At 62.9% G+C, this 57244-nt stretch carries 51 protein-coding genes (1 of these 51 cut by a window edge); 26 read left to right on the top strand and 25 right to left on the bottom strand.

Translation table 11 applies throughout. The features are described 5' to 3' along the window. The 3 genes from E4631_RS23725 to E4631_RS23715 form a co-directional block, all read right to left on the bottom strand. Positions 1–1191: the start of a TonB-dependent receptor gene (locus E4631_RS23725; protein ID WP_133657724.1), read on the bottom strand. Its footprint begins 1392 nt before the window's first position; 1191 of the gene's 2583 nt are visible here — the first part of the coding sequence; it begins with the start codon at positions 1189–1191; its stop codon lies off the left edge, out of view. Between the two features lie 160 nt (positions 1192–1351). Beyond that, a complete protein-coding gene (locus E4631_RS23720; RefSeq protein WP_133657725.1) occupies positions 1352–3067 on the bottom strand; it encodes a pyruvate dehydrogenase complex dihydrolipoamide acetyltransferase in 1716 nt (571 codons plus the stop codon). A 177-nt stretch (positions 3068–3244) separates the two neighbouring features. Beyond that, positions 3245–3868, bottom strand: coding sequence for a histidine phosphatase family protein (locus tag E4631_RS23715; protein ID WP_133657726.1), 624 nt, complete (start codon positions 3866–3868; stop codon positions 3245–3247). 214 nt (positions 3869–4082) lie between these two features. Here E4631_RS23715 and E4631_RS23710 point away from each other — a divergent pair, with 214 nt between their 5' ends. The 10 genes from E4631_RS23710 (at position 4083) to E4631_RS23670 (ending at position 14562) form a co-directional block, all read left to right on the top strand. After that, positions 4083–4517 (top strand): hotdog fold thioesterase, encoded by a 435-nt coding sequence (locus tag E4631_RS23710; protein ID WP_133657727.1) that lies wholly within the window; start codon positions 4083–4085, stop codon positions 4515–4517. Then, complete coding sequence (locus E4631_RS23705) at positions 4517–5752, top strand: chorismate-binding protein (protein WP_133657728.1); 1236 nt, start codon at positions 4517–4519, stop codon at positions 5750–5752. Before E4631_RS23710 ends, E4631_RS23705 begins: the two co-directional genes overlap by 1 nt. Before the next feature lie 145 nt (positions 5753–5897). Beyond that, the gene (locus tag E4631_RS23700; protein ID WP_133657729.1) at positions 5898–8045 is read left to right on the top strand and encodes a M20/M25/M40 family metallo-hydrolase; all 2148 of its coding nucleotides are present in this window, start codon (positions 5898–5900) and stop codon (positions 8043–8045) included. 8 nt (positions 8046–8053) lie between these two features. Then, positions 8054–9802, top strand: coding sequence for a 2-succinyl-5-enolpyruvyl-6-hydroxy-3-cyclohexene-1-carboxylic-acid synthase (gene menD, locus E4631_RS23695; protein WP_133657730.1), 1749 nt, complete (start codon positions 8054–8056; stop codon positions 9800–9802). Positions 9803–9924: 122 nt separating this feature from the next. Beyond that, entirely contained in the window at positions 9925–10749 is an 825-nt protein-coding gene (menB, locus tag E4631_RS23690) for a 1,4-dihydroxy-2-naphthoyl-CoA synthase (RefSeq protein WP_133657731.1), read from the top strand. A 224-nt stretch (positions 10750–10973) separates the two neighbouring features. Then, positions 10974–11447 carry a DUF305 domain-containing protein gene (locus E4631_RS23685; RefSeq protein WP_240735208.1) on the top strand — a complete coding sequence of 158 codons (474 nt, stop codon included), beginning with the start codon at positions 10974–10976 and terminating at the stop codon, positions 11445–11447. Positions 11448–12034: 587 nt separating this feature from the next. Next, complete coding sequence (locus tag E4631_RS23680; protein ID WP_166648096.1) at positions 12035–12349, top strand: hypothetical protein; 315 nt, start codon at positions 12035–12037, stop codon at positions 12347–12349. A 19-nt stretch (positions 12350–12368) separates the two neighbouring features. After that, positions 12369–12500 (top strand): hypothetical protein, encoded by a 132-nt coding sequence (locus E4631_RS26860; RefSeq protein WP_262709816.1) that lies wholly within the window; start codon positions 12369–12371, stop codon positions 12498–12500. A 52-nt stretch (positions 12501–12552) separates the two neighbouring features. Continuing rightward, a complete protein-coding gene (locus tag E4631_RS23675; protein ID WP_133657733.1) occupies positions 12553–13674 on the top strand; it encodes an AMP-binding protein in 1122 nt (373 codons plus the stop codon). A gap of 9 nt (positions 13675–13683) precedes the next feature. Then, positions 13684–14562 carry a DUF481 domain-containing protein gene (locus E4631_RS23670; RefSeq protein ID WP_133657734.1) on the top strand — a complete coding sequence of 293 codons (879 nt, stop codon included), beginning with the start codon at positions 13684–13686 and terminating at the stop codon, positions 14560–14562. A 29-nt stretch (positions 14563–14591) separates the two neighbouring features. On the opposite strand, the gene E4631_RS23665 is transcribed toward E4631_RS23670, so the two are convergent. The 3 genes from E4631_RS23665 to E4631_RS23655 all read right to left on the bottom strand — a co-directional run bounded on the left by E4631_RS23665 (position 14592) and on the right by E4631_RS23655 (position 18524). Then, positions 14592–15377, bottom strand: a complete 786-nt coding sequence (locus E4631_RS23665) for a hypothetical protein (protein ID WP_133657735.1) — start codon at positions 15375–15377, stop codon at positions 14592–14594. 91 nt (positions 15378–15468) lie between these two features. Next, on the bottom strand, positions 15469–17037 hold the full coding sequence (locus E4631_RS23660; RefSeq protein ID WP_133657736.1) for a TlpA disulfide reductase family protein: 1569 nt from the start codon (positions 17035–17037) through the stop codon (positions 15469–15471). Positions 17038–17111: 74 nt separating this feature from the next. Further along, positions 17112–18524, bottom strand: coding sequence for a TlpA disulfide reductase family protein (locus E4631_RS23655; protein WP_133657737.1), 1413 nt, complete (start codon positions 18522–18524; stop codon positions 17112–17114). Between the two features lie 188 nt (positions 18525–18712). On the opposite strand from E4631_RS23655, the gene E4631_RS23650 reads away from it, so the two are divergent. The 7 genes from E4631_RS23650 (at position 18713) to E4631_RS23620 (ending at position 24039) form a co-directional block, all read left to right on the top strand. Next, complete coding sequence (locus tag E4631_RS23650; RefSeq protein ID WP_133657738.1) at positions 18713–19162, top strand: ABA4-like family protein; 450 nt, start codon at positions 18713–18715, stop codon at positions 19160–19162. Positions 19163–19171: 9 nt separating this feature from the next. Continuing rightward, positions 19172–20038, top strand: coding sequence for a hypothetical protein (locus E4631_RS23645; RefSeq protein WP_133657739.1), 867 nt, complete (start codon positions 19172–19174; stop codon positions 20036–20038). A gap of 35 nt (positions 20039–20073) precedes the next feature. Continuing rightward, entirely contained in the window at positions 20074–21084 is a 1011-nt protein-coding gene (locus E4631_RS23640) for a sensor histidine kinase (protein ID WP_133657740.1), read from the top strand. Between the two features lie 9 nt (positions 21085–21093). Next, positions 21094–21612, top strand: coding sequence for a flavodoxin family protein (locus E4631_RS23635; protein ID WP_133657741.1), 519 nt, complete (start codon positions 21094–21096; stop codon positions 21610–21612). Between the two features lie 6 nt (positions 21613–21618). Next, the gene (locus E4631_RS23630) at positions 21619–22416 is read left to right on the top strand and encodes a LytTR family DNA-binding domain-containing protein (protein WP_133657742.1); all 798 of its coding nucleotides are present in this window, start codon (positions 21619–21621) and stop codon (positions 22414–22416) included. 103 nt (positions 22417–22519) lie between these two features. Then, entirely contained in the window at positions 22520–23623 is a 1104-nt protein-coding gene (locus E4631_RS23625; protein ID WP_166648097.1) for an OmpA family protein, read from the top strand. A gap of 47 nt (positions 23624–23670) precedes the next feature. Then, positions 23671–24039 carry an FdtA/QdtA family cupin domain-containing protein gene (locus tag E4631_RS23620; RefSeq protein WP_133657744.1) on the top strand — a complete coding sequence of 123 codons (369 nt, stop codon included), beginning with the start codon at positions 23671–23673 and terminating at the stop codon, positions 24037–24039. A gap of 182 nt (positions 24040–24221) precedes the next feature. Here the strand turns inward: E4631_RS23620 and E4631_RS23615 are convergent, their stop codons facing one another. The 3 genes from E4631_RS23615 to E4631_RS23605 form a co-directional block, all read right to left on the bottom strand. Continuing rightward, on the bottom strand, positions 24222–25130 hold the full coding sequence (locus tag E4631_RS23615) for a glycosyltransferase family A protein (protein WP_133657745.1): 909 nt from the start codon (positions 25128–25130) through the stop codon (positions 24222–24224). Positions 25131–25141: 11 nt separating this feature from the next. Further along, positions 25142–26407 (bottom strand): hypothetical protein, encoded by a 1266-nt coding sequence (locus tag E4631_RS23610; RefSeq protein WP_205704301.1) that lies wholly within the window; start codon positions 26405–26407, stop codon positions 25142–25144. 83 nt (positions 26408–26490) lie between these two features. Then, positions 26491–27477, bottom strand: coding sequence for a GNAT family N-acetyltransferase (locus tag E4631_RS23605; protein WP_167797043.1), 987 nt, complete (start codon positions 27475–27477; stop codon positions 26491–26493). A gap of 152 nt (positions 27478–27629) precedes the next feature. Between E4631_RS23605 and corA the strand changes: the two genes are divergently transcribed. After that, positions 27630–28793, top strand: a complete 1164-nt coding sequence (gene corA / locus E4631_RS23600; protein ID WP_240735206.1) for a magnesium/cobalt transporter CorA — start codon at positions 27630–27632, stop codon at positions 28791–28793. A gap of 97 nt (positions 28794–28890) precedes the next feature. Further along, complete coding sequence (locus tag E4631_RS23595; RefSeq protein ID WP_133657749.1) at positions 28891–29127, top strand: hypothetical protein; 237 nt, start codon at positions 28891–28893, stop codon at positions 29125–29127. A gap of 39 nt (positions 29128–29166) precedes the next feature. On the opposite strand, the gene surE is transcribed toward E4631_RS23595, so the two are convergent. Then, positions 29167–30021: a 5'/3'-nucleotidase SurE gene (surE, locus tag E4631_RS23590; RefSeq protein WP_133657750.1), complete on the bottom strand. Its 855-nt coding sequence runs from the start codon at positions 30019–30021 to the stop codon at positions 29167–29169. 119 nt (positions 30022–30140) lie between these two features. Here surE and E4631_RS23585 point away from each other — a divergent pair, with 119 nt between their 5' ends. Then, positions 30141–31907: a M14 family zinc carboxypeptidase gene (locus E4631_RS23585; RefSeq protein WP_133657751.1), complete on the top strand. Its 1767-nt coding sequence runs from the start codon at positions 30141–30143 to the stop codon at positions 31905–31907. A 64-nt stretch (positions 31908–31971) separates the two neighbouring features. Here E4631_RS23585 and E4631_RS23580 read toward each other — a convergent pair whose 3' ends face one another. The 4 genes from E4631_RS23580 to E4631_RS23565 form a co-directional block, all read right to left on the bottom strand. After that, positions 31972–32442: a BLUF domain-containing protein gene (locus E4631_RS23580; RefSeq protein WP_133657752.1), complete on the bottom strand. Its 471-nt coding sequence runs from the start codon at positions 32440–32442 to the stop codon at positions 31972–31974. An 81-nt stretch (positions 32443–32523) separates the two neighbouring features. Beyond that, complete coding sequence (locus E4631_RS23575) at positions 32524–33270, bottom strand: hypothetical protein (protein WP_133657753.1); 747 nt, start codon at positions 33268–33270, stop codon at positions 32524–32526. Between the two features lie 105 nt (positions 33271–33375). Next, positions 33376–34599 carry a bifunctional 3,4-dihydroxy-2-butanone-4-phosphate synthase/GTP cyclohydrolase II gene (locus E4631_RS23570; RefSeq protein ID WP_133657754.1) on the bottom strand — a complete coding sequence of 408 codons (1224 nt, stop codon included), beginning with the start codon at positions 34597–34599 and terminating at the stop codon, positions 33376–33378. A gap of 137 nt (positions 34600–34736) precedes the next feature. Further along, positions 34737–35924, bottom strand: a complete 1188-nt coding sequence (locus tag E4631_RS23565) for a glycosyltransferase (protein WP_133657755.1) — start codon at positions 35922–35924, stop codon at positions 34737–34739. A gap of 176 nt (positions 35925–36100) precedes the next feature. Between E4631_RS23565 and E4631_RS23560 the strand changes: the two genes are divergently transcribed. Continuing rightward, positions 36101–36832, top strand: a complete 732-nt coding sequence (locus tag E4631_RS23560; protein ID WP_133657756.1) for an FkbM family methyltransferase — start codon at positions 36101–36103, stop codon at positions 36830–36832. Positions 36833–36935: 103 nt separating this feature from the next. Here the strand turns inward: E4631_RS23560 and E4631_RS23555 are convergent, their stop codons facing one another. From E4631_RS23555 to E4631_RS23530, 6 genes are all read right to left on the bottom strand, one after another. Beyond that, entirely contained in the window at positions 36936–38153 is a 1218-nt protein-coding gene (locus tag E4631_RS23555; RefSeq protein WP_133657757.1) for a glycosyltransferase family 4 protein, read from the bottom strand. 105 nt (positions 38154–38258) lie between these two features. Then, the gene (locus E4631_RS23550; RefSeq protein ID WP_133657758.1) at positions 38259–39278 is read right to left on the bottom strand and encodes a TrkA family potassium uptake protein; all 1020 of its coding nucleotides are present in this window, start codon (positions 39276–39278) and stop codon (positions 38259–38261) included. A 152-nt stretch (positions 39279–39430) separates the two neighbouring features. After that, entirely contained in the window at positions 39431–41491 is a 2061-nt protein-coding gene (gene dnaG, locus E4631_RS23545; RefSeq protein ID WP_133657759.1) for a DNA primase, read from the bottom strand. 464 nt (positions 41492–41955) lie between these two features. After that, a complete protein-coding gene (locus E4631_RS23540; RefSeq protein ID WP_240735204.1) occupies positions 41956–43626 on the bottom strand; it encodes a TolC family protein in 1671 nt (556 codons plus the stop codon). Between the two features lie 6 nt (positions 43627–43632). Further along, positions 43633–45006, bottom strand: coding sequence for an HlyD family secretion protein (locus E4631_RS23535; protein ID WP_133657760.1), 1374 nt, complete (start codon positions 45004–45006; stop codon positions 43633–43635). Continuing rightward, positions 44999–46012: an ABC transporter transmembrane domain-containing protein gene (locus E4631_RS23530; protein WP_133657761.1), complete on the bottom strand. Its 1014-nt coding sequence runs from the start codon at positions 46010–46012 to the stop codon at positions 44999–45001. Before E4631_RS23530 ends, E4631_RS23535 begins: the two co-directional genes overlap by 8 nt. Positions 46013–46264: 252 nt before the next feature. Here E4631_RS23530 and E4631_RS23525 point away from each other — a divergent pair, with 252 nt between their 5' ends. Next, complete coding sequence (locus E4631_RS23525; RefSeq protein WP_133657762.1) at positions 46265–49291, top strand: leucine--tRNA ligase; 3027 nt, start codon at positions 46265–46267, stop codon at positions 49289–49291. Positions 49292–49395: 104 nt separating this feature from the next. Here E4631_RS23525 and E4631_RS27000 read toward each other — a convergent pair whose 3' ends face one another. From E4631_RS27000 to E4631_RS23505, 4 genes are all read right to left on the bottom strand, one after another. Next, positions 49396–49593: a type II toxin-antitoxin system RelE/ParE family toxin gene (locus E4631_RS27000; protein WP_317129146.1), complete on the bottom strand. Its 198-nt coding sequence runs from the start codon at positions 49591–49593 to the stop codon at positions 49396–49398. Between the two features lie 124 nt (positions 49594–49717). Next, a complete protein-coding gene (locus E4631_RS23515) occupies positions 49718–49954 on the bottom strand; it encodes a hypothetical protein (protein WP_133657763.1) in 237 nt (78 codons plus the stop codon). Between the two features lie 47 nt (positions 49955–50001). Next, the gene (gene recQ, locus E4631_RS23510) at positions 50002–52710 is read right to left on the bottom strand and encodes a DNA helicase RecQ (RefSeq protein ID WP_133657764.1); all 2709 of its coding nucleotides are present in this window, start codon (positions 52708–52710) and stop codon (positions 50002–50004) included. A gap of 181 nt (positions 52711–52891) precedes the next feature. After that, a complete protein-coding gene (locus E4631_RS23505; protein WP_133657765.1) occupies positions 52892–54052 on the bottom strand; it encodes a class I SAM-dependent RNA methyltransferase in 1161 nt (386 codons plus the stop codon). A gap of 123 nt (positions 54053–54175) precedes the next feature. On the opposite strand from E4631_RS23505, the gene E4631_RS23500 reads away from it, so the two are divergent. From E4631_RS23500 to E4631_RS23490, 4 genes are all read left to right on the top strand, one after another. Next, on the top strand, positions 54176–54553 hold the full coding sequence (locus tag E4631_RS23500) for a hypothetical protein (protein WP_135318650.1): 378 nt from the start codon (positions 54176–54178) through the stop codon (positions 54551–54553). 20 nt (positions 54554–54573) lie between these two features. After that, positions 54574–54720 carry a hypothetical protein gene (locus E4631_RS26080; RefSeq protein WP_166648099.1) on the top strand — a complete coding sequence of 49 codons (147 nt, stop codon included), beginning with the start codon at positions 54574–54576 and terminating at the stop codon, positions 54718–54720. A 34-nt stretch (positions 54721–54754) separates the two neighbouring features. Continuing rightward, positions 54755–55249 carry a hypothetical protein gene (locus tag E4631_RS23495; protein WP_133657767.1) on the top strand — a complete coding sequence of 165 codons (495 nt, stop codon included), beginning with the start codon at positions 54755–54757 and terminating at the stop codon, positions 55247–55249. Positions 55250–55316: 67 nt separating this feature from the next. Then, a complete protein-coding gene (locus E4631_RS23490; RefSeq protein WP_133657768.1) occupies positions 55317–56714 on the top strand; it encodes a sugar MFS transporter in 1398 nt (465 codons plus the stop codon). Positions 56715–56788: 74 nt separating this feature from the next. Here E4631_RS23490 and E4631_RS23485 read toward each other — a convergent pair. Beyond that, a partial coding sequence (locus tag E4631_RS23485) for an integrase core domain-containing protein (RefSeq protein ID WP_166648100.1) occupies positions 56789–57244 on the bottom strand: 456 nt, incomplete at its 5' end.

The following is a 57244-nucleotide window of genomic DNA, read 5'->3' as shown; positions in this document are numbered from 1 at the left end:
CTGGCCATCAAAAATGGCACTGGTGATGATGGGGTCGAAACCATTGGGGTAGAGCGTGGCATTGCTGCGCGGGTTCGGAATAGAGTTGCCGCTGTCGTCGGTGACGGTCGGGAAGCGCGTGTAGGCGTAGGCGTCGCCCCGGCGCACGTTGATGCCGCCAAACACGTAGGCGTAAATATTCTCGCTGATGGGCAGCTTGCTGTTGAGGTAGGCCGAGGTATTAAGAGCCTTGGGGTCGCCGTATTGGCGGCGCTGGATGCCGTCGGGGGCGGGCACGTTGGCGCGCTGGGTGTGCTCGCGCTGGTTGAAATCGGCAGTCACATTCACGAAGCCGCCCTTCCCTACCCCCACCCCGTAGTTGGCATTCACGTTGAGGTTGCCACCGTCGAAAGTCTGGTCATCGAAGCGGTACTTGGCCGTGTAAGCACCGTAGTTTACGTTGGCGGTAAGCTCCTTAGTGCTGGTTTTGAGCACGATGTTGATGACGCCCGCAATGGCGTCAGAGCCGTACTGGGCCGAGGCCCCGTCGCGCAGAATCTCGATGCGCTCGATGCTGGCGGCCGGAATCGTGTTGAGGTCGGTGCCGGTGTTGCCCCGGCCGCGGCTGCCAAACAGGTTGATGAGCGACGACTGGTGCCAGCGCTTGCCGTTCACGAGCACCAGGGTCTGGTCGGGGCCCAGGCCGCGCAGGCTGGCGGGGTCCACGTGGTCGGCGCCATCGGCGCCGGTCTGGCGGTTCGAGTTGAAGGAGGGCGCCACAAACTGCAGCAGCTGGTTCACATCGAGCTGGCCGGTTTTGGCCGTCACCTGCTGCACGTCGATAATATCGACCGGCGAGGGCGAGTCCGTGACGGAGCGGTTGAGGCTGCGCGAGCCCACCACCTGCACGTCTTCGAGGGCGGTAGTGCTTTCGGCCAGCTTCACGGTAATAGCGCCGCCCGTGGCGCTCACTTCCTGGGGCGTGTAGCCCAGCGCGCTGATGACTAGCCGGGGCTGGGCCGTGCGGGACCGCAGCACAAAGCGCCCGTTGCCATCGGTGCCCGTGCCGTTGTTGGTGCCTTTTTCTACCACCGTCGCCCCAATCAGGGGCCGGCCGGCGGCGTCCTGCACCTGGCCCGCTAAAGTCTGGCTTTGCGCCCAAGCCGTGCTGGTTGCCATTAGCAGCGGCAACGCGAATAGACCGTGTTTCATGAGGGTATAAGCGTATGGTGAGAAACAAATGTATAGCACTGTGCTCCCTACCCCCTCAAAACGCACCCTAATCATCCTTATAATGCAAAAAACCAGCCTGACGAGGCTGGTTTTTTGTGCAGTTTAAATAAACAATTGGTACTTAATTCCCCGACTGGGGTCAAATCAGCATCCGCATGGGGTCTTCCAGCAGGGCTTTCACCGTTTGCAGGAAGGCTGCGCCGGTGGCGCCGTCTACTACCCGGTGGTCGCAGCTCAGGGTCACCTTCATAATGTTACCAATGGCCAGCGCGCCATCCTTCACCACAGCGGTTTGCTTGATGCCGCCCACGGCCAGAATGCAGGCATCGGGCGGGTTGATGATGGCGGTAAACTCATCGATACCAAACATGCCCAGATTGCTGATGGTGAAGGTGCTACCCTCCCACTCCGACGGCTGAAGCTTCTTGCTCTTGGCTTTGCCGGCCAGCTCTTTCACCTCGGTGGCGATGGTTGCCATGCCCTTGCCGTCGGCGTTGCGAACAACGGGCACCAGCAGGCCTTCGTCTACGGCCACGGCCACGCCGATATTCACCACCTTGTTTTGGCGAATACGGTCGCCGAGCCAGGACGAGTTGATGGCCGGGTGCTGCTTGAGCGCCACGGCGCAGGCCTTGATAACCATGTCGTTGAACGACAGTTTCACCGGCGACAGCTCGTTGAGCTTCACGCGGGTTTCCATGGCCTTGTCCATCAGTATTTCCATCGTGAGATAGAAATGCGGAGCCGTAAACAGGCTCTCCGACAGGCGCTTGGCAATCACCTTGCGCATCTGCGATACGGGCGTGTCGGTGTAGGTGCCTTCGGCCGCAACTGGGGCGGCAGTGGGCTTGGCTTGCGCTGCCCCTTGGTTGGCGGTCGGCTGCTCGGGCAGGGCCGCCTGGATGTACTCATTCGGGGCCGAAGCCGGCGCGGCAGCGGGCGCCGATGCAGCAGCCTGAGGCTGGGCGTTTTCGAGGTCGCGGGCTACGATGCGGCCGTTTTCGCCGCTGCCTTTAATCTGGCGCAGGTCCACGCCTTTGTCTTTGGCAATGCTCTTGGCCAGGGGCGAGGCGAGCAGGCGGCCGGTGCTTTCGGCCGGGGCGCTGGCAGCGGCAGGAGCCGATGCGGCGGCCGGCACAGCGGCTTCGGGCGCGGCGGGGGGGGTAGGGGCAGCTGCGCCGCCGCTCTGGCCCCCAAGCAGGGCCTGAATATCAGCACCTTCCTCGCCGATAATGGCCAGAACGCCATCTACTTCTACAGCTTCTCCTTCCTTGGGGCCGGTGTAGAGCAGGATGCCATCCTCGTAGTTCTCGAGCTCCATCGTGGCTTTGTCGGTTTCGACTTCGGCTAGCACGTCGCCCGACTTCACTTTGTCGCCTACTTTTTTGAGCCAGGCGGCAATGGTGCCCTCGGTCATCGTGTCGCTCATCTTGGGCATGCGCACCACGATGGCTTTTTTGCCGTTGGCAGGAGCAGCGGGCGCGGCGGCGGGGGTAGGTGCCGGGGCAGCAGCCTGCGGAGCGGGCGCCGGGGTTGGGGCGGGAGCCGGCGCAGCAGCGGCCGGGGCCGGGGTGCTACCCCCGTTCTGGCCATTGAGCAGGCCCGAAATGTCTTCGCCTTCTTTGCCCACAATGGCGAGCACGCCATCTACGGGTACGGAGTCTTTTTCTTTGGGACCGATGTAGAGCAGGATGCCATCCTCGTAGTTTTCCAGCTCCATCGTGGCTTTGTCGGTCTCGACTTCGGCCAAAATGTCGCCCGACTTCACTTTGTCGCCTACTTTTTTGAGCCAGGCCGCGATGGTCCCTTCGGTCATCGTGTCGCTCATTTTCGGCATTTTGATAATTTCGGCCATCGGAGTTGCAGGTTGGGATTGGGGGCCAAAATTAGCCGCCAAAAGGTGGGGAAACAATCTAAGTTATGTTGTCCGCTAGTAGTTGGCAGTTACGCGGTGCTGCTTGGCCGTTAGTAGTTGTTGGTTGAGCAGCCCGCGCCATGAGCTGGCTGACAACGGGCAACGCGCAGCGGACAGCTACTGCGCAGGGGCCAAATGGCTGACATCCAAAAAATTGCGAATAGTATAGCGCGAGTCCGTGTAGTGCAGCTTGTAGAGGCAGAGATTCTGATGCTCAAAGCCATCCATGCAGCGCAGGGGGTAGCCCATGAGCTGGCACAGCAGCACACGCAGGGCGCGGCCGTGCAGGCACACCAGCACCCGCTCATCTTGGGGCCGGCTCTGCAGCAGCTCGATAAAGGGGCGCTGGCGGGCGGCTACCTCGGTCGGGCTTTCGCCGCCGGGTAGGCGGGCGTGGTCGTCGCCGGCGCGCCAGGCGTCGAGCACGCGGCCGTATTCAGCGTCTTCCTGGGGCGTGATGCGACTGCCCTCTCGGGTGCCCCAGCTGATTTCGTTGAGGGCCGCGTGGGACTCGTGCGGCAGGCCTTTTTCGATGAACTGCTGCACCGATTGATGGGTGCGCTTGAGCTTGGACGTGTAGACGCGGGCAAACGGCGTGTCTTTGTAAGCGGCCCAAAACTGGGCGGCCTGCTCGCGGCCGCGGGCGTTGAGGTCAGAGTTGATGCCGCTACCCTGCACGATGCCCTGCACGTTGAAATCGGTTTGGCCGTGGCGAAGAAGATAAAGCTGCTGAATGGGCACGGGATAGGCGCGTAGTTTTGCCGAACAATGCCGTAAAGTACGGGTTGGCACTACGTAAGTTGATTTACATCGTTTGTCATGGCGAACCTGCGAAGCAGTCTTTCCTTATCGTTCGCTTCAGTAGGTTAGCAATTCTGACGTGAAGGAAAGATTATCGCGCTCCGCTTTGCTTCGCTCGCAATGACAAACGATTTCAACTAATTACGACCAAAAAATGACTCTTGACGACGTAAAAATCTGGGCTTCGCACCGCCCTACCCTGGCTGATGCGCTGGGCATTGAGCTAACGGACATCACCGATACCTACCTCGAAGGCCGCATGCCCGTGGACGGCCGCACGCACCAACCCATGGGCCTGCTGCACGGCGGGGCCTCGGTAGCGCTGGCCGAAACGCTGGGCAGCATTGGGGCGGCCACCCGCATCGACGTGACCAAGCAGGCCTGTGTGGGCCTGGAAATCAACGCGAATCACATCAAGGGCGTGCGCGCCGGCTGGGTGCGCGGCCGGGCTACGGCGCTGCACGTGGGCCGCACCACGCAGGTGTGGGAAATTCGCATTACCCACGAAGAAACCGGCGCGCTGGTGTGCATCAGTCGCCTTACTATGGCCGTGATTGACCTGCCCGCCGCCAAGGACCAGCCGGCCTGATGCAGCCCACCGACCTTCGGCTCCTACCCTGGCCCGCGGCGGCGGCCGGCCTCGACGCGCCGGCCCGCCTGCGCCACCTGGCGGCGGGCGCCCTGCGCACGGGCCGGCCGCTGGCCATCTGGCGTGAGCCGGGCGCAGTACAGCCGCACCTGCTGGTAGCGCGCTCGCTCGAAGCTACTTACACCGGCCTACCCCCCGCCCTGGATGCGGCCGCGCCGGCGGGCTTCGCGTTCTTTCCGTTTCGCGATTCGGACCACAACCCGGCGTTGTTTCTGCCCGCCGATGTGCAGTATGACCTGGCCCAGCCCGAGGCGGTCCGCATTGCGCCGGCCGCGCGCGGGCTGGTGCCCAATATTGCCGCCTGGCTCACGCTGCCTACCCCCCCTACCCTGGACTGGCACCACAGCGCGCAGCCCGCCCCGCCCCCCACTACCCAGGCCGATTATACCGCGCTGGTGCGCACCGGCGTGGCGGCCATCGAGGCTAAAGAAGTGGTGAAAGTGGTGAGCTCGCGGGTGGCGCACCGGCCGCTGCCGGCGGAGTTCGACCCGCTAGTGGCGTTTCAGGAATTGAGCCGGAAATACGAGCGCGCCTTTGTGTCGCTGGTGAGTGTGCCGGGGGTAGGCACCTGGCTCGGGGCCTCGCCCGAGGTGCTGGCCGAGGTCACGGCCGATGGGCATTTTCACACGATGGCCCTGGCCGGCACCCAGCCGCTAGTGCCGGGCCACCGGCCGCAGGATGCCATTTGGCGGCAGAAGGAAATTGAAGAGCAGGCCCTGGTGGCGCGCTACATCGTGAGCTGCTTCAAGCAGTTGCGCCTGCGCGAATACCAGGAAACCGGCCCGCGCACGGTGACTGCCGGCCAGCTCCTACACCTGCGCACCGACTTTGAGGTGAACCTGCAAAACGTGCCTTTTGCGTCTTCATTGGGCACCGATATGCTGCGGCTGCTGCACCCCACCTCGGCCGTGGGCGGCATGCCCAAGGTGGCGGCGCTGGAGTTTTTGCGCCGCCACGAGCGCTACGACCGCGCCTATTATAGCGGCTTTCTGGGGCCGGTGAACGTGGCCGCGCCCGGCGTGTCGCGGCTTTTCGTGAACCTGCGCTGCCTGCAGGTGCGCCCCACCGAGGCCATTCTCTACGCGGGCACCGGCCTCACCGTCGATTCGGACCCCGCCCGCGAGTGGCAGGAAACGGAGATGAAGCTGCAAACCGTGGCCGCGGTGCTGGGGTAGGGATGCACCGTGGCGCGTTCTTGCTCTACCTTGCCAGGGCGCGTGCAGAGTAGCGCGAACTTTGTAGTTCGCGGCCCCGCGCCGCTAGCTCATTCCGGGTCGCGAACTACAAAGTTCGCGCTACTACTCAACTCTCTCTCTGCCTATGACACGCCAGTTTACTTTCCTCTTATTACTGAGCGCCTGGGCTTTGTCGGCCCAGGCACAATTGCCCGCTTTGCTACAATCCTACGCGCGCACCAGCGCCGTGACGGGCCGTGAGGAGGAAGCCAGCCGCTTCGTAGAGCAGTTGTTTAGGGCCGGCACCCTGCGGCACGACCGGCTCGGCAACCTCGTGCTGGTGCTGGGCAGCGGCAGCCCGCGCCGCCTGCTGACGGCCCCGCTCGACGAGCCCGGCTACGTGGTGAGCCAGATTCAGGCCAACGGCTACCTGCGGGTGGCCCCGGTGGGCGGCGGGGCGGTCGGCGCTTTATATCACCAGTTTCTGGAAGGCCACGACGTGCGCATTGGCACGGCCAGCGGGCCGCGCAACGGCATTTCGACCGTGCCCTCCTCGCACTACGACAACCTGCGGGCCGCGCCCGAGCGCACCCTACCCCCCTTTTCGTGGCAAGCCGCTTTTCTGGACGTGGGTGCCAATTCGGCGGCGGCCGTGGCCCAGCAGGGTATTCACTTACTCGACCCCGTGGCCTTGGAGAAAAAGCCCGTGCTCGTGGCGCAGCAGTGGATAGCCGCGCCGGCCATGCGCGAAAAAGCCGCCGTCGTAGCCCTGGCCACCGCCGCCCAGGCGCTGCTGGCCGCGCCGCCCGCCGGCACTACCATCATCGCCTGGACGACCCTCGACCTGCTCAACGGCAAGGGTTTTGAGGCCGTGGCCAACCAGTACGGCCCCTTCAACGAGGTGTACCGCTTCGACCGCAACCTGGAGGCGGAGGCCCAGGGCACGGGCCAGTTCCTGGCCGACCAGGAGTTCACGTCCCTACCCGGCCAAACCCTGGCGCAGCCTACCCGGCCGGCGCGCAAGCCGGTTTTGCCAAATACGCAGCTGGCCAGCTCCCACACTTATCTATTGGGGCTGCCCGCTCGCTACGCCCACACGCCCGTTGAGGCGGTGGCGGTGGCCGATGTGCAGCAGCTCATCCGGGCGTGGCTAGTGGCGGCGGGCGCGCCGGGCGCGGCCGTAGCCCAGGTCCCTACCCCTCCCGTTTTGCCCAAGCTGCCCGCACCGGCGGCCACTCCCGAAGCCCAACTGCTGGCGGGCCTGGTGGGCCAGTATGGCGTGAGCACCGCCGAAACGCCCGTGCGCGAGTTCATTGCCCGGCAATTACCCGCCTGGGCCAAGCCCACTACCGACCAGGCCGGCAACCTCACCCTGAGCTTTGGGCAGGGCAAAAAACACCTGGTATTCGTGGCCCACATGGATGAAGTGGGCTTCGTAGTCGATTCCATTCGGCCCGATGGGCGGCTGGTGCTCAGTATGAAAGGCGGCGCGTTTCCGTGGCTGTGGGAAGCCCAGCCGGCCCTGCTGCACCGGCCAGGCCAGGCCGATGTGCCGGCCGTGTTTGAGCCGCGCCCGCAGTACCTGAGCGCCACCAAGCGCGCGGCGACCGGGTCGCTCACGGTATTTGCGGGCTACGCGTCGGCGCAGCAGGCGCAGGCGGCGGGCATCCAAGTGGGCCGCACCACCGTGACCATGCCCAAGGCGGTGCGCCCGCTGGGGCCCAACCGCGCCGCTGCCCGCGGCCTCGATGACCGGGCCGGCTGCGCGGCGCTGCTGCTGAGCCTGCGCCACCTCGACCCCGCCAAGCTGCCCTGCCGCGTCACCTACGTGTGGTCGACGGGCGAAGAAATCGGCCTACTGGGTGCGGCCTACGCCTCGCAGAGCCTGCGCGATGCTGATGTGGTGTACCCGATTGACACCTTCGTGTCGTCGGATGCGCCGCAGGAGTCGCCGGCCTTTGGCTACTGCCCGCTGGGCCAGGGCGCGGTTATTCGGGTGGTGGAGAGCATCAATTTTGCCCGGCGCGACCTGGTGCAGCACGTGCACGCGCTGGCCGACCGCCAGCACATTGCCATTCAGGAAGGTATGACGGTGGGCGGCACCGACGGCATGGAATTTATGAACTACGGCATTCCGTCGGTGCCGCTGTCGTGGCCCGGCCGCTACTCGCACTCGCCCGTAGAAGTGCTCGACTACCGCGACCTGACCAGCCTGGTGCGCCTGCTCGGCGCGCTGCAAACCGAAGGCCCGGCCGCCCCGGCCCGCCGCCCTACCCCCCGCTCCCGACCCTAACCGACTGCATGAACAACCAAGCCGTTTTCAACATCGCCGAAATCTGCGCCCGGCACGGCATCACCGACGTTATCCTGTCGCCCGGCTCGCGCTCGGCGCCGCTCACGCTGGCCTTTGCCCGGCACCCGGCCTACCGCGGCAAGCTGCGCGTGGTGCCCGACGAGCGGGCCGCCGCCTTCATCGGCCTCGGCATTGCGCAGGCCACGCGGCGGCCGGTGGTGCTGGTGTGCACCAGCGGCACGGCCGGCCTCAACTACGCGCCCGCCGTGGCGGAGGCCTTTTTTCAGCAGATTCCGCTGCTCATCCTCACCGCCGACCGTCCGCCCGAATGGATAGACCAGCTCGACGGCCAGACCATCCGCCAGCGCAACCTCTACGGCGCGCACGCCAAAGCCGCATTCGATTTTCCCGCCGACACTACCCACCCCGATGCCAAGTGGCACGCCGAGCGAATTATCAATGAAGCGATTAATCTGACGCAGGCTGTTTCTGCCGGGCCGGTGCAGGTGAATATTCCGCTGCGCGAGCCGTTTTATCCGAAGCCGGGGGAAGAGATTGTGTACGAGCAGGATGTGAAGATTGTTCGCGACGACCACGCCAATACCATCCTACCCCCCGCCGAAATCCTGGACTTGCGCCGCCAGCTGCGCACTGCCGGGCGTGTGCTGGTAGTGGCCGGCCAACAGGCCGAAAACCCGACGCTGACGGCCGCGCTCTACGAGTTTGCCGAGGTGCGGCAGGTGCCGGTGGTGGCCGATACCATTGCCAATGTGGGCAACGTGCCGGCCGTGCGGCGGCAGGATATTTTCCTAGCCGGCCTGTCTAAAGAGCAAAAGGCTGACTTACGGCCCGACTTGCTCATCACCTTCGGCCAGTCGCTGATTTCGAAGGCGTTGAAGCTGTTTTTGCGCGATGCGGCGCCCGCCGAGCACTGGCACTTGCAGCCAGCCGGCGAGGTGGCCGACACGTTTCGCAGCCTCACGCGTATCGTTCGGGTGCAGCCAGCGGTATTTTTTCAGCAATTGGCAGCTTTTGAAACGAAGGATTATGACCGGGCGGCGGCTTCGAGTCCAACCGGACCCACTGCCCCTACCCTCACCTGGCAACAGGCCGACGCGGCCGCTGCCCAGTTTCTCAGCAATTTTTTTGCGGCCGACGGCCAGCCCTTCAACGAGTTTTCGGCCATTCGCCAGGCGCTGGCGGCTCTGCCCGATGGCACGGCGCTACATCCTGCCAACAGCATGGCCGTGCGCTACGCCAATATTCTGGGCTTACCTAAAGGCCGCCAAATTGAAGTCTTCGCCAACCGGGGCACCAGCGGCATCGATGGCTGCAACAGCACGGCCGTGGGCGCGGCGCTGGCCCAGCCCGAGCGGCCGGTAGTGCTGCTAACCGGCGACGTGGCGTTTTTCTACGACCGCAACGCGTTCTGGCACAAGTACCCTACCCCCAACCTACGGGTCGTACTCTTCAATAACCACGGCGGCGGCATTTTCCGGCTCATCGACGGGCCGCGCCAGCAGCCGGAGCTGGACGAGTTTTTTGAAACCACCCAGGCGCTCACGGCCGAGAACCTGTGCCGCGATTTTAGCCTGCGCTACTTCCCCGTATCCTCGTTTGTCGAACTCAATGCCGCGCTGCCGGTTTTCTTTGCAGCCGAAACCGGTGCGGCCGTGCTCGAAGTCTTCACCGACTCGCGTACCAACGCCGCCTTTTTTGAAGAATACCGCGCCGCCGTGCGCCAAGCCTTTTCGTAGAACAACTCTGCGTCTTCTGCGAAAACTTCTGCGCCCTCTGCGGGCTAAAACGTGAGAACGGCGTTTCCCGCAGAAGTCGCCGAGGCTTTGCGCAGAAGACGCAGAACTCAAATCCAACCTTTATGTCCGAACCCATAGCGTGGACCCCGATTAAGGAGTTCCAGGAAATCATTTTCTCCCAGCACGGGGGCATTGCCAAAATCAGCATCAACCGGCCGCAGGTGCACAACGCCTTCACGCCGCTCACGGTGGATGAGATGATTGAGGCGATGGACATCTGCCGCAACCGCACCGACATCGGCGTCATCATCCTCACCGGCGAGGGGGGTAGGGCGTTTTGCTCGGGCGGCGACCAGAGCGTGCGCGGCCACGGCGGCTACGTGGGCGGCGACGCCGTGCCCCGCCTCAACGTACTCGACCTGCAGAAGATGATTCGCAGCATTCCCAAGCCCGTCATTGCCATGGTGGCCGGCTGGGCCATCGGCGGCGGCCACGTGCTGCACGTAGTGTGCGACCTCACGGTGGCGGCCGACAATGCCCGCTTCGGCCAGACCGGTCCCAATGTGGGCTCGTTCGACGGCGGCTTTGGCGCGAGCTACCTGGCGCGTATCGTGGGCCAGAAAAAAGCCCGCGAAATCTGGTTTCTCTGCGACCAGTACGACGCCCAGGAAGCCCTCGATATGGGCCTCGTCAACAAGGTAGTGCCCCTCGATAAGCTGGAAGAAACCACCGTAGGCTGGTGCAATAAAATCCTGCAAAAGAGCCCCTTGGCGCTGCGCATGCTGAAATCCAGCTTCAACGCGGAGCTCGATGGGCAGGCCGGGATTCAGGAGCTGGCCGGCAACGCTACCCTGCTCTACTACTTGAGCGAGGAAGCCAAGGAGGGTAAAAATGCCTTCCTCGAAAAGCGCCAGCCCGACTTCTCGAAATTCCCGAAATTCCCGTAGGGAGCCGTGCAGCTTTAGCTAGTGAAACGTACAGAATTTCTGCAAAGGCAGAAATTCTGTACGTTTTTTCTTACCTGTTTAGGACGCTGGCAGCTAGGCCGTTAGGTAAGCTCGAGGCCAAGCCAAGTACAGCTGAGGCCGCAAGGCCACCTATTTATCAGGCGTAACCCTCTGCTAATCGGAGCGTTAGAAAAGGCTCTTCTTACTAAACGCAACTCCCGGCCATGCAGCAACAACCTATGCAGCACAATCACTACCCCAAGTTTTTCCTTACGCTTGGCGTGTCGTTCGTCGTCATGTACGTGGTGATGTACCTCAACACCTATGAGTGGGACCACGTGTATTTCAGCCTCATGCGCTTCTACATGACGTGCCTGATGATTGTGCCGATGGCCTTCATTATGCTAGGTTTTATGGGCTCGATGTACCCTAAACGTTGGGTGAACCTGTTTATCGGCGGCGCGGGTACTATGCTGTTTGTAGTAGTATATTTTCTGATGCGCACCCAGTCGTTTGTGGGTGATATCCGGTGGATGGAGGCTATGATTCCGCACCACTCCATTGCCATTCTTACCAGTGAGCGGGCCAACATTCAGGACCCCGAAGTGCGCAAGCTGGCCGATGACATTATTACTGCGCAAAAACGCGAAATCGGCGAAATGAAGCAGATGATAAAACGACTCAAAGAGCAGCCGTAAGCGTTCCCTCACTGTATAGAAAAAGCCCCGTTGTGAATAACGGGGCTTTTTTAGTAGTAAGAAATTTTCACTGGTTAAAAGCTAAAGCCAAGGGCGTGAAAGCTACTGCAAACGGCGACAAAGAAACGCCGCTGCTCCTCTTGGCGCCGCTTTTTCAGGGCTTTGGCGCGGGCTTTTAGGGCCGCGAGCTTGGGACAGGCGGTGGAGGTAGCGTCGGTATGTTGGATAGGGGCGGTAGGATGCGGCTGAGTAGGCATGGCAGCAAGGAGGATGGTACTGGCTCAATATACGACATTTTTTTCGAAAAAGCAAGTACTCACTCACCTTTTTTGTCTCATCTATCAAGGACCGTCTGAAAAAAAATGTCATTCCAGTAATCTCCGAACCAGCTCGGCTTTTACTCTACGGCCTACCCCCGCTTTTCGGAATGTTAAGCTGGGCCGATATGCCCCGCCGCCTGTTTAAGTACGCTACCGGGCCCCTGGCGAGCCGGCCCTGGCCAGTGGAACCCTAAGGCTACGTGGCACAGAAGTTATGACAAGTAAACCAGCGGCTATGGTAGCAACTTACATGAATAGGTGCTCAGTTTGAGCGCCAAGCCTACCATGACCGACGCGGAGTATAATCAGAATATGCAGCGCTTCCGGCGCAGACATTGGCTTCACTTTGGGGTGCAGGGCGGCCTGCTGGGTGGGGTGGCGCTGGCCGGGCGCCACCAGGCTATTGGGCTGACGGCCACCGGTTCGCGGCTGGCTACCTGGCCCGTAGTGCTCGCGCTGCTGGTAGTGGTGCCGCTGGTGAGCGTGGCGCTATACGTGGTGTGCCGGCGCATCAGGCCCAATATCCGGCGACCCTACACCGAAAATATGCGCATTTACCAGAGCCGATTAGTGGTGCAATAGCCTGCTGGGGTTGCTGGGCTTGCCCCTGCTCGCCGCCTACCTGCTCACGTACCACGCGGGGATACTGGTTGCCTACGGCGCGCTACTACTACTTTTGAGCCGCCAGACAGTGCCTTCGGCCCAAACCTACCAGCGCTGGCTGCTGAGCTAGCGCCCACGCAGCGACTAGCTGGCTGCGCGCTCCGATTTTTAGTTTGCTCCCCATGCCTACTCCCAACCTCCCCACTTCCCTGCTGCTCAACGGCCGCGAATTCAGCTACGAAAGCCTGCAGCAGAGCCCTACCCCCCATGCCCGCCTCAACGGCTACGAGGCCAAGGTGCTGGAGCTGCTGCGCCAGTGGCTGCTGGGGTCGCACGAGTTTGGGCTGCGCACTTCGGGCAGCACCGGGCAGCCGCAGCTCATTGTGCTGAAACGGCGGCAGCTGGTGGCCTCGGCGGCGCGCACCGGCGACTACTTCGACCTGGGGCCCGGCGACCGGGCGCTCGTCTGCCTCAACTGCGAGTTTATTGGTGGCAAGATGATGCTGGTGCGTGGGCTGGAGCGCCGCATGCACCTGACCATCGTGGAGCCGCACGCCGACCCGTTTAACTTCGTGCCGGCCGAGGCTGAGTTTGATTTTGCGGCCTTCGTGCCCCTGCAGCTGCGGGCGATGCTGGCGGCAGGCCGGGCCGGGCGGCTGGATAAAATGCGGGCCATTCTGGTGGGCGGCGCGGGCGTGGAGCCCAGCCTGCTGGCCGAAATTCAGCAGCTGACCGTGCCGGTGTACCTGACGTATGGCATGACCGAAACGGCCTCGCACATGGCCCTGCGGCTGCTCAATGGACCCAAAGCCAGCCTGCACTACCACGTGCTGCCGGGCCTGCACCTGGGCCAGGACGAGCGCGGCTGCCTCACGGTGCGCGGCGACGTGACCGACGATAAACTCATCGTGACCAACGACCGCATCGAGCTGCTGGATAAGCATACCTTCGACTGGCTGGGCCGGGTCGATTTCGTCATAAACTCGGGCGGCGTGAAGGTGCAGGCCGAGAAGGTAGAGCAGGTGCTCGACGTGGCCCTGGCCCAGCTGGGGCAAACGCGCCGTGCCTTCGTGGCCGGCCGGCCCGACGAGCGCCTCGGCCAGGCCGTGACGGCCTACGTGGAGGGCGCCGCCCTACCCCCCCCCACCGAGCGCAACCTGCTGGGCCTGCTGGCCGAGCGCCTCGGCAAGTACGAAGTGCCCAAGACGGTGCGCTACGTGCCGGCTTTTAAGTCGACGGCCTCGGGCAAGCTCGACCGGGCGGCTACGATGCGGTGCGTGGAGCAGCCCCGCCGCCAACCTTAACTCTTGTTGATGAATAGATTAGCTAGCTTTTTTACCCAGCGGCGGCGCTGGCGGGCCGGCCTGTTGGCCACCACGAGCCTGGCGCTGCCAGCCCTGGCCCTCGGCCAGATTCCCGACTCGACCAGGACGCACATTGAGGCCGATACCACGGCCGCGCCGGTGGTGGCACCCAGCGTCAGCGCGGCCGGCGGCCTACCCTCCTCCGAGTTTGAAACGTACAATGTGAATGGCCGGGGCATTCGCTACACGGCGGCCCTCACGGGCATCTACAGCACGGGCACCGTGGAGCGTATCTACTTCACTACCAGCCATACCGGCAGCCTGGCCCTGGGCAAGCACTGGCTGCTGCCGGCGGCCCTCAACTACAGCTACGGCAAGCAGGATGGCCTGTTGCGCGAGCGCGAGCTGCTGGGCCTGTTCACGCCGGCCTACAAGCGCGGCCGCCTCAAGTACTACGCCCTGGCCGAGGGCGAGCAAAGCAACCTGCGCGCCATTGCCCGGCGCTTCGTGGTGGGCGGGGGGGTAGGCTACCAACTCTACCTCGATACGCTGCGCAACGAGGTGACGGTCAGTCAGTTTTTCATCTACGAGCACACCGAGTTTCTCGAAGGGCTGCGGCGGCAGGTGCCCCGCTCCTCTACCCGCCTCAAGCTGCGCTTCAGTAAGGGGCCGGTGGTGTTCACGGCGCTGGGCTTCTACCAGCCCTCGCTGCAGGATTTTACCAACGACTACCGCCTCAATACCACTAGCAGCCTGAACTTTAGCGTGAGCCGCCACCTGGCCCTCACGGCCGCCTACACGTACTCTTACGAGAGCATCGCAGTTGAAAACCGCAGCTCGCTCAATACCAACCTCACGGTGGGCTTTACCTACTCGACGGGCAAGTAGGTGGCCGATGAGGGCCGTTTTTTACCCTGCTACTCGTAGAATTTTTGGCGGGTCCGGGCGTCTACGCCGTGAATGCGCAGGTCTTTTTGCGAAAAAAGCGGCTCGCGGTTGCGCACTACCCGAATGAGCGGGCCGATGAGCACCTTGGCCCGCACGTAGAAAACGGGGCCGCTGATTTCGCGGCGCACCAATTCGGGCACGAAAAGCGGCTGCCGCCAGCCCGCGCCCGCGCCCAGACTGGCCCAGGAAAACAGCCGCATTTGGGCCGCCATCGAAGGCTCGACGAGCGCGATGAAGTCGCGCGGTGAGCGCACGCGGTTGTAGTCCTCGTTGTTGTATTCGATGCGCACCGCGCCCATGCCGCCCTGCAGGTTGGCGCCCAATTCCCAGCGCGGGTTTTCGAGCACGATGTACTCGCCATAGAGCGCCACGTTGTAGAAACGCAGGGTAGCGTCGGCCTCGTCGGCGGCATTATCGGGCGGTTCGAGGCGGGTAGGAATGCGGCTGCTAAGGAAGTAGAACGCGGCCCCGGTGCGCACACGGCCGCGCCACTCCAGGCCCAGCTTCACCCCGTTAATAATAGAAAACTTGCCGTTGATGATGGAGTAGCGCGAGTCAATCTGCACTACCAGGCGGCGGCGGGCAAACACCGGGGCCGGCCGCGCGGTATCGCGCGGGGCCTGGCTCAAACGCGGCCAGCCCGGCCCCAATGGCGCGGCCACGGCCGGCGCGGCCACGGCCGCCAGCAACCCCGCCACGAGCCACCAGCGCACTCCCAACCAATAGCGAACTAGCTGATTAATAAACGTAAACAAACAAATTAATCCTTTCACAAGGCCAGTACGCAACGCGCGGCCGGGCCGTTAAAATAGTAACACTACAGAGGTGCTTAACCGGGTAGTGCGGCTAAGGTTTGAGGGCCTGCTCCAAGGCCGCCTCCATGGCCGGGCCACTGGAAGGCAGCGGCGGGTGGTTAGCAATAATGCGGCCATCGCGGCCGATGAGCCAGTAGCTCGGAATGGTCTGCACCCCAAAGGCCTTAGCGGCCGGGCCCTCGAAGGCCCCAGCGTCGTGCAGCTGCACGGTGTTGGGGCTGGCGGGCTGCTTGGTGGCCAGGTAGCGCTGCCAGTCGGCGGCCTTGCTATCGAGCGAGACGTAGAGGAACACCACATCGCGGCCCGCAAATTTCTGGCGCAGGGCCAGGCTGGCGGGCATTTCGGCCAGGCAGGGCGCGCACCAAGTGGCCCAGAAATCGAGGTACACCACCTTGCCGCGCAGGCTGCTGAGGGCTACTGGCCGGCCGCTGGCGTCGGGCAGGGTGAAGTCGGGCGCGGGCTGGCCGGTGGCGAGGGCGAGGTGGGCACGCACCGCCTGGCGCAAGTCGCGGGCAATGGTCGAGTCGTGGTTGTGAGCCCGAAAATCGGGCAGCAGCGGGCGAATGTCGGTGTGCTCGCTTTCCACCTTGCCCAGCAGATACTGGCCCACGGTCACGTCGCGCACGCGGCCATCGCCGAGCACGTCGGTGGCCCGCTGGTAGAGGCGGTCACCGGCGTTGCGGCCGGTGGGCAGGTTGCCATCCGGGTCGTTGAGCTGGGTGAAGCCGTAGGTCATCAGCACGCTTTGAAAGGCGCTCTGGGTGAGTGAGGAATCGCGCCGGTCGAGCTGCAATTCGCGCATAAAGGCGTAGTAATCAACGGGCAGGGTGGCGTAGCCATCGCGCCGCCGCTCGGCCGACTGCCGCGAGTAGTAGCTCAGCAGCGAGCTGGCCCACTCGTAGTCGAGGGCCTGCTGCTGCTGGCGCAGAAAAGCCGCCGGCAACGGGTGCGCCGCCGCAAAACCGGTCAGCGCCGCCCGCCGCCGCAGGCGGTAGGCATCGGCGGTGCGGCGCAGTTCGGCGGCGCTGAGAGTGGCGGCGCGGGCATCGGGGGTGCGGCGGGCCTCATCGTCCTGGCTGGCTAGCAGGTAGCTGCGGGCCAGGTAGTTGTTGGCATTGGCCCCGCCGCCGCTGAAGGCAATGGTCTGGTCGAGGCGGCCGGGGTCGAAGGTGGCCCGTAGGTCGTTGCCGGGCGTGAGGTACAGGGTCGCAAACTCACTGCCGTAGCCCAGGCGCGCCTCGGTGGGGCCGGCCAGGGGGGGTAGGGCCAGGCGAAAGTCACCGGCCGGGCTCACCTTGGCCGTCACAGTCTGGGTGGGGCGGCCGCGCCAGTCGGGCGCGTAGCTGAGGCTGATGGTGGCCGCCGTCACGGCGTCGAGGTGGCCGCCCACTACCACGCCATTGCCGATGGGCGCAGCGGCCAGGGCCGTTGGGGCCGCTCGAAAAGGCGGCGCCTTGAAGGGCGGCGGCGGGGGTAGGGCGGGCCGCCGGCGCTGCGCGGCGCCCGGCATCGGCCCGCCCAGTAGCAGCCCTATCCCTAGCAGCAGGCTCAAAAGCAGGGCCTTACGCTCAAGGGCGCGGCAAGTCAAGGTAACAGCCATAATAATGCTGACAAATAAGCCCAGCTAGGCAAAGATAGCCGGGCCTACCCCTCCCCTGCCGGATTTGCGCTTAGCTAGTTCTTCAGCGCAGCCTCGATGGCGGCCACGGTTTTGGGGCCGTCGGAGGGGCGCGGGGCGTGGGCCAGCACGATGTGCCCATCGCGGCCGATGAGCCAATAGCTGGGAATGCCGTTAGCCTGGTAGGCGGCCTGGGTGGAAGCCGGGCCGTCCTGGTCGCGCAGGTGTACGCTGTTGGCACCAGTCAACGGATGCGAGGCCAAGGACTTCTCCCAGTCGGCGGCACTGCGGTCAACCGACACGTAGAGGAACACCACCTCGCGGCCCTCGAATTGTTTTTTCAACTCCACGGCGGCGGGCGTTTCGGCCAGGCAGGGCACGCACCAGCTGGCCCAAAAATCGAGGTACACCACCTTGCCTTTGAAATCGGCCAGCGACACCGGCTGGTCGCTGGCATTGCGCAGGCTGAATACCGGGGCTGGCTTGCCGGGCAGCAGGGGCGCCTGCTTTTGCAGGATGGCGCGCAGGGAGTGAGCCAGCGTCGAGTCGCGGTTTTGGGTGCGGAACGTGGGGTAGGCGGTCACCACGGCGCCCGCATCGCCCATAATAAGCTGGGCGCTCAACAGCTCAAAAATGGCAAAGTCGCGGGCGCGGCCGGGGCCGAGGTCAGCCGTGGCCTGGGCGTAGAGGCGGTGGGCGCTGGCGGGGTCGGCGCTGAGCGGGGTAGCGACGTCGAGGCGGTTGCCATAGCTACTCAAGAACCGCAGCACGGGCTCGCGTTCGGCCTGGCTATCGAGCTGGTGGAGGGGAAGTTGCGACAAAAAGCTGAAATAATCGGCCGGCAGCACCGCCTCAGCTTTGGTTTTGTAGCGGATGTAGGCCGGGTAGTCGAGCAGAAAGCGGCCCCACTGCAAATCCACATCGAGCGCCTGCTGCTGCTGAAAGGCCGCCGGCAGCGGGTGCGCCCTGGCATAGCTGGCCAGGAAGCTGCGCTGCTGCTGCCGGAAAGCATCGGCGTACTGGCGCGCCTCGGCCGGCGTGGTGGTGGGCTGGCGCTGGTCTTGCGGGCGGGGCACCGCGCCGGCCGGGCCATACTCAAATTTGTAGAGCGACTGGGCCAGGTAGTTGTTGGCCACCGCCCCCCGGCCGCTGTACACCAGCGTTTTATCAAAATCAGCAAAGTCCAGCTTCAGACTCAGCTGGTCGCCGGGCGTGAGGTAGCACATGGTGCGCTGGCGGGCGTAGCTCAGGCTGCCAAGCACCGGAGCCTTCAGGTCTTTTATAGTGAGGGCAAAGTCACCGCTGGCGCTCAGGGCCGCTTTGTAGGGGTGAGGGCCCAGCCACACGGACACCGTATCGCCGGCCGGCGCGTGGTCGAGGTGGCCGCTGAAGCGCGTGATAGGCGGGCCGGACGCCGCCAGCAGGTGAAGCGCAGTGCCCAGCGTGAGGGCGGGTAGGAGCGGCAGCATACGCGATAATTGGCTGAGGTGGAAACAGGTACGGCAATATAAGAGCCTGGACGGATGCTAGTGGTTGCTTCGCCCCCCGCAGTTGGCGGGTTGGCCGGCGGGGCGGGCGGCTTCACCCCTTTTGGGCTAGCGGAGGGGGGTAGGGAGCCCGTAGTTTTGACGCAGTTACTACCCCCCCTAACGACCCCATGCCGACGCCCGACTTCCTGTTTTCTCTGGCCAACCCGCTCGCTATGCTGGGCTGGGCCTTGCTGGTGCTGGCCCCGCGCTGGCGCTTTACGAAGCGACTGGTGCTCAGCAGCGCATGGTCGCTGGGTCTGGCCGCCGCCTACGCGGCGCTCATCACCACATACTACCTCAATGGCCACGGCAGCGAGGGCGGCTTTGGCTCACTGGCGCAGGTGGCGGCCTTGTTCCGGGACCCGTGGGCGCTGCTGGCGGGCTGGGTGCACTACCTGTGCTTCGACCTGTTCGTGGGGGCCTGGGAAGTGCGCGATGCCCAGCGGCGCGGGGTGCCCCACGGCTGGCTGGTGCCGGCGCTGGCGCTCACCTTTTTGTTTGGGCCGGTGGGGCTGCTGGTGTATTTCGGCGTGCGCCGGGTTTTTGGCGATAAATCTTTACCTCTTGAAAATCAATAATATAACTTTATGAAAACGCTGCTCGCATCCCCGTTTGAGGTCAACGCCCAGGCTTACCGGCCGGCCCCTACCCCCCTCGCGTCGGCCCAGTCGGCCGTGGCCGAAGCCCTGTGCGTGCTGCACCGCGTGAACCCCGCCCTGAGCTATACCGGCTGGCTGCACGTGGGCCTCACGGTGGCGGCCCTGGCGCTGCTGCCCCTCGACCAGCGCCACGTAACCGGGGCGCTGGTGTGGCTCAAGCCGCTCAAATTCGCGCTTTCGGGCCTGGCCTATACCTGGACGCTGGCCTGGCTGCTGGCCGACCTGCCGGCCCCGGCGCAGCGCAGCGTGCGCCGCCTCAGCGGGGCCGTGGCGCTGAGCATGGTGGTCGAGATAGTGATTATTTTCATGCAGGCCGGGCGCGGCGTAAGCTCGCACTACAACGTGAGTAGCCCCGTCAATGGCCTTTTATTCAGCTTGATGGGAATTTTTATTCTCGTCAATACAGCCATGACCATCTGGGCAGTGTACCTGGCCTGGCGCTACCGGCCGCACGGGTCGGCGGGCTACGTGTGGGGCCTGCGGCTGGGGCTGCTGGTGTTTTTGGTGGGCTCGGCGCTGGGTGGCTTCATGATTCACCAGATGCAGCACACCGTGGGCGCGCCCGACGGTGGCCCCGGCCTGCCCGGCCTGGGCTGGAGCACCGTGGCAGGTGATGTCCGCACGGCCCACTTTCTAGGCATGCACGCCCTGCAGGCGCTGCCGCTGCTGGGCTGGGCGCTGGGCCGCCGCGTGCCACGCCGGGCCGCGCTGCTGACGGGGGTAGGCGCCGCGCTGTACGTGGCGGCGGTGGCCGGGCTGCTGGCCCAGGCGCTGGCCGGGCGGCCGCTGCTGTAGCGCCAAGCGTGCCAAGTAGCCCGACCTTCGCGGCCATGAACAATCGGCGGTTTTTGAGCTGGGGCATTTGGCTGGTGGCGGCCCTGGAGCTGGTGGCGCGCGGCATCTTCAACGAGCCGCTGGGTTTCTACTGGCTGGTGGCCTACGGCATCTCGCTCACGTTTACCTTGGCGCTGTGGTTTGGCAACCTGGGGCTGTGGGGCTGGCTGCTGCGGCGCTGGCCCCAGGCCCGCCACACGGCCCGCCGCCTGTGGTGGCTGGCGGCGGGCGCCGTGGCCTACACGCTGCTCGTGACGCTGAGCCTCGGCGCGGGCCTGGCGGCCCTGCAAGGCTACCGCCTGGGGCTGCTGGATGGCCTGCGCGAAACGGCTCTCAACCTGGTTTCGACGCTCATTGTGCTGCTCGTGTACGAGAGCCGGCACCTGTTTGAGCAGTGGGAAACCAACCTGCGCCGGGCCGACCACCTGGCCCAGGCCCAGCAGCAGGCCCAGCTCGACGCCCTGGCCCAGCAGCTCGACCCGCACTTTTTGTTCAACTCGCTCAACACGCTATCGGCCCTCATCGAGCCCGAAAACGAAGGCGCCCAGCACTACGTGGAGGGCCTGGCCGACGTGTACCGCTACGTGCTGCTGAGCCGCGAGCGCCCCACCGTGCCGCTGGCCGAGGAGTTGGCCTTCGTGCAGACCTACGTGGCGCTGCAAAAGGTGCGGTTCCGGGACAATGTGCAGGTGAGCTACGACCTCCCTACCCCCTGCCTGGCCCGGCACGTGGCCCCGCTCAGCGTGCAGGTGCTGGTTGAGAACGCCTTCAAGCACAACGAGGCCTCGCGGGCCCGGCCGCTGCACCTGCGCCTGGTGGCCGAGGGCGACACGCTGCGCGTCGAAAACACCTGGCAGCCGCGCCCCGCCGGCCTGGCCCCCGGCACCGGCACGGGCCTGGCCAACGTGCGCCAGCGTTACGCCCTGCTCGGTGCGGCGCGGCCGGTGGAGATTACGCAGGCGGACGGCATCTTTGCCGTGGCGCTGCCCCTGCTGCCGCCAACTTAGTCTGCGCTTATGGCGGTTGCTCCCCTTGTGCTTTTGGCCAGTGCCCGGTCGGCGGGCCACACGGCGGCGCTGGTGCGCCACGTTTTTGCGCCAGCCGACTGCGTGGTGACGGATTTGCTAGCTATGTCCCTGGCCCCTTATTCCTACACGGGACACTACCCCCCTGGCGATGCCTTTTCGGAGCTTACCCGGCAGCTGCTGGCGCACGAAACCCTTGTGCTGGCCACGCCCGTGTACTGGTACGCCATGAGTGGGCTCCTGAAGACTTTTTTTGACCGGCTTACTGATTTGACAACCCGCGATAAGTCGCTGGGCCGCCAGCTACGAGGCAAGCGGGTACTCTTGCTGGCTACGGGCACCGATGCGGCTTTGCCACCCGGCTTTGAGGAACCGTTTCGGCGCACGGCCCGCTACTTCGACATGGCGTTTGGCGGCAGCTTGTATTATTCCCAAAAATATCCCCTCGCCGCCCCCTTGTGGACCGAAGCCCTTGGTGCCTTTCGGGCGCAGCTTACTCCGGCCACCTGATTACCTATGCTCCCGCTCCGCATTCTCATTCTCGAAGACGAATACCCGGCCGCCGAGCGCCTGCAACGGCTGTTGGCCCAGGCGGCGCCCACGGCGCAGGTGCTGGCCGTGCTCGACACGGTGGCCGGCGCGCTGGCCTGGCTAGATAGCCACCCCGCGCCCGACCTCATCCTCAGCGACATACAGCTGGCCGATGGGCTCAGCCTCGACGTATTTACCCAAACGCTGGTGCGCAGCCCGGTCATTTTTACTACCGCCTACGACCAGTACGCGCTGCAAGCCTTCCGGGCCAATGGCATCGATTATTTGCTCAAGCCCCTCAAGCTGGCCGACTTGCAGGCCGCGCTTCAAAAGCTGCGCTTTGTGAATGAAGAAGTAGCAGTACGTAATTCCTCCTTCGTCATTCCCAATTCTTCAGTCAATTTAGAGCGCCTGCTCGATGCCCTACCCCGGCCCCAGCAGCCGTACAAGACGCGGTTTCTGGTGCGGCAGGGCGAAACGCTGCTGCCCCTGCCCGCCGCCGAGGCCGCCTGGTTTCAGAGCCGCCACGAAACCACCACGCTCGCCACCCACGACGGCCGCCGCTTCGTGGTAGACTACACCCTGGAGCAGCTGGAGAAGCTGCTCGACCCTACCCACTTCTTTCGGCTCAACCGCCAGCTGATTGCCCAATTGCCGGCCGTGCGCCGGCTGGTGCCCCACTTCGGCGGCAAGCTGCTGGTGGAGCTGGCCCCCGCCCCCACCGAGGAAGTGCTAGTGAGCAAGGAGAAGGCCAGCGCCGTGAAGAGCTGGCTGGAGGGGTAGGGTTTTATTTTTTTTAGTAAAGGATTTTTTTCGCTTGAAAAAACGCTTCTTGAGAATGCTCGGCAAGCTCGGAATGACGTTCCAGTGGCCTATTTTCGCTTTTATGAAACGCAGCTTTTGGTATGGGTTTGGGGCGCTGCTGCTGGCCGGGCCGGCGCAGGCCCAATCGTTAACGGGTGCCTGGCAGGGGGTAGAAGACCCCGGCGCGGCGCGCTACTACCCCTCGGTGCTGCGGGTGCAGCGCGGGGCGGGCGAGGAGCTGTTCGGCATTCTTTACGAGCAGATTGGCGACGAGCCCAGCATCACGGTCACGTTTCAGATGGAAGGCCCGCGCACGGCCGGCGGCTTGCGGCTGCGCCACGTGCGCAAGCTGGATGAAACCGGCCGCACATCCTCCAGCTATTGGTGCGGCGATGGCGAAATCACGTTTACCTACCATGCCAAGGAGGAAAAGCTGACCGGCCACGCCACCTATGCGCCGCACGGCGACTGTGACACGGGCGAGTTTACGTTTTACCGCGTCAGGCTGAAGTCGGCGGCCACGGTGCGGGCGGGCGCCCTGAGCACGCTGCGCGTATCGGGCCGCGACGTGCGCTGGTTTGCCGACGCCGAGCTGAAACGGCCCGTGGCCACCGGCAACACCTACCCCACCCGACTGCGCCGGACCACCACCTTTTACCTCACCCAGGGCTACTACCCCACCCCGGAGAGCCCGGTAGTGCCCATCACTATTCAGGTGGCAGGCACCCAGCCGGCGGCCCGCCCCGCGCCCGTAGCGGCGGCCCCGCTGCCCGCGCCGCGCCCGGCTCTTACTGATTCGGCCCTGCGCCCGGCCCCGCCCGCGGCCAGCGCGCCCGCCCCGGCCCCTACCCCCACCCCGGCGCCCGTTGTGCTGCCCACGGTGCTGTTTAAGAAGGGCGAGGCCGAATTATTGCCCGAGGCCAGCCCGGCCCTTGAGGAGCTGGCGGCCACGCTGCGGGCTCGGCCGGGCCTGCGTCTGCGCGTGGCCGGCCACACCGACCGCGTGGGCGAGCCGGGCAAAAACCAGGTGCTCTCGGAACAGCGCGCCACTGCCGTGAAGGAGTATCTGGTGAAAGCCGGCATCGGCCCCGAGCGCCTCGACACCGCGGGCTACGGCGACACGCGCCCGCTCTACCCCTCGCCCGACGTGCGCAACCGGCGCGTGGAGGTGAGCGAAATTCCGTAAGCCGCGCCCGGCAGCCCGGCTTTATCTTTGCCGGCCACACTCGCTGCATGACGCTTCCCCACATTTTTACGCTTCCTACCCACGGCGCGGCCGCCGAGGGCTGGCTCACGGTGGCCGAATCAGCTAGCCTGCCCTTTGCCGTGAAGCGCGCCTACTGGATTACGGCGGTGCCCGACGGGCAGGCGCGCGGCCGCCATACCCACCGCACGCTGGAGCAGGTGTTTGTGGCCCTCAACGGCACGCTGCGCATCACGGTGGAGGCGCCCGGCTTTGCCCGCCACACTTTTGAGCTGAGCCACCCCGGCCAGGCGCTGTACGTGCCGCCCGGCTCGTGGCGCGAGGTGCAGTTCAGTCCCGGCGCGGTACTGCTGTGCCTGGCCTCGCAGGAGTACGACGAAGCCGACTACGTGTACTAAGCTGTTAGCCGTTAGCTTCTTTGTTAATGACCAGCAGCTCAGAAAAAAGGCTAATGGCTAATTGACCTGACAAGTTAGATTGGCATACAGTACCAGGAGTTTTTAGCCCGCAGAAGACGCAGAGGTTTGCGCAGAAGACGCAGAAGCAACTGGCTTCTCGTAGGCTAATTTAAAAAGCCAGTTCAGCTACTGGCTAACAGCTTAAAAAATAAGCCCAACAGGCCGGGCGGGCGGGTTTGGGCCAGCAGCTGGGCCAACTCGCGGGCTTCGGGCAGCTGGCGGCGGCGCAGGGCGTGGCGCAGCTCGTAGCGCAGGCGCACGCGCAGGGCGGCCAGCTCGGGTGCATTGCGGCACAGGGCCAGGGCTTTGTGGCAAATGCGGATGGTAGACGCCAGGTACGGGTCGCGGCGGCTGGTGACTTGGGCGCTTTTGCTGCGGGGGTGCTTGTGCTTGCGGGTCGTCACCTCCTCCTGGTAATGGAACTGCCAGTCGCGGCTGGCCCGCACCCAAAAATCGAAGTCCTCGTAGCTCAGCTCCTCATCGTAGCCGTTAAGGGCCAGCAAGGTAGCCCGGCGCACCAGCACCGTGGGCGCGCTGATGAAGTAGCGGGCCAGCACGTCGGCAAAGACCCAGCCCGAGGCCGGGCGCGGGCGCAGCTGGCCGGGGTGGCGCGGGTCGGGGCGCTGATGCAGGCCCAGGGATTGGCCGGTTTCGCTCAGCAGCTCGCAGTTGGAGTACACCACGCCGTAGCTAGGGGGTAGGGCCTCAAACAGCGCCACCTGCTGGCTGATGCGCCGGGGCAGTAGCTCGTCGTCGGTCGCAAAATCAATAATAAATTCGCCCTTGCTCTGGAAAAAGGCCCGGTTGAAGGCCCGGCAGTTGCCTACGTTCTCGGGCAGCAGCAGCAGGTGCCAGCCGGGGTACGCCTGGGCGTATTCGCGCAGAATGGCCGGGCTACCGTCGTGGCTGGCATCGTCCACGAGCCACACTTCCAGGTGGGGGTAGTCCTGCGCCAGAATGGAGTCCAGGGCCGTGCGCAGAAACCGGGCGTGGTTGTGGCAGAGGGCAATGATGGAAACGAGGGGTGGCATTATGCGGGCTTTTAGGTAGGATTGATTAGTGGCGAGCGGCGGGCGAGCGCGCCTTTTCGATAATACCACCCCACGTAGCCTATCAACAGCAGCCAGTAGTGGAGGGCGTAGGCATCTACTACCCCCGGCAGGCCTAGCCTGGGGACCAGCCCCATGAGCAGGCCGCTATAGAGCACCGACGCACCGGCTTGCACAGCCAGGTAGGGCCCCGGCCGGCCCCGCACCAGCAGGTTGTAATTAAACAGAGAGCCCAAAAACCTGGCCCAGTCGCCGAGCAGCTGCGGGGCCAGCAGCGGGGCGGCGGCGGCCAGGCGCGGGGCAAATAGCAAGCTTAGCAGTGGCCGGCGAACCACAAATAATAGTCCTAGCCCGAGCGCCAGCCCCACCGCCAGTAGCCCGGCTACCGAGTTCACGTAGCGGCGCTGCTCGGCGGGCTGGGGCGCGAGCGCCGCCAGCCGGGGATGGAAAACTGTGCCGAGCACCACCGCTACGACCATGCCATAGTTGCCCGAGAGCTTATCTACGGCCTGCCACAAGTCGGTGGCGGCCGGCGTGTAGTGCTTGATGAGGTAGGCCCGTAGCACGTAGCCGATGGCCTGCCCAAAAAGCTGCGTGCCCGCAGCCATCAGCACGAAGCGAAGCAGCCCACGCACCGCCACCTGGCTGGGCCAGCCCGGCCGCCAGCCCCGCAGCAAGCCCGCCCTAATCGCTAGCACCCAGGCCAGCCCAAATGAGAACCCTTGCCCCACCACATAGCCCAGCAGCACCCGGCCTATTGGCTGGCCCAGGACAAGCATCAGGCCGACCCCGCTTAGGCCTAGGGCGCCAATTGCCACGGCCAAGGCCACGTAGCCCCCGCGCCGACCCGCTACCAGTAGCGCCGCGCCGAGCAGCGACTGCCCGGTTACCAACAGCATAGCCAGACCAAAAATTACCGTTCGGCCCACTGGCCACTCCCCGCCCCCCAGGGCCCCTACCAGGAGGGCTCCTACCCCTACCAGCAGGCCGGTAAGCCAGGCGGCGGCCCCCAGCCAAACCCGATAGCGTGGCGCACCAGCGTGCAGGGGTGGCAGGTGAGTAGTTACGCCCACCTGCACCCCCGTGGCGGGCAGCGCCCCCACTAAGCCCATCAACGCTTGAAACCGGCCTAGCTGGGCCAGGCTACCCGGCCCGCCATACAGCACAATGATTTTATTAAGCAGCAAAGAGCCCACCGCCCGCGCCAGCAAGGCAGCGCTCGTGCCCAGCGAACCGCGCACAAACGCCCGCAGGTGCACGGCAGCACCACCGCGGGCAATTGAAGATGGTAGGAGCTTAAACAGAGAGCAGAAGATAGAAGCCAGTGGAAATCAGATGCTAGTTACAGGGCTTTATGCCAGGTTAGCTTTAAGCTGGCAACGCAGCCCAGGTGCCGCTTGAATTGCAGCAGCGAATCGTGCGGAACGCCTCCGGGCAGCGTAGAAATACCCAAATCAACCACGGACAGCTCATTGGCTTTAGCGAAGTCATGCAGGCCTTCGTTGAGCAGTACTACCGGGCTCACATCATTAGCCGCAAGGGGGCTAGCCTGGTAAAAATTATATAATACCCGCGCACTCACGCGGATAGCCAGGCTCATGGCCACCCACTCGCCGCTGGGGCGCCGCACCGAAAACAAAAAATGTTGCCGTGGAAAGGCCCGGAACAGCGCTTCGACCCGCGCCAACGGCAGCGATAATGGTTGCCCCCGCTCCTGCCGGCAGGCCGCAATAAATGCGTAAGCCGCCGGCAATAGCAGTGGTGGCTCCTGCTCCACCACTAGCCCTTGGCGGTAGCACTTGCGCAGGCGCTTGCGCTCGGAGCGGTGCAGGTGGGCCTCGTAGTCGCGCTGCGTGTCAAGGTAGTAGTTCTCCTCGGCCAGCACTACCTCATAGGTACGCTGGCGCAAGGCTTCGGCCAGCGTAGCCGCCCCGCTGTGGTCGTAGCAGAAAGGGTAGCCGCGCACCTCCAGCTGGCGCTGGCCGTGGCGGCGCAGCGTAGCTTCAACTGCGTCGAGCAGCAAGTGCAGGGCCGCTACGGGCAGGTCGGGTGCCAGCTGCACGCCGCCAAAGCTGGCTTGCCCTGGCGAGCGAGCCCGGCCAGAAGCGGCAAAATCCGGCACTACATAGAGTTGTGCTACCGTCTGGCCGGCTGCTTTGTCTTCCAGAAAAAACGCCAGCACCGGGTGGTTGTGCTGCTGCAAAGCTTGGTGCGCAGAGGTTAGAAAAAGCAACGGCTCAAAGGCCAGGGGTAGGCGCGGTGTGGCAGGCGGCTGGCCGGGCAGCGTTTCGGCACAATACACGCCCAGAGTGGCTAGCGGTAAGCTCAATACGGGGGACATTGCCAGCATACTTATAAAACGGAAGGACGAAGCCCCCAGCAAAGTACGGAACTACCAGCCCACTACCCCACCTTTGCAGGCAACTTCGGGTTCCCGCTTCGTACTCAGGCTTCCGTATGAATTCTCCTTTTTATCCCCCCTTGGCTACATCAGCTAGCTTAGAAGCCGCTGCCCTACCCCCCGACCCCGACCGTGAGGCCAGGCGCCAGGCGCTGTACGAGCACGTGGGCCAGCGGCCCGGCACGCTGCACGTGCAGCCCAATGCCCTCAAGCCCCGGCTCTTCCTAATGTCGTATGACGAAAATACTCACACGGAAGCTGAGTATACCGACCGCTACGACGAGCTGCTCAACTACCTGCGCGCCCACCCCGAGCTCAAGCACTGGATTGACGTGCGCGGCTACGGCGACCTCGACCTGATGGAGCGCATTATGCAGGAATTTGGCCTGCACCCGCTGCAAATGGAGGACGTGCTCGGCGACTACCAGCGGGCCAAGGTGGAGGTATTTGACGAAAACCGGCTGTTTCTGGTGTCGCGCATGACCGAGTTTACCGCCCAGCTTACGGTGCACGACGACCAGCTCTCCATCTTCACGGGGCCCAACTACGTGCTCTCGTTTCAGGACGACTACGACGACTGCCTGGAGGTGCTGCGCAACCGCATCCGGGCCAATTTCAGCCAGCTGCGGCGCAAGCCCGTGGGCTACCTGGCCTACGCCCTCACCGACGTAGTGCTTGACCACTACTACCCCACCATGGCCGCCATCGGCGACTACATTGAGGAGCTGGAGATGAGCATTTTCAGCGAGCAGCGCGAGCGGCGGCTGCTCAACCGCATTCTGCGCATCAAGAAGGACGTGGTGCGCTTCCGGCGGCTGGTGTACCCCGAGCGCGATAAGATGTCGGAGATTCTGCGCCTGCCCGAAGAAGTGGTGCCCGAAGAGCTGAAGGTCTTTTACCGCGATGCCTACGACCACGCCATTCAAGCCCTGGACCTGGCCGAAAGCTACCGCGACAACATCTCGTCGCTGGCCGACCTCTTCCTCTCGGACCAGAGTAACCGCATGAACGAGGTGATGAAGGTGCTTACCATTATCAGTTCCATCTTCATTCCGCTCAGCTTCGTGGTGGGCCTCTACGGCATGAATTTTCAGCACGAGGACACCCACGGCCACGTGCTGCCCCTCAACATGCCCGAGCTGTATTCACCGCTGGGCTACCCCATTTTGCTGGTGGTGCTCACGCTCATCGTGATGGGGCAGCTGTATTATTTCTGGCGGAAAGGCTGGCTGAGCCGCGACTGAGCCGCCGGGCCGGGCAATTTTTGAGCGGAGGTATAAGCTGGCATTCACGGCGGCTTCACTGGTAGCGCACGAACTTGAATAGCTATCTGTACTCCCCATGAAAACGCTGGTGCTGCTACCTAGCTTGTGTCTGCTTATACTGCTGCGACCTCCCGCCGGGTACAGCGCGCACCACCGGCACCACTACCGGGCAAGTAGCTGCCGGGTGCACGATAATTATCGGCTGCGGCTCCTGCCCTTGCGCGTGTTGCGCACGCCGGCCGTGGCCGAGCAGCGCCGGCTGGTGCGCGCAGTAAGTAGTAGCTGGCAGCCCGTTTCCCCAAATGAGCAATAGACTAAAGGCTCTTACTCATTTGGGGAAACTCAGACTAACCTACTGGCTTGCAGGGCCGTAATCCTCGCTTGCCATGGGTTGCGGGGGGGTAGCCGCCGGGGCACCGCTGGGCAGCGCCAGCTGCCAGGCCTGGGCCATTTCGCCAAGCGCTTGGTAGCTGGTGAGGTCAAACTGGCAGGGCACTACCGATACGTAGCCTTCGGCCAGGGCGGCCTCGTCGGTGTCGAGGCCACGGTCCTGGTTCACAAAATCGCCCAGCAGCCAGTAGTAGGGACGCTTGTAAGGGTCCTGGCGCTGCTCAAAGCTTTCCTGCCACTTGGCGCGGGCCTGGCGGGCCAGCCGGATACCCTGAATGGGGCCGGCCGCGTTCTTCGGGATATTCACGTTCAGGGCCGTGCCGGCCGGAATACCGTGGGCCAGCGCCTGGCGGCACACTTCCAGCACCCACGGGCCCACGTGTGAGAAGTCGGCCTCGTCGCCGTATTCGCAGAGCGAGAAGCCGATGGCCGGCAGCCCCTCAATGGCCGCCTCAATGGCCGCCGACATGGTGCCCGAGTACAGCACGTTCACCGACGAGTTGGAACCGTGGTTGATGCCCGACACTACGAGGTCGGGCCGGCGGTCTTTCAGGATGTAGTGCTTGGCGATTTTGACGCAGTCGGCCGGGGTGCCGGAGCAGGCGTAGGCCTCCACGTCGGGGCCGAAGCGGTCCGACTTATCGAGCCGTAGCGGGTGGCCGATGGTGATGGCGTGGCCCATGCCCGACTGCGGGCTGGCGGGCGCTACCACCACTACTTCAGCACCCAGCTCCCGCATGAGTTGCACCAAATGGGCAATGCCGGGGGCAATGAGACTATCGTCGTTGGAAATGAGGATGAGGGGACGGGTTGGCATGGGGAAATGTAGCGCGGACGTTGTAGTCCGCGAATGAACGATGGCGCTTACGCGAACGTGGACTACCAAGTCCACGCTACGGCTGCAAAGGTCGGTACATCCTCCCGACCTTCGCCCCCATGTTCTTCGCCCCGCTCCTGCTCGCCGCCGCGCTCATGCCCACTGCCCCTACCCCCCCGCCGGCGCTCACTACGCCCTTCGAGCGCGACCCGCAGCACAATACCACGGCCACCTACACCGAGTGCCTCGCGTTTTATAAAGACTTGGCCGCCGCCTACCCCACCACCATGCAGCTGCGCGCAGCCGGGCTCACCGATAGTGGCCAGCCCCTGCACGAAGTGGTGCTCTCGGCCGATGGCACCTTTGAGCCGGCCGCCAGCCGCGCCAAGGGCCGCCCCATTCTCTTTATCCAGAACGGCATTCACCCCGGCGAGCCCGAGGGCATCGATGCCAGCATGGCGCTAGCCCGCGACCTGCTGCGCGACAAGCAGCTCCTACCCCTGCTGCGGCAGGTGACGGTGGTCGTTATCCCGGCCTACAACATCGGCGGGATGCTGAACCGCAACTCCACCACGCGCGTGAACCAGAACGGCCCGCGCGAATACGGCTTCCGGGGCAATGCGCGCAACTTTGACCTGAACCGCGACTTCGTGAAGCAGGACTCGCGCAATGCGCGCTCGTTTGCGGCGCTGTTTCAGAAGTGGCGGCCCGAGGTATTTGTCGATACGCACACCTCCAACGGGGCTGATTACCAGTACACGATTACGCTCATTCCGACGCAGCCCGACAAGCTGGGGCCGGTGCTGGGCAAGTACCTGCAAACCCAGCTCCTACCCGCCCTCTACGCCGGCATGGCGAAGAAAAGCTGGCCCCTGACGCCCTACGTGGACTTTGCCGGCGAAACGCCTGAGAGCGGTCTGCGCGCCTTTCTGGAAAGTACGCGCTACTCCACGGGCTACGCGGCGCTGTTCAACAGCCTTGGCTTTATGCCCGAAACGCACATGCTCAAGGCCTTCGGCCCACGCGTGCGGGCCACCTACGACCTGCTGCTGACCTACGTGCAAACCATTGCCAACCAAGCTCCTACCCTCCTCGCCGCCCGCGCCGCGGCCGACCGGGCGCTGGCCACCCAAACGCAGTTTCCGCTGGCCTGGGCGCTGAACGAGCAGCCCAGCGGCACGGTGGAGTTTCGGGGCTACGAGGCCGGCCACAAGGCCAGCGGCGTGAGCGGCCAGCCGCGCCTCTACTACGACCGCAGCCGGCCCTACGTGCGGCCCGTGCCGTTCTACAACGCGGCCCACGCCGTGGCCAGCGCCGCCGCGCCGGTAGCCTACGCCATTCCGGCGGCCTGGGGCGAGGTGCTGGATAACCTGCGCCGCAACGGCGTGGTGCTGCGCAAGCTGCCGCAGCCCCTCACCGGCCCGGCCGAAGCCTATACCATCGAAGACTATAAAACCAGCCCCAAGCCCTACGAAGGCCACTACCTGCATTCCCAAATCAAACTAGCAACCCGAACCCAAAAATCCGAAACCCTACCCCCCGGCACCTACCTGGCCGTGCTGGCTGAGCAGGGCGCCGCCGCCCGCTACCTCATAGAAGCGCTGGAGCCGCAGGCCACCGACTCGTTTTTCGCCTGGGGTTTTTTTGACAGCATTTTGCAGCAAAAGGAGCATTACTCCGACTATGTGTTTGAGGACTTAGCGGCTGCTTATCTGACCCAAAACCCCGACGTGCGCCAGCAGCTGGACGCCGCCAAAAAAACCGACCCGGCCCTGGCCGCCAGCGGCCCCGCCCAACTGGAATGGGTGTATCAGCACTCGCCCTACGCCGAGCCCGGCTACCGCCGCTACCCGGTACTGCGCTGGATGAGCGCTGTGCCGAGATAAGGCCTACCCCTACGCAAAACGGCCATTCTGCCCAGAGAATGGCCGTTTTTACAGGTGCTCAAACCTAACCCAAGATGGCCACCGGCAGCAACTCGGTGAAGCTGCTGAGGAAGCGGCGCAGCTCTTCGGGCACGTGCACCACCAGGCTGAAGGGGCTGATGCGGCCGGGCTGCCGGGCCAGCGACAGGTAGCCGGTGGTGGTGCGCAAATCGTGGGTGGCAGTGGCCACGAAGCCCATGCGCCAGTCGGGAAACATGCGGCCCTTTGCCGGGCCTTCGTGCAGCACGAAGGCGTGCTTGTGGCGCGCATCGCGCGCAATGCGCTCGTAGAGGGCGTCAATCTCATCGCGCGGGCCTTCCAACACCTGCACAAATTCTTTGGTATCGGCGGCGTAGAGCAGCAGGCCGGTGAGGCGGCGGTTCTGGTTGTAGGCGCGGGCCTGGCGCAGCAGCTCAGCCAGCTCCTCAGGCGGCAGGCCATCGCCCGTGGCCAGGCTGTGGTAGATAATCTGGTACAGCGGCTGAGGGGCAAGCATACTAGCGACAAACTTGATAAAATTCGCCTCTTATACGCGCCCGCACCCCCAAACAGTTCAGTTGGCTGCCGGGTTTGTATGCTACTGACTTTGGATAAACCGCCCACCGCTCAGCTTAAGCACAAGGCTTTTGGCTTTGGGCTTGCGGCGGTAGCCCTGGTCCTTCAGGCGCAGTTCATCGTCACTAATTTCCTTGTTGCGAGTCTGGTCAATGCGCAGCACCTGCCGACTTGCGTCGAGCTTCATATCGACATTACAGAGGCTGAGCGAAGAGCTTTTGCCAAAAAACGCATTATCGGTCAGCAAGTAGTTGCCCTTCAGCTCCACCACGTAGGCCTGGCTCACGTCGCATTGGCCGTCGCCTTTCTCCATGCCCAGCAACAAGTAAAGTGCCCGGCCAGGGCTGGCGAGCGGGTGGATTTCATAAAACGCGCACTCCTCGCCCACGGCGTAGGCAAAGAGCTGTCCCACCGCGTTTTTCCACTGCAACACGGGCTTGTGGATGGTGCCCCGCGTGCCCCCCGAGGAAAGCGCGTACGTAAATACCTTGAGGTGAGCCGCATCTGCCGCCTCAGCCGACAGTTCCACCCCGAGGCTTTTGGCCCCGGTCGCCGACACTTCGTGGGCTTTGAGGTAGGTCACCAGCTGGCGGGCCGTGGTTGTAGTCAACTTGTCGAAGTCGTCGCTCTCACCCTCAGTGCCCCCCTCGATAATGGTGAAGTTTTTCTTCAGCTCGGCCGCCGTAGGGGCTGGGCTGATTGCCTGCTGGGCTGTGGCCTTGGTGGCCAAGCAGCCCAGCAGCATAAGACAGCATACAGTTTTCTTCATGAAGCAAAGGAAGCTACGCACCGGGCCCGCTCGCCACGTATTATCACTAAAAGAAAAAGGCTACCCGGTCAGGATAGCCTTTTTGGGATAATACAGACGGCTAGTTTACGCCGCCACATCGGGCTTCATGGCTTGCAAAATGTCGTGGCCCAGCTTGTCGCGCTTGGTAGTTAAGTACGACTGGTTGTGCTGGTTGGGCGCAATTTCGATGGGCACAGTTTCGACCACTTCCAGGCCGTAGCCGAGCAGGCCGGTGCGCTTCTTGGGGTTGTTGGTGAGCAGGCGCATCTGCCGGATGCCCAAGTCGCGGATGATGGCCGCGCCCACGCCGTAGTCGCGCTCATCGCCTTTAAAGCCCAGGTCCTCGTTGGCCTGCACGGTGTCGCGGCCGGCTTCCTGCAACTTATAGGCTTTCAGCTTATTAAGCAGGCCAATGCCCCTACCCTCCTGGTTCATGTAGACGATAACGCCGCGGCCCTCGCGGTCAATCTGCTCCATGGCCTGGTGCAGCTGGGGGCCGCAGTCGCAGCGGCACGAGCCGAAGATATCGCCGGTCACGCACGACGAGTGCACGCGTATCAGCACCGGCTCGGGGCCCGAGACATCGCCCTTCACCAGGGCCAGGTGCTGGGCGCCGTTCGAGCGCTGGGTGTAGGCGTAGAGGTCAAAGTCGCCGTGGGTGGTGGGCATCTTCACCGTGATTTCGCGCTGAATGAGGCTCTCCTGCGCCAGGCGGTACTTGATGAGGTCCTGCACCGAAATCAGCTTCAGGCCCCACTGCTCGGCCACTTTGCGCAGGTCGGGCAGGCGGGCCATCTCGCCGTCTTCTTTGAGAATCTCAACCAGCACGCCGGCCGGCTCAAAGCCCGCCAGGCGGGCCAGGTCCACGGCCGCCTCGGTGTGGCCGGCGCGGCGCAGCACGCCTTCCTTGCGGGCTTTCAGCGGGAAAATGTGGCCCGGCTTGCCCAGGTCATCGGGTTTTGTGGCCGGGTCGACGAGGGCCAGGATGGTCTTGGAGCGGTCGGAGGCCGAGATGCCGGTGGTCACGCCGTTGGTGAGCAGGTCAACGCTCACCGTGAAGGGGGTAGCGTGCAGGGCCGTGTTGCGGCCCACCATCAGGTCGAGGCCCAGTTCCTCGCAGCGCTCGGCCGTGATGGGCGCGCACACCAGCCCGCGCCCGTGGGTGGCCATAAAGTTGATAACCTCGGGCGTGGCCGAGCGGGCGGCACAAATAAAGTCGCCTTCGTTTTCGCGGTCCTCATCGTCAACGACGATGATGACTTTGCCGGCGCGAATAGCTTCGATGGCGGATTCTATGGAGTCAAGCATGGTATTCTGTTAAGAAAATCTACCTCGAACGTCATGCTGAGCTTGCCGAAACATCTCGCCGGGGGTAGTAATGCAACGATGCGAGCGAGATGCTTCGGCAGGCTCAGCATGACGTTCTTTTAATTAGGTTATCTACACTAACAATTATTCAGAAACAAGTTCTCCAACTGCGCCGTGACGGCGGCCCAATCGTAGGTTTCGGCCACAAAGGTGCGGCCGGCGGCGGCGAGGCGGGCGGCCCCGGCGGGGTCGGCCAGCAGGTCGGCCAGCGCATCGGCCAGGGCCGGGGCACTGTCGGCTACCAGCAGGTGCTGGCCGGGCGTGCCGCCCAGGGCATTGTGGGCGAGGGGGGTAGTAACGCAGGGCAGCTGCATGGCCATGGCCTCCAATAACTTGTTTTGCAGACCAGTACCCACACGCATGGGCGCCACAAACACCCGCGCCCCGGCGTAGGCAGTGCGGATGTCGGGCAGCCAGCCGCTGACCCCTACCCCCGGCCGGCGGGCCAGCGCTAGCACGCGGGGCGTGGGCGTGGTGCCGGCCACCAGCAGGCTGGCGCTGGGGTGGCGGCGCTGCACGAGGGGCAGAATTTCTTCGGCCAGCCAGCAGGCGGCGTCCACGTTGGGGTGGTAGCCCATGTTGCCGCAAAAGAGCAGGTCGTGGGGTTTGGGGGCGTTGAGCTGGGGCTGAAAGTGGGTGAAGTCGATACCGTTGGAGACAATGGTAATGGCCTCGTTTTGCGGGTGCGCGATGAGCTGGCGGTCCTGGTCGCTGATGATGGTGTGGTGCCCAAACCAGCCCCAGGCCGCCGCCTCGTAGGCGGCCAGGCGGCGGGCCTCCAGGGCCAGCACGGGGCGCTGCCAGGCGGGCGCGGTGGCCACCCGCCGCGCCACGCCGGCCGAGAACACGTCCATGTAGTCGAGCGTCATCGGCACGCGGCCGGCGTGGGTGCGCAGGTACTCGGCCATGCGAATGAGCTGGCAGTACACGTGGTCGGGCCGAAAGTCGGCCAACAGCTTATCGACCAGGCGCTGGGCGGCGGCTTCATAGAAATAGCCCACTTGCAGGGGCCGGCCGGCCGTGGCCAGCGCCCGCACCAGGCCCCTACCCCGCCCCAGCCGGCCCAGGCGGTGCAGGTGCAGGCCACCGCGGCACAGCGGGCGCACGGCCGCCAGCCCGGCCGCGCTCACGGGCTCGTCGCTAAGGGCCAGCAGGCACACGTCGTGGCCCCGCCCGGCCAGGTAGCGCAGCTGGTGGTAGGCCCGCAGCTTGTCGCCTTTGTCGAGGGGGTAGGGAAAGCGGGACAGTAGCACCAACAACTTCATTCGCCCGCAAAGGTAAAGTATAGGGTAAGCTTCAGCTTGCCGTTATAGGACTTCCCCAGCTTGCCCCCGAAAACCTAAAGCTTACCGCACATTTGCTGCCTGGCAAGCTAAAGCTTACCCTACACTACTCTGCTTTACCTTTGGCGCCGGCTGCCTGCCTTTTTGAGGCGTTCGTGATGAAAGAGTTTCTTAAAAAAATAGTCAAAAGCCTGCCCTTCGCTTTCACCCAGAACCAGCGCTACGACCACCAGACGCAGCAAGTGCTGCGGCGGGTGCTGGGGCCGCAGTCCAACTGCGTGGATGTGGGCTGCCACAAGGGCGAGGTGCTGGAGCAGATGCTACGCTACGCGCCGCAGGGCCAGCACGTTGGATTCGAGCCCATTCCGGTTCTTTACCAGCAGTTGACCGTCAAATTTGCCCACCGGCCCAACTGCCACTTCTACCAAATGGGGCTGGGCGCGACGCCGGGCGAAGTGTCGTTTAACTACGTGGTGAGCAACCCGGCCTACAGCGGCTTCGTGAAGCGCAGCTACGACCGGCCCAACGAGCAGGATACGCTCATTACGGTGCAGCGGGCGCGGCTCGACGACGTGCTACCCCCCGGCACGCGCATCGACCTGATAAAAATTGACGTGGAAGGCGGCGAGCTGCAAGTGCTGCAAGGCGCTCAGGCGCTGCTGGCGGCCAACCGGCCGGTCATCATTTTCGAGCACGGCATTGGCGGTTCGGACCACTACGGCACGCGGCCCGAGCAGGTGTACGACCTGCTGTGCGGCCCGGCCATCGGCCTACGCATCTCCACGATGGCGCGCTGGCTGGCGGGCCAGCCGCAACTCAGCCGCGCCGAGCTGGTGCAACAGTTTGAGCAGAAGCTGAATTATTATTTCATCGCCTACCCCGCGCAGTAGCGCGAACTTGCCAGTTCGTGCGTGAGCGTCAGCGAGCAGGCGGAACTGCGCGGTGCGAACGACCCTGCTCGCTGGCGCTCGCGCACGAACTGGCAAGTTCGCGCTACTGCGCCCCGAGCTGCGCGTACAGCGCCTCGAAGCGCTCGGTGACGCGGGCGTTGGCATAGACGTTGGCGGCGGTAGTAGCGGCGGCGGCTCCGATGGCGGCCACCGGCAGGCGGCCGTGGTAGTAGTCGCGCAGGGCCGCCTGCCAGGCGGCCACTTCGTCGCGCACCACAATATCTTGCCCATCAAGCACTTCGATACCTTCGGCGCCGATGCCGGTGCTCAGAATGCACTTGCCCAGGGCCATACCCTCAATGATTTTGACGCGCATGCCGCCGCCGCTCAGCAGGGGCACCAGCATGAGGTCGTATTGGCGCATGAAGGCCGCCGCCGACTCCACGAAGCCGTGGATGAATACGTTGTCGGTGCGCGGCACCAGCAGGTGGGCGGGCGGGCGCAGGCCGGCCACGTGCAGCTCCAGCGCGGGCAGCTCGGCGTGCAGGGCGGGCCAGACCTCGCGCAGCAGCCATTCGAGGCCTTCCAGGTTGGGCAGCCAGTTCAGGGAGCCAATCATGAACACGCTGCGCGGCTGGGGCTGCACGGCCGGGTCGGGCTGGAAGCTGGCCATTTCGACGGCGGCGGGCACCAGGGCGATGGGCTCGGGGCAGCCTAGCTCTTTGAGGCGCCCGATGTCTTCTTTAGTAATGGCCGCTACCCCGTCAAATCCGCCCAGGTAAGTTTGCTCGAAGCGGCGCAGCCGGGTAGCCAGGTGGCTCAGGTACCAGCGTCGCAGTGGATTTTTTTCGCCCAGCGCCAGCCGCTCCCAGATGACGTACTCGATATTGTGTGCCCGCAACACGCTTACAGTGCCCGCTGGCACGAGTTTTTGCGCATTCAGCCAATCGTTGTACCAGGCCATGTAGGTGCCTTCGAACTGAATGACATCCGGCTTTTCGGCCTGAATTAACGGCGCGAGTACGCTGCTCACCTTCGGGTTGATAAACCGCTCGATGTTGTAGGGCTGGCGCGAAAACAGCAGGTTTTGCAGGGCTTTCAGCGGCTTGGCGGTGGTGTCCACGTCCACCGTCACGAGCCGAAAATTGGGGCCCAGGTGGTCGAGCACGTCGGCCGGCTGGTGGTGCTTGGGCGTGTTGATGGCCAGCATCGTGACGCGGTGCCCCGCCCGCAGCAGCCCCGCCGTGATGTTGTAAATCCCAATCGCGCCGCCGTCGTGCAACGGAAACGGCACGCGCAGGCTTACTTGTAAAATATGCATGGGAAGTAATGAGCAAGGAGCAGTAGGAAGGGAGCAGTGAGCAATAGGCTAGCTCCCTACCCCCTTCCTACTGCTCATTAGTCACTGTTCATTATTCACTGTTAATTACTTATACTGCGTGTGCACGGCCTGAATCTGCTCCTCGTTGCCGAGCACCAGCAGCACGTCGCCGGCCGAGGGGCGGTAGTCGGCGGCGGGGCTTACTTCCAGCTCGCCGCCCTGGCCGCGGCGCAGGGCAATGACCGTGGCGCCAGTGCGCGAGCGTACGTCGAGCTCCCGAATGCTTTGGCCGCGCATGCTGGGGCGCATCTCGCCGAAGGACAGCTCTTCGAGGCGCAGCTTGTTAGGGCCAAGGCCCGAAATCATGTCCAGAAACCGGATGACTTCGGGGCGAATGACGAGGTTAGCCATGTGCGAGCCGCCGATTTCGTCGGGCATCACCACCGAGTTGGCGCCGGCCGAAATGAGCTTGCTCACGCTGCTGCGGGCGCTGGCGCGGGCAATGATGGTGAGGTGCGGGTTCAGCTCGCGGGCGGTGAGGGCCACAAATACGTTGTCGGCATCCTTGGGCAGGGTCGTGATGAGGGCGCGGGCGTGCTCGATGCCGGCCTGGCGCAGCGCCACCTCGGTAGTAGCGTCGCCGTACACGGCTGGTATCTGGGGGCCGCCCGACTCGTTCACGGCGCGCAGCATGGCCTCGTTTTGCTCCACCACCACGGCGCGGGTGCCGCTGTGGCGCAGCTCATCGAAGGCCTTGTAGCCGTTGCGCCCAAAACCGCAGACAATGACGTGGTTGCGGAAGCTCTTAATTTCCTGGTCGGCGCGAATCATGCGGAAAAGGTGGCGCAATTCGCCGTCAAAAATATACGTGGTGAGTACCGACACGAGGTAGGCCACCACCAACAGATTAAACAAAATGTAGAAGGCGACAAAGATGCGCCCCACGCTCGACAACGGGTGCACCTCGCCAAAGCCCACCGTGGAGGCGGTTATCACCGTCATGTAGAAGGCATCGACGAAGGAGTAATTCTCCAGCAGCATGAAGCCCCCTACCCCCACCGAAAAGCTGAAAGCCAGCAGGCCCAGCGCCAGCCACAGGCGGGAAAGGTTGAGTTGTTTAAGCATGTAAAAAGCAAGTCAGGTGCCAAGCATCACCAAAGAACGTCATGCTGAACGCAGTGAAGCATCTCGCGTGCTGACGTTGAAATTAGTAACCCAACCAGCGTGGGCGAGATGCTTCACTGCGTTCAGCATGACGTTCTTTCTCAATTAGGTATTTACGCGTTGCGCGCCACTACGGTGCCCAGCATCTGAGCCAGCTGGTTGTCGAGCTTGGTGAGCTCGTTGTAGCGCAGCAGCGAATTTAGCTTCTCGTTGTCGTCGAGGCGGCTGTCGTTGAGCTGGGCCAGGCACTGCTGGCGCTCGCGCTGCACGTGGCACTTGTTGAGGCGCAGAATGGCATTGTCGCAAGCTAATTGAATGAGGTTCAGCTCGGTGGGCACGTGAATATCCTTGATGCGCCAGTTGGGGCTGAGGTCGTAGCGCTCGGTGGCAAAGTCGGCCAGCAGGTTCCGGATGGCCGCATCTTCGTGGTGGGCCAGCAGACGCAAATCGGGCAGCTGGCCCTGCAAAAACTGCGCGCGGCACTCGGCCCACAGCTGCGCGAAGAGCGGCGTGCGCAGCGGCGTGCCATCGAGCTGGCTCAGTAGATAATGCGCCACCGTGACTTCGGGCTGCACCTCGTGGGGGCCATATAGCACCAGCAGGCGCAGCACGGCCTGCTCGCACTGCTGCAGCACGTCGAGGGGCGCGGCCAGCTCGCTAGGGTCGGCGGCGGGGCCGGCCAGGTACGCTTTCTCCTCCTCCGAGCCGTGGATGGAGCCGTACATGGCCATCTCAATTTCCTCCTCGGGCGTGAGGGGCGCGCTGGGCGCAGCGGCGGGGGTAGGCGCCGGGCGTGGGCTGGCCGCCCTACCCCCCTCCTCGGGCCGGGCCTTGCTGGGAGTGCTGGTTTTGAGGAGCTTGTTGTATTCAGTGATAATCACCTGCTCCTCAAAGCCGAACACGCTGGCCGTTTGCTGCAAAAACACCTGGCGCTTGAGGCCGTCAGGCACCTTGGCAATGCTTTGCAGCACCTCCCGGATGGCCTCGGCCTTCTTCACCGGGTCGGCGGCCGCGTCGCGGGCTACCAGCGTGGTTTTGAAGGCGATGAAGTCCTGGCTCTGACTCTCGATGTAGTCGGCAAAGCGCTGGTCGCCCACCTTGCGGATGTAGCTGTCGGGGTCTTCGCCGTCGGGAAAGAGCACCACGCGCACGTTCAGGCCGCCTTCGAGCAGCAAATCAATGCCCCGCAAACTCGCTTTTATGCCCGCCGCGTCGCCGTCGTAGAGCACCGTCACGTTGTCGGTGTAGCGCTTGATGAGGCGAATCTGGCCCTCAGTGAGCGAGGTGCCCGACGAGGCTACCACGTTTTTGATGCCACCTTGGTGCAGGCTCAGCACGTCGAGGTAGCCCTCCACGAGGTAGCACAGCTCCTGGTTGCGAATGGGTTGCCGGGCCTGAAAGAGCCCGTAGAGCACGTCCGACTTATGGTAAATCTCCGACTCGGGCGAGTTGAGGTACTTCGCCATCTTGTCGTCGCGCTTCAGCGTGCGCGCCCCGAAGCCCACCACCCGGCCGCTCACGTTGTGAATCGGGAACATGACGCGGCCCCGGAAGCGGTCGTAGCGCCGGCCGGTGTCGTGGCCCTGGTCGTCCTGACGCTGAATGACGAGGCCGGTTTTTTCGAGGTATTTGAGCTGGTAACCGGCTTTTTCGGCCGATTTAAGCAGGTCGTCCCACTGGTCGAGCGAGTAGCCCAGCTCGAAGGTCTGGATGGTGGTCAGGTTCAGGCCGCGCTCCTTGAGGTACGCGTAGCCTACCCCCATGCCTTCCTCGGTATTCTGAAGCAGCTTGTGGTAATGGTCTTTGGCCCAGTTGGATACGATGTATTGCGAGTCGCGCTCGTTCTGGGCCAGCTGCTCTTCGGGGGTGCGCTCTTCCTCTTCGGGCACGGCCACCCCGTACTTTTTAGCCAGGCCGCGCAGGGCTTCGGGGTAGCTGCTACCCTCGATGTCCATCACAAACTGGATGACGCCGCCCGCCTTGCCGCAGCCGAAGCACTTATACAGGCCCTTGGCTGGGTTTACCGAGAAGGAGGGCGATTTTTCGTTGTGAAACGGGCAGCAGGCCCAGTAGTTCTGGCCCTGGCGCTTGAGCTGCACGTAGTCGCCCACCACCTCCAGAATGTCGGCGGTGTGGATAATCTGGTCAACGGTTTCTTTGGGGATGCGGGCCACGGGTCGGAGTTAGAACTTCAAATTTACGCCCGCCCAGGGCCCGGCCGGCCGAAGTTAATTTTTCCCAAAAATTTCGCATCTTTGCGCAACTCCCGGCGGCTGAACTTAGTTACAGCCCAAGCAGGAAGGGCGCGAACCCTCCCTGCTGGCTAATTGGTTACTTATGCAGCAGCACGTATAGGCTGCTGGCTACCAGTAACCAGCGACCAAGTTGCAAGAGCAGCTTAGTCGGGAGCCTAACGAAGATTACTATGTAATCCTCGTCACTGTTTGGTTTTTTCTCCATAGACTTCGAATCTTTATGGGGGAGAAAGAATCACCCACTTCGAAGCCCGTGGCTGCAACCACGGGCTTCGCCTTTTTCTAGCCGAAGCTATTAAAAGACACCGTGGTTGGCGGGAGACTACCCTAACAGTGCGGTAAAGCTACGCGCACTTTTGGCGGCGGGCACTCGCCCTACCCCCCTACTCGGCCCGCACCGAGCGCGTGCCGGCGTAGTAGTACAGCTCAGCGCGCGACTTCTCGTAGCTGGCGCGCAGGCTTTCCTGCTTGATGCGCAGGTCGATGAGCTTGGTTTCGCGGGCGTTGATGAGGAAGATGGTACTTTCACCCAGCTCAAACTTGGCCAGCTCGGCGCGCAGCAGCAGGCGCTGGTTGGTGATGGTTTGGGCCTGCAGGGCGAGCTGGCGCTCGTAGGCTTTGAGCGTGTTGTAGACCGTGTTGACCTGCGTGACGATGGTGCGCTGGCTCTGCTGCAGCTCCAGCACGTTTTCCTTGATTTGGATGCGGGCGTACTGCAGCTTGCCACGCTCGGCGCGCAGGAAGAGCGGGAAGGCAAAATCGACGCCCACCTTGTGGTTGTTCCAGCCAAAGTCGTAGTAATTAGGCACTTCACTGCGGTAAAAATCGCCCTGGCTGATGAGCGTGCCGCTCACGTTGAGCTTGGGTTTGAGCAGCTCGCGGCGGTAGCGCTCCTCGATGCCGAGCTGGCGGCTTTTGGCGCTCAGCTTCAGCAGCGTGGGGTGGCTGGCGGCGGCCAGGTCGGCGAGGCGCTCAAACTCGGCGCGGCGCACGGTGTCGAGCACCGGGCGCTGGGGGGCGGCATAGCGGGGCAGCTCCAGGGGCTGGTTTTGCGGGCTCCAGAGGTGGTTGGAGAGCACGAGGCGGGCATTCTGCAAATCGACCTGCAGCTGCTGGGCCTGCACTTGGCGGTCCTGCACGGTTATCTGGGCCTCCACCGAGTCGATGGGAGCCTGGTCGCCAAGCTGGGCGCGGCGGGCGGTGCCCTGAAAGCGGCGGTCGGCCAGCGCTACCCCCTCCCGAATGAGCTGGGCCTGCTGATAGGTGTAGTACCAGTTCCAGTAGTCTTTGGCGGCCTGCAGCCACACTTCGTTTATCTGCTTTACGCGGTCGGCCTCGGCGGCCGACTGCATGGCTTGGGCCTGGCGCAGGGTGCTGCGGCGCGCGTCAATGAGCAGACCCTGGCCGATGGGAATGGACACGCCTACCCCCGCCAGGCCGTTGAGCGGAGTGCGGCCCTCGGGGTTCACGTAGGTGCCCACGTAGCGGTCATAGCTGGCCTTGAGGTCGATGCCGCCGGGCCACAGGGGGACCTTCAGCTCATTGCCCCAGTTGTTATAATAGTCGGTGCCACCGAACTGCTTGCGGTGAAAATCGGAACCCAGCTTGGGGTCGAAGCCGCCGCGGGCCTGCAATATCTGGGCGCGGGCCTCGTCGCTGAGCAGGGCCGCCTGCTTCACGATGGGGTGGTTGGCAAACACGAGGTCGGCCAGGTCCTGCAGCGAAAACACCTTGGCCGTGTCGCCGGGCTGCACCTCGGCCAGCTGCTCGGTTTGGAGCGGCGCGCGCTCCAGGCCCGACTTGCGGGCCGGCAGCAGGGGGTCTTGGGCCAGGGCGGGGCGCGCCAGGCCGGTCAATAGTAGGCAGAGGCAGCTTGTTGCCGTGACCTTCCACATGCTACCCCACCCCCGGCCCCTCCCCTTCGGGAGAGGGGAGCCGGACGATTTTACGACTGCGCCACCGTGGCTCGCCTCTCCCGAAGGGGAGGGGCCGGGGGTGGGGTAGGCCGGGGAGGGCGACCCAAACCGCTCAAAAAAAACAAGTATTCTCTTCATAATAAATTACTTGCCTTTTTCCTCGCCCTTCACGGGCGTCACGTCGGGCTCGGCGCTGAGGGTGGGCGGGAAGCCGTTGAGCTGCCGCCATATTTCGTACCACACGGGCACCGAGTCGAGAATAACCCAGCCCTGCACGCCCGAACCCAGGCGCAGCTGCTTGGGCCAGGGCTGGTCGCCGGGCTGCGGCTGGGTGGGGCGCACCAGCAGGCGGTACTTGCCGCCGGGGCTGCTCACCACGTCAATCACGGTTACTACCCCCCCAAACGTGCCCACAGCCGCCGAGGGCCAGCCCGAAAACTGGATGGCCGGGAAGCCGTCGAACTGCAGCCGCACGGTGCGCCCGCGCTGAATGAGCGGCACATCCATGGCCCGCACGTAGACCTCAGCCGCCAGCAGCGGCGACTCGGGCTGGAGCGTGGCCACCGACTCGCCTTCCTTAATGGTTTCGCCGATGCCGGCCTTGAGGGCGCGCACGATGTAGCCCGTTTGGGGCGCACGCACCACGTAGAGGCCGCGGCGCACCTGCACGTTGCTGATTTTATTGCGTAGCGCCGCTACCTCGCCCTCCGAGCTGGAGCGGCTCGACACGGCCGAGCTGCGGTCGGAGAGAGTTTTGGCCAGGTCCTGGCCGTACTTGGCGCGCAGGTTGGTCAGCTCAATGCGGGCGTTGGCCAAGCCCTGCACGCTGCTGGCCACCTTGTTGCGCTGCGAGGTCACTTTGGCCAGGTCTTCCTGCAGCTTGAGGCGGCGGGTTTCGATGTCGGTGAGCGAAAACAGGCCGTTTTTGTAGCCTTCCTCGTAGCGCAGCAGCCGGGCCTTGGCCGTTTCGTAGAAGGTGCTGATGGCTACCAGGTCGGCGCGGTCGCTGTTGAGGTAGTTTTCAGCCTGCTCCACCTTGTTGCGCGCCGATTCGAGCTGCACGTCCAGGGTCGTTTTCAGGGCCGTGAGCTGCTGGTCGGTGGCCGCGATTTTGGCGGCGTTGGCGGCCACGTTGCCGCGCTTGGCGGTGAGCTGCTCGCTGAGGCGCTCGGGCAGGTTGGGGTCAAAGTACTCGTCCTTAATTTCGGAGAGCATCATGAGCGTGTCGCCGCGGTGCACCAGCTGGCCCTCGCGCACGTTCCAGTGCTCGATGCGGCCCGCAATCTGGTTCTGAATATTTTGGGGCCGGTCCTGGGGGGTAAGGGTGGTGAGCGAGCCCGAGCCGTAGATGGTCTGGCGCCAGGGCAAAAACAGGACGACCAGGAACACCAGGCCCATTACCAGCAGGATGCGGGCCAGGCGCCGGCTCGCGCCAAAGCGCAGCAGCTCGGGGCGCGACTGGCGGGCCGCTTGCTCCCACACCTCCTCGGCCACGTTTTGGTTGGATAGGTTAAGCATGGTGGGCGGCGGTGGGCTGGTCGATGGGCAGGTCAGTAACGGCGGCCAGCTTTTCTACCCCCGTCAGTATGTCAAAAATGGTGCTTACGCCGGTCATCAGCTTTTCAATCGAGCCGCTGATTTGCACGATAATTACCTCGGCGGCCACAAACTGGCCGAGCGTCATTTGGCGCGATACCACGAAGAGCGTGCCCGCCACCAGCAGCGCGCCCGTGAGCAGCGTGCGCAGCGCCACGGCGTAGGTATAGTAGTTTTTGAGCACCCGAAAGTGGTCGTTGCGGGCGTGCAGGTAGGCGGCCGTCAGCTCGTCGGTGCGAGCCAGGGCACGCTGCTGCTCGGCGGCATTGTGGCGCACCTCGGGCAGGTGGTCGGCCACCTGCTCCAGCCAGTCTACTATCTCATACTTATGGGCCGACTCTTCAATGCTCGTGCGCAGAGCGCGCCGGTAGTTGAGGGCATACACGCCCACCAGCGCCAGAATGGTAAACAGCCCGAACGCAATAAAGATGGGGTGGTAGAAAGCCAGCACAATCACCCCAAACAACACCTGCAGTCCCGCAAACATAATGTCAATCAGGAGTTTAGTGAGGCCCTTCTGCACCGTTAGCACATCGAAGAAACGGTTGACCAGCTCAGCCGGCCGCTGGCCCTGCAGGGCCTCGGGCCGGATGCGCGGCAGCCGGTAGGCAAACTCCACGGCGGCCTTGGCAAATATGCGCTGCTCAATAATTTCCACTACCGTGAGCTGGCCCACCAGCAGGATGCCGCCCAGCAGCACTCCGCCCACCACCACCGCAATCAGCAGGTAGGTAGAGCCAAACACGGCCCCGGTCGAAACCAGGTTGAACACGGCCTGGGTGCCCAGCGGCAGCGAGAGGCTAATAATGCCCGCCAACACGGCGTAGAAGATGATGTAGCGAATCGACTCGCGCTCGGTATCGAGCATGCGGGTGAGCCGCTGCCAGGGGGTAGGCGGCGGCAGGTTGGTACTAGAAGTAGAAGCCATTGGTGCGTATTCACATGCTGTGGGCCGCCACTACTGGCGGTCCGGGACCCCAGACAGGGCTTAGAATCTCTCTTAAATGAATTTAAAGTGAAAATTGTTGCGCCTTTTTAGAAGTAATTGCCTGTTAAGCGCCGATTTAATCACATTTTAAAACCGTTTTAAGCTGGCTTTAATAAGGACGCGCCGCTCAGGCCTTGAATACGAGCCGCGCTACCGGCTTTCGTACCTTTGCGCGCTTAAACCCGCCAAGAAATGCCCGCGTACCGCCCCCAAGACCTCGAAAAAAAGTGGCAAGACCACTGGCAGCAGCACAATACCTTCCGCGCCGACAACACCTCCAGCAAGCCTAAGTACTACGTGCTCGACATGTTTCCCTACCCCTCCGGGGCGGGCCTGCACGTGGGGCACCCACTGGGCTACATTGCCTCCGATATCGTGGCGCGCTACCAGCGCCTGCAAGGCCGCAACGTGCTGCACCCCATGGGCTTTGACTCGTTTGGCCTGCCCGCCGAGCAGTACGCTATCCAGACCGGCCAGCACCCGGCCGTGACCACCGAGAAGAACATCGAAACCTACATCCGGCAGCTGCAGCAGCTGGGGTTCAGCTACGACTGGGAGCGCGAGGTGCGCACGTCGGACCCCGACTACTACAAGTGGACGCAGTGGATTTTCCTGAAGCTGTTCAATAGCTGGTATAACCTCGACACCGACCGCGCCGAGCACATCAGCACGCTGCAAGCCAAGTTTGCCGAGAATGGCAGCACCGGCATCCGCGCCGCCGGGGGCGACGAGGAGCGCCACGACTTCACGGCCGGCCAGTGGCAGAGCTTCACCGAGAAGCAGAAGCTGGCCGCCATCCTCCCCTATCGCCTTGCCTACCAGCAGGATACCTACGTGAACTGGTGCGCCGCGCTGGGCACCGTACTCAGCAACGACGAGGTCAAAGACGGCCTCTCGGAGCGCGGCGGCTACCCCGTCGAGCGCCGCCTCATGCCGCAGTGGAACCTGCGTATCACGGCCTACGCCGACCGCCTGCTCCAGGGCCTCAACACCCTCGACTGGCCCGACGCCGTGAAGGAGATGCAACGCAACTGGATTGGCAAGAGCATCGGGGCCGAGGTCACCTTCCCAGTGCAGGGCCACGAAGGCGCTGATATTAAAGTCTATACCACCCGCGTCGATACCATCTACGGTGCTACCTTCCTGGTGCTGGCCCCCGAGCACGAACTGGTCGATACGCTTACTACCCCCGCCCAGCGCGCCGATGTCGACGAGTACATCGCCGCCACCAAGCGCCGCTCGGAGCGCGACCGCATGTCGGACGTGAAGCACGTGTCGGGCGTGTTTACGGGCGCGTATGCCCAAAACCCCGTCGATGGCACGCCCGTGCCCATCTGGCTGGCCGACTACGTACTGGCCGGCTACGGCACCGGCGCCGTGATGGCCGTGCCCAGCGGCGACCAGCGCGACTACCTCTTCGCCAAGCACTTCGACCTGCCCATCCCGGCTATTTCGGACGCCCAGCAGAACCTCGACCAGCAGGCCGACCCCACCAAGGAGGGCCGCTACATCAACTCGGGCATCGTCAACGGCCTCACCTACAAGGAGGCCACCGCCACGCTCATCGCCTACCTCGAAGAGAAGGGCCTCGGCAAGGGCAAGGTGAATTTCCGCCTGCGCGACGCCATTTTTGGCCGCCAGCGCTACTGGGGCGAGCCCATCCCGATTTACTACAAAGACGGCACCGCCTACGGCGTGGCCGAAGCCGACCTGCCGCTCGTGCTCCCCGAAATCGACGAGTACAAGCCCACCGAAACCGGCGAGCCGCCCCTGGGCCGCGCCAAAGACTGGAAATACCGCGGCCAGTACGAGTTCGAGCTGAGCACCATGCCCGGCTGGGCCGGCTCCAGCTGGTACTACCTCCGCTACATGGACCCGCACAACGCCGACCGCTTCGTGAGCGAGGAAGCCGAGCAGTACTGGGGCCAGGTAGACCTCTACATGGGCGGCGCCGAGCACGCCACCGGCCACCTGCTTTACTCCCGCTTCTGGTACCTATTTCTCAAGGATTTGGGCCTAGTCACGCACAGCGAGCCATTCCAGAAGCTGATAAACCAGGGGATGATTTTGGGCCGGTCGAATTTCGTCTATCGGGTGGATACATTTGGAATAACTGTAGATGTTGGCTGGGTGGGAAGTGTAGAAGCACCACCGCTATTTCTTTCTTATGATTTAGTTTCTGAGTTTGAAAAAATTCGCGACGATTATAAAAATGAGAAGAATCCGTTCGATGTTGATGAAGTTGAACATACTCTTTTCTATAATACAACAAGTAGCAAATTTGAAGTTGTCAACCTCATTCGACAGAAAATTCAAAGCATTGCTGATGAAATGTCAATTAAATATCCTGGCTCTAATGCCAGAGTAATAGGCGAGAACTTCACTCATTTTTCGCCATTGCACGTTGATGTTAACATTGTAGAGAATGATGTTTTAAACCAAAATGAATTTCGTCTTTCACGCGAGTATTGGAAAGACGCTCAATTCATTACGACCTCTAGCGGAGACTACATCTGCGGTACGGAAGTTGAGAAAATGTCAAAGTCAAAATACAACGTCGTAAACCCCGACGTTCTAATTGACAAATACGGCGCGGATGCCCTGCGTCTCTACGAAATGTTCCTCGGGCCGCTGGAGCAATTCAAACCCTGGAACACCAACGGCATCAGCGGCGTGGCGAGCTTCCTCAAGAAGTTCTGGCGGCTCTTCCACCCCGAAGACGGCGCGCTGGCCGTGACCGACGAGGCCCCTACCCCCCCCGAACTGAAGGCGTTGCACAAAGTCATCCAAAAGGTGGCCCAAGACGTGGAGAAGTTCAGCTTCAACACCAGCGTCAGCACCTTCATGATTGCTGTGAATGAGCTAACGGCCCTCGGCACCCACAAGCGCGCCATCCTGGAGCCGCTCGTGCTGCTGCTCTCGCCCTTCGCCCCCCACCTCGCCGAAGAGCTGTGGGAAGCGTTGGGCCACGAGTCTGGCAGCATCAGCCACGCCGCCTACCCCGAGTTCCGCGAGGAATATCTAGTCGAAGCCAACGTAACCTACCCCGTGGCCATCAACGGCAAAGTGCGCGACCAGCGCCAGTTTGCCGCCACCGCCACGGCGGGCGAAATAGAAGCCGCTATTCTGGAATCAGATTTCCTCACCCGCTTCGGCGAGGGGAAATCGGCCAAGAAAGTGGTGGTAGTGCCCGGTAGAATGGTGAATGTGGTAGTGTAAAAAGCAAAAAAAGAACGTCATGCTGAGCTTGTCGAAGCATCTCTACCGCCTCGTTGAACGGCGTGGTAGAGATGCTTCGACAAGCTCAGCATGACGTTCTTTTTTTATAGTAAGCCGTTTTCGCGCAACAGGTCGTCACGCTCGTTATCCGAAATTGATTCCTGCTCCGACTTGTCGTAAATCGTGAGCAGATACACCGTTTCGCCGACAACTTTCACGCAGGTAATTACCCTGGCGCCACCGCTTTTGCCTTTGTTTTTGGCGGCAATGCTCATGCGCACCTTGTAGCAGTCGCGGCCCAGCGGCTCGCCAGCTTGCGGCTACGCTTCTAATTCGTCCAGCAGCGCGGCAAAATCGGCTTTGAACGTCGCATATTTCTTGCGCAACCTCTTACCGGGCCGGCGGAAGCTGTCGGTAATAACGATTCTAAAGCTCATTCAGAAAGTCGCGAGCGTCCTGCAATTGAATCTTCCCTTGCTGATGCAGCTCCACTTCGTGGAGCGCCTCACGGAAATCATCAATCCACTCCTGCTGCGCGGGCGTGTACTGCTTAGGCTTGGGTGGGGCTACGGTCTTCGTCTTGATGGCAAAGGGCAGCGCCTTCAGCACCTTCAGTAAGGGAGCAAGCTGCTCGTCGGGTACGGTAAGAATAACTTGGCTCATAGTACAAGATAGAAAGAAGCGATTTTAGTAGCCACAGTGGCTACTCCCTACCCCCTGCGCTGCGCCCAAATGCCCGCCAGCCGCAGTTGGAAGTAGTCGTATTTCTCGCGCAGGTGGTCGAATAAGTCGCGCAGGGCGGGTGCGCCGCCGAGCTGAGCGCGGGCGGCCGCAATTTCGGCCAGCTGCGAATCGGAAAGGAAGTCTTGCAGGCGCAGGTCGAGGCCCTTGGCGTAGGCGCGCTCCAGGTGGGCGCGCACGGTGCCCACCACCAGGCCGCGCTGCTCGGCAATTTGGTCGGGGCTGAGGCCTTGGCGGTGCAGTTGGAAGGTGGTATCCTCGGTGCTGTTTACGTCGCGGTCGGCAGCCTTTTGGGTGGCAGTGCGGGGCGCCGGCGCGTAGTCCTCCGCGTCTTCGGCATTGGGCACGGGGCGCGGCGGACCGTGCTGGAGAATGGCTTCGATGAAGGCCTCGCCGTAGGTTTCGAATTTCTTCATGCCTACCCCCGATACCGAGAGCATAGCCACGCGGCTGGTGGGCTGCTCGCGGGCCATTTCCTGGAGGGTGGTGTCGGTGAAGACCACGTAGGGCGGCACGCCTTGCTCGTCGGCAATTTGCTTGCGCAGCTGGCGCAGGCGCTCGAAAAGCTTGGCTTCGGGCGTGCCGGCGCCGGCTGCGGCGGCATCGGCGGCGGCCTTTTTGGTGGCGCGGGTTTGCTTGTCGGCCTTTTCGGCCACCTGGAATTTCTTGAGCGATACCGGTAGCTGGCCTTTCAGCACCTGCTGGCCGCGCTCGGTTATTTTGAGGGCGTAGCCTTCCTCGTAGGCGATGTAGAAGAGGCCGTCGTTGAGCATCTGGTGCACGTAGCTGTACCAGTCGAGGTAGGGCAGGTCCTGGCCGGCGCCATAGGTTTTGAGCTGGTCGTAGCCGCCTTGCAGCACCGCCTGGTTGCGCATGCCGCGCAGGATATCAATCAGCAGGTTGATGGCCACGCGCTGCTGGGCGCGGGTGCTGGCCGAGAGCGCCTTCTGGGCCAGCAGGGTGCCGTCGAAGGTCGTGGGCGGGTTGCGGCAGATGTCACAGTTGCCGCAGTCGTGGCCCAGGTCTTCGCTGAAGTAGTGCAGCAGAATGCGGCGGCGGCAGCTGGCCGCTTCGGCAAACTGCTGCATGCGCTCCAGCTTGGCGGTGTTGAGCTGGGCTTGGCGGGCGGGCACGTCCTTGGTCACCATCTCGCGCATCGACATGACGTCGGCAAACGAGTAGAAGAGCATCGCCGTGGCGGGCGAGCCATCGCGGCCGGCGCGGCCGATTTCCTGGTAGTAGCCCTCGATGTTTTTGGGCAGGTTGTAGTGCATCACCCAGCGCACGTTGCTCTTGTCAATGCCCATGCCGAAGGCGATGGTGGCCACAATGACCAGCGTATCGTCCTGCAGGAATTTCTCCTGGGCCTCGGCGCGCTGGTTGGGGCTCATACCGGCGTGGTAGTAGCCGGCCTTAATACCCTTTTGCTGAAGCTTTTGGGCCACCGTTTCGCAGCTCTTGCGCGAGAGGCAGTAGATAATACCCGCCTCGGTGGGGTGGCGCTGAATGTAGTCGAGTATCTGGCCGATGCGGTCTTGGCCGGGGCGCACCACCAGGTTGATATTGGGCCGGTCGAAGCTCGACAGGAATACCTTGGGCTCGTGCAGGTTGAGCTGGGTGCGAATGTCGCGCTGCGTGAGGCGGTCGGCCGTGGCCGTGAGGGCAATAATAGGCACGCTCGGAAAGTGCGTGCGCAATGCGCCGAGCTGCGTGTACTCGGGCCGGAAATCGTGGCCCCAGCTCGAAATACAGTGCGCCTCGTCGATGGCGAAGATGCTGATATTAACGCGGGTCAGGAACTGCAAAAAGCCCTCGCTCAGCAGCTTTTCGGGGCTTACGTAGAGTAGCTTGAGGTGGCCGCTCACGGCGGCGCGGGCAATGTCATTGGCCTCGCTCTGGCCCACGCTGCTGTTGATGTAGGCCGCTACGATACCGTTGGCTTTCAGGGCTTCCACCTGGTCTTTCATGAGGGCGATGAGCGGCGACACTACCACGCACACGCCCTCGCTCACCACGGCCGGAATCTGAAAGCATACCGACTTGCCGCCGCCGGTGGGCATGAGCACGACGGTATCCCTACCCCCCAGAATATGCTGGATGATGTCGCCCTGCATGGGCCGAAAATTGTCGTAGCCGTAGTAGCGCTTGAGGGCCTGGCGAGCGGCGGTGAGTTGGGGAGCGGGAGCGAGTTCGGGCATAGTATTCGGGGGAACCTCACCCCCTGGCCCCCTCTCCCGTGGAGAGGGGGAGCCTGGTGATTGGGCTCCTGAGCTAGTAATAGTTTGCAGGTGCTGCCGAATGGTGGCCACTACGTGGTCCATCTGGTGCAGCACTTGGTCGTTGGGGAAACGAAGTTCGTGAAAACCTAATTCCTTTAGCACGAAGGTCCGACCAGAATCGTATTCTGCCTGCTCGGGCGTCAAGTGAATTTCACCGTCTACTTCGATTAGTAGCCTATGGCTCAAGCAGACAAAATCGGCAATAAAGAACTCAATAGCGTGCTGCCGCCGGAACCGGACCCCTAGCCGCGAAGCACGCAGCTGTTGCCACAGGAGGTTTTCGGCGCGGGTAGGCGCTTTGCGGTTTTGGCGGGCGTAGGTTTTGGCCTTATCCCAGATGCGGGTGGTAGTGGTAAAAATGTGCTCCTGAGCGTTGCCCAAGGAAGGTGGGGTGAGCATGGGGTAGGGCGAGGCGGCGCGGGTGTGAACCTCACCCCCTAGCCCCCTCTCCAAAAGAGAGGGGGAACTAGCCTTAGTTTCTAGTTTTAAAAGTACAGTGCTACAATTTTAGAGCTAGAAATTAGTCCCCCCTCTCTTTTGGAGAGGGGGCTAGGGGGTGAGGTTCACACCCGCGCCGTTCTCACGCCTGCGCCGGCGCCCGCCGCGACCCCCGGTACAGCTCATACTTCAACAACCGACAGTCAATCGGCCCATTAAACAACGGAATCCGGCGCGATACCTTCAGACCGATGCGCTTGGCCGCCTCCAGGTTACCCGTAAAAATGAACGCGTCGAAGCCCTGGAAATTCGTTTTCAGCGCGTCGCCGATGGTCTTGTACAACGCGTCCATCTGGGCTTCCTCGCCGATGCGCTCGCCGTAGGGCGGGTTGGTGATGACGAAGCCGGGTGGCTGGTCCTGGGGGGGGTAGGCATCGCGCACGTCGCGCACGGCCAGGCGGATGCACTCGTCGAGGCCGGCAGCCTCCACGTTGGCGGCCGCTTGGTCAATCACGCGCGGGTCGAGGTCGGAGCCGGCCAGGTAGGCTTGCGGCTCTTCGATGCGCTGGGCTTCGGCCTCGGCGCGCAGGTCGGCCCAGAGCTGGGCGTCGAAGTCGGGCCAGTTTTCGAAGCCAAACTTGCCCTGGTGAAACAGCCCCGGCGCGATGCGCTGGGCCATGAGGCCGGCCTCGGTGAGGATGGTGGCCGAGCCGCACATTGGGTCGATGAGCGTGCTTTTCTGGTCCCAGCCGCTGAGCAGCAGCAGGCCGGCGGCCAGCACCTCGTTGAGCGGGGCTTCATTGGTGCCCTGGCGGTAGCCGCGGCGGTGCAGCGAGTCGCCGGCCGCGTCGAGGCTCAGAATCACGTCGTTTTCGAGCATGCGCAGGTGAATGCGGATGTCGGGGTTGCGGGTGTCGATGCTGGGGCGCTCGCCGGTGCGCTCGCGAAACTGGTCCACGATGGCGTCTTTGGTTAGCTGGGCCACATACAAGGAGTGCTCGAAGCTCGACTTATTGACGACGGCCGTGATGGCAAACGTCTGGCCGGGCTGGATGAAGCGGCTCCAGTCAATCTGGAAAACCTCGTCGTAGAGGGCGCGCTCGTCGCGGGCGTAGAAATCGGCGAAGGGGCGCAGCAGGCGCATGGCCGTGCGGCTCCAGAGGATGGCGTTGTAGAGCAGCTTTTTATCGCCGCTAAACTCGACGGCGCGGCTGCCTACGTAGTCGATGGTGGCGCCGAGCTGGCTCAGCTCTTCGGCCAGTACTTCTTCGAGGCCAAACTGGGTGGTGGCGGTAAGGTGCATCCGGCAAAGGTCGGGCCTGGCGGGCAGTACCCGCTAGCCTGACTAATAACCGAGCAAAGGCGCGCATCAAGTTGGCGGCCAATGATGCATCTTCGCCACGTCAAAACCACCCCCCTAGCCACCATGCTGAAGTCTGTTGCTATCCTGCTGTTTCTTCTAGCAGCCGGGTCTGCTCAGGCGCAGACGAAGGCTGTTATTAACCGAAAAACAAAGTCCTTCACCCTCGTGGCAAATATTCGCGAAGACCATCAAATTTTTGGGTACGCGGCGCCCGATGTTCACGCTAAAAAACTAATTCTGTTCTCAGTTTTCACGAATGACGTGAAAGACAACCCGTATCATTGCCCGCTCGGTGCTTACTATCAAACGAGTGACTTGCCAGCCGGCGACGACATTCGTTTCGTGGCGGCTAGCGGCGGCTTTGTCAAGCTGAGTTATGCAGCACCCTCCCAGCACGCAACGCCTTTTTATATAAAGCAGGCATTCGTTTCGTTTGAGTAACGTACAGCTAAGAAGCTATTATGAATCTGGAAGAGCAGTTTGAGCGCCAAGCGAAAATTGCAGCAGGTTTGAAAATCGCCTACGCGCGAATGCTGGAATTTAAGCGGCAGAGAAATAGTGAGGTCGTGGTGATGCGCGACGGGAAAATTGTGCGGATTAAGCCTTAATTTCTCAGCTAATCCATACCCAGATACTGAGCATATGAATACAGAGAGGTTGTTACAAGAAATACAAACTGCTAGAACAGCCTACTCTACTTGCTTGGTCATTTATGAAAAGCCAATACCTGATGAGTGGGAAAAATTCGTTCTTAAGCAATTCCCGAATTTTGAATGTATCCCGGCATCTAAAACTTCAGTAGAATCTTTTAAAAAAGCCTTAATCGAAATCAGTGACAGAGAAACTGCCTGTAATATTTTGGCTAGATTACTACATCAAGACCTCGCATATGACGCGGAAATAATGCCGCTTGAAGAGGCTAAATTATTTGCTGATAAGTTGTTCTCCTTATTTAGTAACCAAACCGCATATTTTTCGAACTCAACCTGGAATGAACACGAATACTCTCAAGTAAACAATGATTTTAAACTTGGCTTAAGCTCTTGGACATCATTTACTGAGGCGACATTTGATTCAGGCATTATCATCTGTGACATCGATAAAATCGGTATAGCTTGGTTCGCGGACGAAGATTGATGAAACACAAGAACAGCTACCCCTAGCCGGCCCGCAAAGCCGGCTTTTTTTGTACCTTCCGCCCCGTATGGCCACTTCTTTTACTACCCCTACCCCCTCTACTCAGGCTACTATCACGCGCTCCTACGCCGGGCCGATGGTGCTCATGACGCTGCTGTTTCTGCTCTTCGGGGCAGTTACTAATTTCAACGACGTGCTCATGCCCTACCTCAAGGACGTGTGCCAGCTGACCGATTTGCAGTCATCGGCGGTGCAGTCGGCCTTTTTTGGGGCGTATTTTCTGATGTCGCTACCGGCGGGCAAGCTGCTGGAGCGGCTGGGCTACCAGCGCGGCATCGTGGTGGGGCTGCTCGTGATGGCGGGCGGGGCGCTGTTGTTTGTGCCGGCCGCCAATACGCGGGCTTTTCCGCTGTTTCTGACGGCGCTGGCGGTGCTGGGGGCGGGCATTACGCTGCTGCAGGTGGCGGCCAACCCCTACGTGAGCGTGCTGGGGCCGGCGCGGCGGGCGGCCTCGCGGGTGAGCATTGTGGGGGTAGCAAATAATTTTGGCGGGGCCATTTCGCCGCTGGTGGGCGGGCTGCTGCTGTTTGGCGGCTCGGTGGCCCTGAAGGCGCAGTTGGCGGCCCTACCCCTCGCCCAGCGCCTGACGCAGGAGGCGCAGCTGGTAAAGGCGCCGTACCTGGGTTTGGCGGGCTTTTTGGCGGTGCTGGCGGGCGTGTTTTTCATGCTACGTTTGCCCGACATTGATGCGCTGCCCGAAGAAGAAATGTTGGAGCACCAGCCCGTGGCGGTCGGCCGCACGTCGGCCCTGAGCTACCGCCATTTGGTATTCGGCATCGGGGCCATTTTTGTGTACGTGGGCGTGGAGGTAGGGCTCGGGTCCTTCCTCATTCGCTACGGCGAGAGCCAGGGCATCCGGGCGCTGTCGCCCTTCACCCAGAGCCTGGTGCGGGGGCTGAACGTGGCTACCAACTTTGCGGGCGAGCTATTTGGCCAAAGCCCTTCGCCGATTGATACCACGGCTGGCTTTACCAAAGCGGTGGGCGCGGTGCTAGTATCGTCGTACTGGTTTGGCTCGCTGGTGGGGCGGGTGCTGGGCATTCCGCTGTTGCTGCGGTTTCACAACCGGGCTATGCTGGTGGCGGTGTGCGCGGCGGGCGTGGCGCTGGTGGGCGCGTCGGTGTTGAGCCAGGGTGAGACCGCGCTGTGGCTCATCGTGCTGTGCGGGCTGATGAACTCGATTATGTGGCCCGTTATCTTCCCGCTGGCCATCACCGGGCTGGGCCGCTTCACCAAGCAGGGCTCGTCGTATCTGATAATGGCCATCGTGGGCGGGGCCATTATTCCGCCGCTTATGGGCTTTATTTCGACCAGCGGCGGCGGGCTGCGGGTGGCTTTTCTGGTGCCGGCGCTGTGCTATGCTTATTTGTTGTTTTATGCAGTGAGCGGGTATCGGGTGCGGTGAGGGGTAGGCGGCCCTTACGGCACCTCACCCCCTAGCCCCCTCTCCCGTGGAGAGGGGGCTAGGGGGTGGTCCGATTACGCTGGACAGTTTAGGGCATTAAGTTGAAGAAGCTGTTGGTGAGTGTGATACGGTAGTTGATAGTCAATTGTGGAGTGCAGGCGCTCGTGATTATAATAGTCGAAATAATTGGCGACGCTGACCTGCGCGTCAGCTAAGTCGGCAAAAACGGGCCGCTCGCGGATTTCGAGGACCTCCGTTTTGAGGCGTGACCACAAGCTTTCGGCTTGCGCATTATCGTAGCAGTCGCCGCGGCGACTCTGCGAGCGCTGGGCCTCGTGGTCGCGCAGCAGTTGCCGGTACGCGTTGCCGCAGTACTGCCCGCCTCGGTCCGAGTGAACAAGCAAGTCGGGCGTGGGCGGCTGAGACCAAAAAGCCCGTTGTAAGGCCGTGGTAATCAACTCTTCCGGCATCGTGGCCATGACGTGCCAGCCCAGCACCTGCTGGCTGACCATATCCTGAAAGGCGCACAG

The sequence above is a fragment of the Hymenobacter sp. UV11 genome, assembly GCF_004684095.1.
In the GTDB taxonomy this organism is placed as follows: Bacteria; Bacteroidota; Bacteroidia; order Cytophagales; family Hymenobacteraceae; genus Hymenobacter.
Note: the sequence above shows the minus strand (reverse complement) of the source record. Positions and strands in the feature narration are given on the sequence as shown.

Excerpts from the sequence above, each read along its gene's own strand:
- E4631_RS23500 (WP_135318650.1), top strand. The coding sequence starts at position 54,176 with ATGCTGAAGTCTGTTGCTATCCTGCTGTTTCTTCTAGCAGCCGGGTCT.
- E4631_RS23585 (WP_133657751.1), top strand. The coding sequence starts at position 30,141 with ATGTTCTTCGCCCCGCTCCTGCTCGCCGCCGCGCTCATGCCCACTGCC.
- E4631_RS23580 (WP_133657752.1), bottom strand. The coding sequence starts at position 32,442 with ATGCTTGCCCCTCAGCCGCTGTACCAGATTATCTACCACAGCCTGGCC.
- E4631_RS23560 (WP_133657756.1), top strand. The coding sequence starts at position 36,101 with ATGAAAGAGTTTCTTAAAAAAATAGTCAAAAGCCTGCCCTTCGCTTTC.
- E4631_RS23555 (WP_133657757.1), bottom strand. The coding sequence starts at position 38,153 with ATGCATATTTTACAAGTAAGCCTGCGCGTGCCGTTTCCGTTGCACGAC.
- surE (WP_133657750.1), bottom strand. The coding sequence starts at position 30,021 with ATGCCAACCCGTCCCCTCATCCTCATTTCCAACGACGATAGTCTCATT.
- E4631_RS23650 (WP_133657738.1), top strand. The coding sequence starts at position 18,713 with ATGCCGACGCCCGACTTCCTGTTTTCTCTGGCCAACCCGCTCGCTATG.
- E4631_RS23685 (WP_240735208.1), top strand. The coding sequence starts at position 10,974 with ATGCAGCAACAACCTATGCAGCACAATCACTACCCCAAGTTTTTCCTT.
- E4631_RS23490 (WP_133657768.1), top strand. The coding sequence starts at position 55,317 with ATGGCCACTTCTTTTACTACCCCTACCCCCTCTACTCAGGCTACTATC.
- E4631_RS23570 (WP_133657754.1), bottom strand. The coding sequence starts at position 34,599 with ATGCTTGACTCCATAGAATCCGCCATCGAAGCTATTCGCGCCGGCAAA.
- E4631_RS23620 (WP_133657744.1), top strand. The coding sequence starts at position 23,671 with ATGACGCTTCCCCACATTTTTACGCTTCCTACCCACGGCGCGGCCGCC.
- E4631_RS23505 (WP_133657765.1), bottom strand. The coding sequence starts at position 54,052 with ATGCACCTTACCGCCACCACCCAGTTTGGCCTCGAAGAAGTACTGGCC.
- E4631_RS23720 (WP_133657725.1), bottom strand. The coding sequence starts at position 3,067 with ATGGCCGAAATTATCAAAATGCCGAAAATGAGCGACACGATGACCGAA.
- recQ (WP_133657764.1), bottom strand. The coding sequence starts at position 52,710 with ATGCTCACCCCACCTTCCTTGGGCAACGCTCAGGAGCACATTTTTACC.
- menB (WP_133657731.1), top strand. The coding sequence starts at position 9,925 with ATGTCCGAACCCATAGCGTGGACCCCGATTAAGGAGTTCCAGGAAATC.
- E4631_RS23635 (WP_133657741.1), top strand. The coding sequence starts at position 21,094 with ATGGCGGTTGCTCCCCTTGTGCTTTTGGCCAGTGCCCGGTCGGCGGGC.
- E4631_RS26080 (WP_166648099.1), top strand. The coding sequence starts at position 54,574 with ATGAATCTGGAAGAGCAGTTTGAGCGCCAAGCGAAAATTGCAGCAGGT.
- E4631_RS23530 (WP_133657761.1), bottom strand. The coding sequence starts at position 46,012 with ATGGCTTCTACTTCTAGTACCAACCTGCCGCCGCCTACCCCCTGGCAG.
- E4631_RS23515 (WP_133657763.1), bottom strand. The coding sequence starts at position 49,954 with ATGAGCCAAGTTATTCTTACCGTACCCGACGAGCAGCTTGCTCCCTTA.
- E4631_RS23630 (WP_133657742.1), top strand. The coding sequence starts at position 21,619 with ATGCTCCCGCTCCGCATTCTCATTCTCGAAGACGAATACCCGGCCGCC.
- E4631_RS23655 (WP_133657737.1), bottom strand. The coding sequence starts at position 18,524 with ATGCTGCCGCTCCTACCCGCCCTCACGCTGGGCACTGCGCTTCACCTG.
- E4631_RS23675 (WP_133657733.1), top strand. The coding sequence starts at position 12,553 with ATGCCTACTCCCAACCTCCCCACTTCCCTGCTGCTCAACGGCCGCGAA.
- E4631_RS23625 (WP_166648097.1), top strand. The coding sequence starts at position 22,520 with ATGAAACGCAGCTTTTGGTATGGGTTTGGGGCGCTGCTGCTGGCCGGG.
- E4631_RS23660 (WP_133657736.1), bottom strand. The coding sequence starts at position 17,037 with ATGGCTGTTACCTTGACTTGCCGCGCCCTTGAGCGTAAGGCCCTGCTT.
- menD (WP_133657730.1), top strand. The coding sequence starts at position 8,054 with ATGAACAACCAAGCCGTTTTCAACATCGCCGAAATCTGCGCCCGGCAC.
- E4631_RS23645 (WP_133657739.1), top strand. The coding sequence starts at position 19,172 with ATGAAAACGCTGCTCGCATCCCCGTTTGAGGTCAACGCCCAGGCTTAC.
- E4631_RS23710 (WP_133657727.1), top strand. The coding sequence starts at position 4,083 with ATGACTCTTGACGACGTAAAAATCTGGGCTTCGCACCGCCCTACCCTG.
- E4631_RS23615 (WP_133657745.1), bottom strand. The coding sequence starts at position 25,130 with ATGCCACCCCTCGTTTCCATCATTGCCCTCTGCCACAACCACGCCCGG.
- E4631_RS23565 (WP_133657755.1), bottom strand. The coding sequence starts at position 35,924 with ATGAAGTTGTTGGTGCTACTGTCCCGCTTTCCCTACCCCCTCGACAAA.
- E4631_RS23640 (WP_133657740.1), top strand. The coding sequence starts at position 20,074 with ATGAACAATCGGCGGTTTTTGAGCTGGGGCATTTGGCTGGTGGCGGCC.
- E4631_RS23575 (WP_133657753.1), bottom strand. The coding sequence starts at position 33,270 with ATGAAGAAAACTGTATGCTGTCTTATGCTGCTGGGCTGCTTGGCCACC.
- E4631_RS23535 (WP_133657760.1), bottom strand. The coding sequence starts at position 45,006 with ATGCTTAACCTATCCAACCAAAACGTGGCCGAGGAGGTGTGGGAGCAA.
- E4631_RS23700 (WP_133657729.1), top strand. The coding sequence starts at position 5,898 with ATGACACGCCAGTTTACTTTCCTCTTATTACTGAGCGCCTGGGCTTTG.
- E4631_RS23550 (WP_133657758.1), bottom strand. The coding sequence starts at position 39,278 with ATGCTTAAACAACTCAACCTTTCCCGCCTGTGGCTGGCGCTGGGCCTG.
- E4631_RS23525 (WP_133657762.1), top strand. The coding sequence starts at position 46,265 with ATGCCCGCGTACCGCCCCCAAGACCTCGAAAAAAAGTGGCAAGACCAC.
- E4631_RS23495 (WP_133657767.1), top strand. The coding sequence starts at position 54,755 with ATGAATACAGAGAGGTTGTTACAAGAAATACAAACTGCTAGAACAGCC.
- E4631_RS23670 (WP_133657734.1), top strand. The coding sequence starts at position 13,684 with ATGAATAGATTAGCTAGCTTTTTTACCCAGCGGCGGCGCTGGCGGGCC.
- E4631_RS23595 (WP_133657749.1), top strand. The coding sequence starts at position 28,891 with ATGAAAACGCTGGTGCTGCTACCTAGCTTGTGTCTGCTTATACTGCTG.
- E4631_RS23705 (WP_133657728.1), top strand. The coding sequence starts at position 4,517 with ATGCAGCCCACCGACCTTCGGCTCCTACCCTGGCCCGCGGCGGCGGCC.
- E4631_RS23540 (WP_240735204.1), bottom strand. The coding sequence starts at position 43,626 with ATGAAGAGAATACTTGTTTTTTTTGAGCGGTTTGGGTCGCCCTCCCCG.